Origin of the sequence: Nannocystis exedens (assembly GCF_002343915.1) — a bacterium.
GTDB classification, from domain to species: domain Bacteria; phylum Myxococcota_A; class Polyangia; order Nannocystales; family Nannocystaceae; genus Nannocystis; species Nannocystis exedens.
This window is the reverse complement of record NZ_NETK01000001.1, coordinates 8,203,494-8,260,591: the sequence shown is the minus strand read 5'-3', so window position 1 is coordinate 8,260,591 and position 57,098 is coordinate 8,203,494. Positions and strand designations below refer to the sequence as shown.

The window sequence follows — 57,098 nt, the reverse complement described above, 5'->3', positions numbered from 1 at the left end:
GAGCTTCTTGGCGGTGACCCAGGCGACTGCGTCGAGCAGGTCGTCGTGCATCTTGCCGGCCCACTCGTGGTCGCCGGGGGCAGGTGGCGCTTGGCGAAGCCGTTCGAGCCGCGAAAGTTGACGCTCAGCACTGCCTAGTGCTGCCGGGCTGGAAACGCCAGAAGTTTAGAGCGGATTCGCACCCGGGTACTTGTGCAGGCGGAAGACCACCATGGCACGGACGGCCCCCAGGATCCTCGTCTCCGAGCGACAGCGGCGCATCCTCGACAAGCTCGAGCGGAGCCACAAGATCCCGCAGCAACTGGTCCCGAGGGTGCAGATCGTGAAGTTGTCGGGGCAAGGCGTTCCGAACAACGAGCAGGCGGTGGAGCTCGAAATTGGAACCCGAGGCGATCGGCCGATGGCGACACCGGTGGCGGAGTCGCCAGGCTGAACTGGCCGCTGCGGAGGAGAGCGGCGTCAGCGACCTCGAGCTCGAGCGCTTGATCCTCAAGGTCCTTGCCGATGGGCCGCGGACGAGCGCCTGCAGCCATTTCTGGATCAGCCGGACGACCCGACGGTCGCCGATCCGGTGCTCGATGAACTTCACCAGCCATCCGTGGTCGAGGGTGTCGAAGAAACCCCGGATGTCGGCGTCGAGCACCCACTTCACCTCCTTCTCGTGCAGCCCGACTGCGAGGGCGTCCAGCGCATCATGCTGGCCCCTCTTTGGCCGGAACCCATACGAAAAGCCGAGGAAGTCCCCTCGTAGATCGCGTTCACACCCCCTAACGCTGCAGCCACGCCTCGACCGCGGCGAGCTGTTCGGCGAACGCCTTGCCCTCCTCGCGCAGCGTCGCGGCGGCCTGTTCGGCCAGGTCGCGGCTGCGCGGCGGGTCGGTGGCTTGCAGGGCGCGGGCCAGGCCGAAGCGGGCCTCGGCGAGCTGGTGCCTGGCAATCCCGCCCTTGCTGCGGATCTGCACCGCCCGCTCGAACAGGGGGGCCGCCGCCGCCGGTTGCTCGCGGGCCAGCTCGAGCTCGCCGAGGGCGACCAGCACCTCCGCGACCTCCGGCGTGTCGCGGCCGAGGGTCTCGCGGATCGCCAGCGCCTCGGTCAGGCTCGCCTCGGCCTCGGTGCGGGCGCCGCGGGCCAGGTGGGCCTCGCCGAGGCGCAGCAGCGACGTCGCCGTGGCCGGGTGCTTGCGCCCGCGGGCGCGCGCCGAGATCGCCAGCGCCCGCTCCAGCGTCGCCACTGCGGCGGCCGGATCGCTGCGGCGCTGCAGCATCCCCAGCGTGTTGAGGAGCGGCGCGAGGTCGGGGTGATCCGCGCCGAGCGCCGTCTCGGCCATCGCCGCCGCCTCGCTCGCCTGCGCCAGCGCCTGCTCGCGCTCCCCGCGAGCCGCGCGCACGAGCGCCAGGTTGCGCAGCGAGCTGGCGATGTCCGGGTGGCCGGCGGGCAGCATGCGCTGCTGGATCGCCAGCGCCCGCTCGTGCAGCGCCTGCGCCTCCGCGTAGCTGCCGATCCGGTAGTTCAGCGTGCCCAGGCTGTCGAGGATCGCCACGACCTCGGGGTGCGACTCGTCGAGCTTGCGCTCGCGGATCGTCAGCACCCGCTGCAGCAGCTCGCGGGCCGCCAGGCGGTCGCCCTCGAGCAGGTCGAGCAGGCCGAGGTTCTGCAGCGTGACCGCGACGTCGAGGTCGTTCGGCCCGAGCCGGGCCTCGCGGATCGCCAGCGCCCGCGTCAGCAGGGCCCGCGCCTCGGGGTAGCGGCCGCGCACGTGCTGCAGGCGCCCGAGGTTGTTGAGGGCCGTCCCGACCTCGAGGTCGTCGGGGCCGAGCGCGTGCTCGGCGACCGCCACCGCCTCCTCGAGCAGCGGCAGCGCCGCGTCGTAGTGGCCGCGCTGCTGCTCGAGCAGGCCGAGGTTGTTGGCCGACACGCCGACGGCCGGGTGGTCGGCGCCGAGGGCTTCGCGGCGGATCGCCAGGGCCCGCGTCTGCGCGGCCAGGGCCGCGTCGAGCGACTCGCGGGTGCGGTGGATCCCCCCGATCACGTCGAGGGCCGCCGCGACCGTCGGGTGGTCGGGCCCGAGCAGCTCCTCGCGGATCGCCAGGGCCTGCTCCATCTCGGCCAGCGCCCGCTCGTGCTCGCCGCGCGACGCGTGCACCAGCGCCTGGTTCTGGGCCAGGCTCGCGCCCAGGAGCCCGCGCGTCTCGCCGAGCCGCTGGACGATCACCTCGGCCGGCAGGGCCCACTGCAGCGCCTCGGCCGCGCGGGCGCGGTCGCGGCCGATCGTGCCCACGAGCTGGATCGCCGCGCCGGCCGCCACCTCGTCGGCGCGCAGCGCCTCCGCCTCGACGTAGACCTGGCGCAGCGCCTCCTCGGCGCGGTCGAACGCGTCGCCGCACTCGGCCAGGTCGGCGACCAGGTCGCGCGCCGTCACCACCAGCGGCGGGTGCGACAGCGCTTCGGCCGCGGCCAGCATCGCCTCGGCCTGCGGCAGCCCGCTGCAGTCGCCGGCCGCCAGGCGCCCGCGGGCCTGCTGCAGCTCGCGGCGCAGCGCGTGGGCCCGCTCGCGCGTGTCCGGGTCGTCCGGCGGCGCCGGCATGCGCTCGAGGTAGCTCTTCTCGGCGCACGGCTCGAGCTGCGAGAGCCCGGCCACCGCGGGCACCAGGCGCTGCACGTTCGCCGCCGAGTCGGCGGTGAACACCTCGAGCAGGGCCGCCAGCGTCTCGCGCTGTTCGTCGAGGCAAACCACTGCCTGGCGGTAGAGCGCCGGCGAGCGTGTGCCGTCGACCTCCGCCTCCGTGCACACCTGCGAGCGCAGCTCCGACCACTGCCCGGCCCAGCGGTCGACCCGCGGCACCGCCTTCTGGAACGCCGACTCGGCGAACGGCGCCCCCGTCGCCAGCAGCGCCGCGTGCAGGGCCGCCTGGGCCCGCTCGTTCCACACCTCGTCGATCTGCCGGCCCGCCGCCGCGCAGGCGGCCGCGCTGCGGGCCCGCAGCCCGAACACCCCCAGGACCAGCAGCGCCGCGGCCACCAGCCCGAACATCAGCGGCCGCCGCCGCTGGCGCGCCAGGCCTCGCTCCAGCTCGACCAGCAGCGCGTCCATCGAAGCGAACCGCCGCGCCGGCGAGCGCGACAGCCCGCGCTCCAGCACCCGCCCGAGCCACGCCGGCGCCCGCCGCTTGCCCTCCGGCGGCCGCGGCAGCGGCCCCTCGGTGACCGCGAACATCAGCTCGTGCACCGATTCGCCGCGGAACGGCCGCTCCTCGTACAGCGCCTCCCATAGCGCCACGCACAGCGCGAACTGGTCGGTGCGGGCGTCGACCTCGTCGTCCTGCCACTGCTCCGGGGCCATGTACGCCGGCGTCCCCAGCCGCGTCCCCGCGCGCGTCAGCCGGACATCGGTCGCGCTCGCGCGCAGGTCGCCCGGCAGGCTCGGCTCGCGCGACAGCCCGCTGATGCCGGCGCGCGCCAGCCCGAAGTCCATCACCCGCACGCGCCCGTCGCCGTCGACCATCACGTTGTCGGGCTTGAAGTCGCGGTGGACCAGGTCGACCCGGTGCGCCGCCGCCAGCCCGCGCGCCGCCGCCGCGAACACCTCGACGATCTCCCGCAGCGAGCGCCGCCGCTGGCGCAACCACGTCCGCAGCGTCACCCCGTCGACGAACTCCATGGCGATGAAGACCTCGGCCTCCTCGCCGTCGCCGACCACCCCGACGTCGTGGACCCCGACCACGTTCGGGTGGGCCAGCTTGGCCAGCGCCCGCGCCTCGCGGATCATCCGCGCCGCCTCGCCGGGGCCGGCGTCGGGCCGCAGCAGCTTGAGCGCGATCTTGCGGTCGAGCTCGGGGTCGTGCGCGGCGTAGACCGCCCCCATCCCGCCGGTGCCGAGCAGCGACAGGACCACGTAGCGCCCGACCACGCTGCCTCGCGCCCGCGTCGGCCGGACCGCCTCCTCGCCCGTGGCCCCCAGCCCGCCCCCCGCCGGCAGGGTCTCGGAGATCGCCAGCAGCGCCTCGCGCTCCTCCGACGGGCGCCCGCTGTCCTGCCGCACCTGCAGCAGTGTTCGTTCGTCGTGGTCCACGGAGCGGCGGCCGATCGTCATGCGGACCTTAGCCCGGGTGGAGTACCCGCGGCCCGGGAAAAAATTGCCCCGGCGGGTGCAAAAACTCCGAGGTCGCGGATCCGCCCACCCCCCGCGGCGAGGACGCCCTCGCGCCGCCACGGGGCAACGGCGGCACAGACAGTAAGGTGTCTCTCAAGACATGTCCATTCAACCACGTCCGAACTTCGTCCGTCACGACCTGGCCCGAGCGGCCGGCTCTGATCGATGGGCCACTTCGGACCCGCTCGCCAGATACGCGTCCGGTCTTTCATAACTGTTCGAACAGGGGGGAGCAGGCTCCGAACGCTACCCCCAGGAGATAGCCCGATCTCGGATCCGCCATCTACTGATCCAGCGAGAGCAGGGTACCAACGACGGAGTCATCCGGTCCCCGAAGACAGCCGGTGCCCATCTGGGAGCCGGCCTGAGAGCGACGTCCTGCCTTGCAGTCACGATCGAATGGGCCGGTCCCGTCGGAGACCCGGGTTGCGACTTCGATCCCGAGGAAGTTTGCGCAATATGGAACATTGAGACGATCTACGTCTGCAGCTGTGTCCATGCCCAAGATGGTCAGTGGTGGGACTATGACGAAAACATGCCCTGCACCGCCGGACGATGTGGGCTGGTGTGCGGCGGGCAGGCGGTTCCGACCGAGTTTGCCGGCCACTGCAAGACCGGCGAGGAGTCCGTCCCGACCGAAGGTGGGTATAACTGCAACGATTGCGCTCCCGGCGACCTGATCGCCAATCCGTCGACCAACGACTACGGCATTTCCGGCCACCTGGTCAGCGCGTTGGAATATGACGTCACCGCACTCTACGAATGCGACTCGGCCCGGATCGATGTCACAGACGGCCTGGTTGTCGAGAGCGCGGTCTCGACGGACATGGCGTACCTCCTGGGGTTGCGAAACGGCGACAAGTTCGTCGAGGTCAATGGGATACCGCTGGGCGACCCGCTGGAGGCGTTCGCGGCTTACGTGGAGCTGTGGTTGAACCAGGCAGAGACCTCGTATACTCTCAAGGTCCAGCGGGGGACTGGATTCGTGTACTTGACCTACGGCATCATTTTCACCTCACCATGACCCGGAGATTGAGATGAAGCCGAGCCGACGCCTCCTGAGCCTCCCGGTCCTCCTCGGGGCGGTGATCCAGGCGAACATCGCCGAGGCGGCGAGCGTCGGTCCGCGGGGTAAAGTCCGGGTCGGCGTGGAGACGGAAGTCTTCTCCTGGACGCGGGCCACCCCGTACCGCCTGCCACTTTCCATGACCGGCTCGCCGCCGAGTCGTTCACACGAGCTCGGCTTCGGCCCGGGCCGACCCGTCTCCATCGACGGTCGGCCGGCGGGGGGAGGCTCGCTGCTCGCTCTCGGGGTCGGCTACGGCAGCCACAAGCACTTGCTCCTCGGCGCACGCTTCGGCATGAATTTGACGCATTCGTTCGAGCGCAACGACGACCCGTCGGACGACCTCAACGATGACGAGACCACGCGCTTCCTGGGCACGCTGACGCCTTACCTGGAGATCCTCCCGATCTCCGAGGGCCGGGTCCTGCCCTACATCCTGGTTCGGGCCGGTCTCACAGGAGCGACTGCGACCTCTCGCTACGGTGATACGTGGACACGGATCGGCGCGCTCCTCCCGTTGGCGGGTGCAGGCGTGGGCGCTCACGCGTTCATCACGCCAGCCATCTCGATCGATTTCGGAGCAACGTTTGACTATCGCTGGGTCTATGGCGTCGGTCGCAGCGGTGGACCCGGGAACCCGGGTAGTTCTTCGGGGTGGTCGAGGACAGGGCAGTCTTTCACGCTGGCAGCCGTCCTCGGCCTCTCTGCCTGGTTTTAACCGCCAGCAGCGTCACGGAGGCGGGCTCACGTACTCGATCGTGACCGAGGCTTCCCCTCGCGCTTCGTCGTCCGCCGAGAATCGGAGCAACAAGACGTGTTCTCCCGGGTATAGCAATCCCTGGATCGTCTGCCCCCCGTTCGAGCCGATGCTCTGGCTCTTGATTTCAAACGAGCACGCGTTGAGGATACCCTCGACGCCAGCCCCTTGAACCGTGAAGTCATAAGCACCGGCTTCGGCGATCTGCACGACAAAGGTCGCCTCGAACGCGGGATGGCCATGAACGATCCCAGGGCCGAAGAACGTTCCGTCCCCGCACTGGCTGGCGATGGTCGTATCGAGAATGCCGTCCGCCGTCCATTCCAGTTCATTCCCGTCTCCACAGCCCAGGGGCTGAGCCAGCCCGTGTACCGCCTCGCTCATCTCCGCCAAGGCCTCGCTCCACGAGCGCCCGTAGATCGACTCGAAAGCACTGGAGAACTGTTGCACGCCGGCGCTCGCATCCAAAGCTTCGCGAAACGCACGATACTTGCCGGCGCCCTCGCGCGAGAAGATCGAACCGACGAAGTGTTGCGCGAGCAGATAATCTACCTCGCCGTCCGCCACCATGGCCTCGAACGCCGCGGGAAAACCGTTCACCACGCCCGCTGTCGACTTGCCCGATCCCAGGTACTCGGCCAACCCCTCGCCGAGCACCTTCGAGCCCGCCGCGCCGAGCGCGGGGATCTCGACGGCGTGCACGAGCTCGTGCCGATTCGAGACATTGCGCGAGACGATCAGACCCGTCCCTTGTCCCTCGTCGTACCGATAGCAATCGACCGAATGCTCACAAGCCCAGGACTCCCCGGACTCCATGTACAGGTTCCAGACGAAGCTGATTCGCCCCGTCGGGACGTCGACTCCGAGCACCTCGGCGACCTCCTCGACGAATCGATCCTCACGCGCGAGAAAGTCGTCCATGCACAGGACGGACGGATCTGCATCCGTGTGATAGTCGATGTATTTGCTGCTCGCGACCAGCGGCGGCAAGCTCTGCTCCGCGCAACCTGCGGCCCAGACAAGCATCGTCCACAGGGAGAGGCTCCTGGTTCGCACGGCCGGCACCTTGAAGGGAGAATACTCAAGATTAGCGGCCTCTCAACGTCGCCCAGGAGGTGAGCGCCGTCACGGTTGCCGGGACACGCCCGGTTCAGGCATCGTTCGACCCATCCTGCGCGGCGCCTCGCGGGGCCGAGGCGCGCGCGCATTCGCCCCGCGCGACCGCTCGAGCCGACACGTCAGGCGCCGCGCTGTCGGCCGGCCTCGACCGCTCTCGGCGACTACCCCTTGCGCTCCTCGGGCCAGCAGCGCCTCGGCCTTCGTCTTGAAGGGCAGCGCGATGGACTCGTTGAAGCGAATCAGGTCCTCGTCGCTGCACAACGCGATCACCGTCTCGAGCGCGGCCTTCCGCTGCTCGCGATCCTTCGTCTCCGAACCGAGCGTGAACCACAGCTCGTAGCTCTTCGGGCGGAGCTCCGTCGCGCTCGAGGCAGCGCACGCGGAACGCCGGCGCGGTGCCGGTCGGGATCTCCTGCGCCAGGTAGTGCCGCTTGGCCTTGATCGCCGTCGTCACCACCGCCAGCGCCTCGCCGTCGCGGCCGAGTTTGTGCAGCGCCCGCGCGAGCATGGACGCGAAGACGGGCCGGTCCCGCGAGGGGGGTCAGCCGCTTCGCGTTCGCGGCGGCCTCGGCCGTCAGCGGCCAATCCTTCAGGTCGTCGGCAGCGCTGGCGACCTCACCCCAGAGATCGCGCTCGGCGGCGTACTGCCGCGCGAGCGGCAGCGCGAGCGCCAGCTTCTCGGCGGGCTTCATCAGCGCCTGGATCGTGGTGATCGCCTTCTTCAGCTCCTTGGGCGGCATCTTCGGCAGCCCGACGTTCTGGGCGGCCGCGTAAAGCTCCTCGTACTTCGCCTGCTTCTCGTCGCTCTCCTCCCGCGATTGCGGATCGAGCGGTGCCTTCTTGGCGAGCGTCGTGAGCAGTTCGAGCTTCGCGGCCTCGCGCTCGGCCTCGGCCTCCGAGGCGAAGGCCTTGTCCTTCGCGCTCCCCGCCGTGCCGATGCGCCCGTAGCACACCGACATGCTCTTGCCCTCGACCGTGATCCCCCAGAACTTACTCGCTGAGCCCTCGACGAGCTCGAAGCGCCGCTTCTCTGTCATGTGATTCGTGGCGCCCATGGACATTTTCTCGGCGCTTCTGGCAAGCGTGTACGATCCCGGGTAGCAGCTTTGTCCCTGATCGGACCTCGAAGCCGCGAACGTCTGCGGATGGGAGCACGGGACGAACACCGCGCCAGCCGGGCGAGCGCGACGCAAGGCGACAGGCTCGCATCGACGCGACGGCCGCGGGCGCGCTTCCCCGGCCGGTCTTGGGTAGTGAAACGAGGCACGGAGCCCCGACATGACGACCCCCCACGAATCGACCGTTCCCCTCGCCCCGCTCGCCGACGCCTTCGCGGTCCGGCCGTTCACGGCCTGCCTCGCCGCGTTCTCGACCCTGGCGGAGGGCGACCCGCGCGAGCAGCAGCTGGACGGCGCGCGCCGCGCCTTCGCGTTCGCCGAGCTCGCGGCCTGGCCCGGTCCGCCGCCGCACTGCGCCCTCGTCGAGCTGGACGAGCCGCCGCCCGGGGTCCTCGCCGATCCGCGACGGCTCGCGCGCCTGCCGGCCTTCGCCCCGCTGATCGGCACCTGGAACGCGAAGGTCTCGGGCCTGTGGTTCGGCGGCGCGAACTGGATCGTCGCCGACCTGCGCTTCACCCACGAGCAATTCGACGAGGAATCGGACGTCTCCTCGAACTTCTCCGCCGGCCTGGCGCTGTTCGCCGTCGAGGGCGGATAGCCGCGGCGGTGTGGCCGTGGCGGCGGCGCGAGGCCTTCGCCGCGGTCCTCGGGTTCGCGCCCGAACGAGCGAGCGAGCCCCACGCGTGCCAGTTTTGGTTCGGCGAATGACGCGAGCGGTCGCCGCTCCTCGCGTCCTGTCCGCGCCCCAGGGCGCCTGCTCGGTTCGTTCGTCACACCAGAATCGCGACAGCCCCCCGGGGCCGCTTGAATCGAGCAGTGATGCCGGGCTCGTACGACCGCGCCATCGAACGGGATTCCGCTCGCGTCGCGCGGTCGACGTGTAACAGGGATCACAGGGCCGCGGTGTGCTCCGCGCGACATGCTCACGTGGAATGGCGACGCCTCGGCGCCGCCTGCGCTCGCAATTGGGATGGAATGCGAGTCCATCGATTTTCCCGGATACGGTATCCATCCGGTGCAAGGATGGCGTGACGGGAAGCCTCGGTCAGCTTGTGTCCGAAATTCCCCATGCCACGTCTCACCATTTTGCTCGGTGGTTTCTTCTCCTTGACTCCAGTTTGCCCGTGGTACGAGCCAGAGCTCCCCTCGGGCGACGATATTCGGGACGACGACGACCATGACCCCGACACGGGCGCCGGCGCATGCGGCGATGGCGTAATCGACCCCGGTGAGGAGTGCGACCTCGGCCTGGCCAATGCCGACGACGGCGCCTGCACCTCGGCCTGTCTGCTCGCAGCCTGCGGCGACGGCCTGATCCGCGTCGGCGTCGAGCAATGCGACGACGGCGGGAATTCCTCGAGCGACGGTTGCAGCGACACGTGCATGACCGAGGCCTGCACGTGGGACTTGGACGGGCATACCTTCCCCATCGACGTGTGGACGGGCCAGGCCGTACTCGGCGAGATCGCGTTCGACGGCGACTGCGATCTCATCGTCGGGGGCGGCGAGGAGACGGCGAACATCTACCGCGTGGACCGCAATGACGGCTCCGTCTCGTTGGTAGTCCAGGGCCTGCCTCACTCCATGGTCTCGGGCATCACCCACCGCGCGAGCGACGACAGCGTCTACTTCGCCGCCGGTATCCCCGATCACCTCTACGCCCTCGATGACCAGGATCAGGTCGAATCGATCATGCCGCTGGAGGTGCCGATCCTCAGCCTCACGGTCGCGCCGCAGGGCTTCGGGGACTTCGGCGACCAGCTCATCGCCGTCTCCTACGGCCCCCCGCAGCTGCTCGCGATCGACGTCGACAACCACGTGATCACCCCCTTCGCGCAGTCCGCCTCGCTGCTCAGCGTGGCGACGTTCGGCGGCGATGGCACGCTCTACGTGGCCGACTGGGGCGGAGATCGGATCCTCACGGTCACCGCCGACGGGATTTTCACGCCGTTCTACACCGGCCTCGATGCTCCGGACGGCCTGGCCATCGCGCCCGACGGCGCTCGCATGTTCGTCGCGCACCTGAGCGGCGCCGGTCGCATCGACCAGATCTCGCTCCCCGGCGCGACGCTGACGCCGGGCGTCGAGTTCGAGCTCGGTACCGGCGCGGCGCCGACCGGCATCGTCGTCGACGGCGCGAATCATGTGCTGTTCGAGATGCCGCTCGGCGGCCACGCGGTCGTCGACGTGTTCGACGCGCCCTGATCGGGCGGCGCTGCCACCGTCGATACCCGCCCGTCATCGTGGCCGACGAGGACGGGCCACCGCTCACTGCGGAGGGATGCGCACACCTCGCCGCCGGCGCTCTGCGCCTGCGTGCGCTACGTGTTGCGCTTCGCCCGATCGCCTCGGCATCCTGCGCCCGAACGCAGGCGTCACGGGCAAGCGGAGGTATTGTCGCTGGTGTACAGGCGCTTCCAGCCGTCGACGAAGTGGTCGGGGCAGCTCGGCGGGACGTAATCGGCGCCGCCCTGAATGTACGAGAAGGGCGGGAGCTGCTCGCCGCCGTACCCGCAGTGCAGCCCGTTGTCGCGGAACTCGTTCTGCCACGACGGGCACTCGCCGCCGGGCTTGGTGCAGTTCGGGTTGGCGTCGGGGTCGCAGTACCAGTCGGAGTAGAAGGCGACGCTGCCGGTGTTCTCGAAGGTGTTGTCCTGGATGAGGTTCGCGTTGCTGTCGTCGCGCACGCGGATCGGGTCGCCGCTGATCTCGGTGAATTGGTTGCTGCGGATCTGATTGCCCGTGCTGTGATGGGCGATGTACACGCCGTGCATCAGCCCGGCCTTCTGCGCGTGGTTCTCGATGGCGACGAAGTGGTTGTTGCGGATGTCGTTGTTGCGCGAATTGACCAGGTCGATCGCGCCGTAGCCCTCCTCGCCGGGCACGTGCAGGCTGCCGATCTCGGTGAAGTACACGCCGAAGATCCGGTTGCCCCCGTTCCAGCCGCCCTCGGGATCGAGGCGATTGCCCCGGAAGTACAGGCCGTAATGCAGGTAATGCTGGATCTCGAGGTAGTAGAACTCGAGGTGCGTCTCCTCCCCCGGGGCGACGTCGAGGGTCAGGAGGGCGCCCGCGCCCTCGCCGTCGAACACCGGGCGACCGGCGATGTCGTCGATCCCCTCGCCGTCCTCGTAATCGGCCGGCATGAAGGCGATCCGGTGGTCGGGGTGATAGTGGGTCCAGGTCACGCTCTGGCCGACGTAGGTGCCCTGGGCGATCCGCACCTCCACGTCGCGGTCGGGGGCCGCAGCGACGACGATCTCCTGGGCCCGCGCGAGGGTCAGGACGGCGTCGTCGGGCGACAGGCCGCCATGGGCGTCGTCGCCCGCGGGATCGAGATAGACCGTGAAGGGGTCGTCGTCGCCGGTCGTGGTGGTGGTGGTGCTGGTCGTGCCGTCGGTGGTCGTGAAGCCCGTGGTGGAGTCGCCGGTGACGGTGTTGCCGTCCGTGGTGTCGTGGGTGGTGCCGGTGATGGTCGAGGGCCCGGTGGTCGGGGAAGCGCCGCTGCTGTCGTTCGTGCCCGGCGAGTCTGCGGTCGCGGCAGCGGTCGTCCCGTCGGAGTCGGCCCCGGTGGTGCTCGTGAGGGACGCCGTGTCGGAGGTCGCGGTCGTGTTCGCGTCCCCGCAGGCGCACACGAGGGCGAGGGCGATCGGGAGGGGCAGGCGCGCGGAGGAGGTCGACATGCCGGCATTTTGCTCGAGTCGGCCCGCGCCGTCGTCGCCCCATGGCCGTGTCGTGCGAAGAATGGCGAGCCGCGAAGTCGTCGACGCGTCCCCGAGAGCCCGCGCCGCTGGGGGGTCCGTGCTGCAGCGACGCGCGCTCGCGCCGCTCGCGGGGCGCCCTCGATTCACGGCTGCAGGCGCGCCTCGAAGTCGAGGACGATCTGCAGGAATTCGTCGGTTTTTTCGAAGTGCACCGAGTGACCGGAGTCCACCTTGACGAACTCGACGTCGGCGAGGAGAGAGCGGGCCTGCTCGGCCTCGTCCCCGCTCATCGCCCCGAGGAGCACGCCGTTGTCGTCGACGCTCCAGTTGGCGTGGATCAGGACGGTGGGGACGGTGATCCGGGACAGCGTGTCCGCATGGTCGAAGTCCTGATGGAAGGTGTTGTCGTGGAACGCCTCGCCGAAGCGGGGGTCGTAGGACGACAGGGCCCGGAGCAGCTCGTTGAACTCCGGGGGCGCGCCCTCCAGGACCACGGGCTCGTCAGGGTGGTCTCGCCGGTAGGCGAGCGCCTGCTGCTTGATCATCTCCCCGAGGTCGGGCGGGAAGAACGTCCACAACAGGGTGTGCTCGAGGTAGTAGGCCGTGAAGTCGGCCTCGCCGCTGAGCAGGAACTCGTGGGCGAGGGTGCTGAGGTCGACGTAATTCCAGGTCTGCTCCGCGCGCGGCAGGACCGACGAGAAGAGCGGCGGATCTTCCAGGATCACGCCTCGCACCTTCTCGCGCGAGTGGGCGGCGAGGTCGGCCGCGATGAGCCCGCCCGAGGAGTGGCCGACGACGGTCGCGGGCTCGCCCACGACCTCCGTGAGGAACCGGCTCATGGCCGTCGACAGGGCCCGCGCCGTGTACCGCTCCGGGACATGGTCGGAGCCTCCGTGGCCGAAGCAGTCGACCGCGAAGACGTGGTAATTCTGCGTCAGCGTGGGCAGGGCGCGGTTCCAGGTCTGCCAGTCCGTCATCTGCCCGTGGATCAGGAGCAGCGGCGGCCCGTTGTCCGGGCCCTCCGCGTAGTTCATCGAGGCGCCGTCCACCGCGAATTGCTTCTCGACCACCTCGTCCTCGCCGGTGTCTCCGGGGTCCGGATCGGCTTCGCTCGTACAGCCCGTCGTCACGAGCACCACCGCGGCGGCCAGGTTCGCGCAGATCGATCGCACCGAGAACTCGCGTTCGTCCTTGATCATCGTCGCCCTCCCTCGTCTCGTGGGGCGGCGACGGAACCGCGAACCGACGGCTCCTATTTCTCGCGGATTTGCGGAGGTCGAAGGCGGGGGTCGAGACGAACTCGGGCCCGCGCAGGACAGCGACCTGAACCTGTGGACGCAAGCGGCCCCATGAAGAAGCAAGGGTCCGGAGCGCGAAACCCAGGCAGGGGCAGGCCGTGTCGCGTCGTCGTTCGACCCCGCGAGGTCTCCCAGCCTGCATCGCCGGGCCGGGCTCGCGGCGTATGTCTTTCGGGACATCCGAAGCGCCGGGTACGGCGGCCCCGTCACATTGTCTGCCGGCCCCGTGGAGCATCCGGGCGACGCGAAGCGAGCCGCCCGCGGCGGATCTCCCGCTGTCGATGCGAGCCGGCAGTCGTTGGCGATGAAGATACGCGCTTCCCGCTCCTGCGGCGGGATGCACAGCTCGCCGCCGGCGGCGAGCTGACGATCTCGCTCAGCGTCGAACCAGCCCCCGCTGATATTCCGTCAACGCGCGTTCATAGCCGTCGAATGCATCGTGAGGGGCGACCTGGAGCGTGAGACGGAGCAGGGTCGCCAGCGCTTCACGAGGACGGCCCGCCGATTCGAGCGCCAGGGCGAGGAACGCTGCGAAGGGCGGATAATCCGGGTGCCGTGCGGCCGCCTCGGCGAACACTGCGACCGAATCCTCGTGGCGCCCCACGTTCCGCAGCGTCGAACCGTAACCGACCGTGAAATGGCGATGTTCGCTCGCCGGGACCCCGAGCCGCCGCGCCGCTTCATAGTGGACGAGCGCGCGCTGCTCCTCGCCCGCGCGGTCGAGGCCGTACGCCGCTTCGATCTGGGCGAGGACATCGCCCGGCGCTCTCGCAACACACGCGCACGCGGCAGCGAGGTGGTCCTCGTGTCGCTTCGCCTCCCGCAGCTCTCGCACTCTGGCGACCTCGTCACTCACGCGTCTCTCCTCGTCGGCGAAGCGATCGCAATCGCCTGATCGCAGGGTCTGTCGGGCGTCCTCATGCTCGCTCGTCACTGCGGCGGGATGCACACCTCGCCGCCGGCGGCGATCTGCGCCTGCGTGCGGTACGTGTTGAGCTTCGTCCAGTGCGGCGGCTCGAATTGCGGGATGGTCCCGTCCTCGCGGACGTTGGTGACGTGGTAGGTGTGCTGGTTCCAGATCCGCCGGCCCTGGACCCACCGATCCTGGACGTCGCGCACCGCCTGGACCGTGAACGGCACCACCCCGCCGTTGAGCGCCGTGTTCGAGACCACGAGGATCTCCGACGATCCGTCGTTGTCGATGTCCGCGACCACCGGGTATTCGATGATCGTGCCCGACAGGTGGGGCGTCTCCATCAGCGGCGTGCCCATCTCGTCGAACACCCACACGGTGTGCTCGTCGGCGTAGATCGCCTGGGCCTTGCCGCCGCCGATGAAGTCGAACGCCGTGCCGCCGGCCTGGCCGCTCTGGTCGACCACCATCGCCTCCCACAGCGGCGTCTGATTGGTCTCGTAGACCCCGTAGAAGTTGGGCGCGCTGACGCCGAACTCCGGCTCGCCGTCGCCGTCGAGGTCGTGGATGTTGATCGGCCGGCTGAGGTCGCCCTGGTTGTTGGGCGTGAAGTTCCACGCCAGCGTGCCGTCGTGCTGGCGCAGCTCGATCTTGTTGTCGAGGGCCAGCAGCACCTCGGGCTGCGGGTCGGCGTCGAGGTTGGCGACCTGCGGGAAGACCCAGCCGAACTGGTTGGTGTCGTACCAGGTGCTGCCGTCGGCGTGGAACGCCGCGCCGCCGACCAGCACCTCGAGGCCGGGCTGGCCGTCGAGGTCGGCGATGGCCGAGGCGTTGTAGGACGAGTCGTTGCCGCGGGTCCAGATCTCGACGCCGTTGTGGTCGTACAATTTGGCGCCGGCGACGATCTCGACGTCGCCGTCCTGGTCGATGTCGGCCAGCGCGATCGAGCCCGACTGCGAGCCCGGCCACACGGTGTTGCTCTTCCACTTGACCTGGCCGTCGTGTTCGAACGCGATCAGGCGGCCGCCGTAGCCCGGCTCGATGGCGACGATCTCGGCGATGCCGTCGCCGTCGATGTCGCCGGCCGCCGGCGTGCCGCCGAACTGCACCAGCTCCGCGGCGAAGAAGTGGACCGCCCCGGTCGCGCCGTCGAGCACGTAGAGGCGCGACGGCGGCACGTCCGACGTCTGGTCGGGCCCCGCGACCACGACCACGTCGGGGATGTCGCACAGGTCGATCTCCCCGTCGCCGTTGTCGTCGGTCAGGTTGACGACGAGCGGCGTGACGATGCAGTTCTCGAACCCCGGCGGGCCCGTGAACGTCCACTGCGGCTCGGGCTCGAACGAATCGGGCGGGGCCTTGTCGGTACAGTCGCCGATCGCGTCCATGTCGTCGACGACCTTGCACGACGACGGCGGCGCGCCGAAATCGGAGCTGCTCGCCATGTCGAACTTGACCGGGTCGGTGGCCGTCTCGTCGGTGGTCGAGCTGCTGGTGCTCGCCGACGGATCGGTCGGCCCGGTGGTGCCGGTCATCGTCCCGCTCATCGTCCCCGTGCTCCCCGTCGAGGTCCCGGTCTCGCTGTCCGAGCCGCCCTCGGTCGGGCTCGTCGAGGTCGGCACCACACTGGTGGTCGGGTCGGTGCCGTTGCTCGTGCTCGCCGTCGTCTGTCCCGCCGTCTGTCCCGCCGTCGCCTGCCCGCCGTCGTCGCCACAACCGACGAGGGCGAGCGCGAGCGAGACGAGAGCGTGGGCGACGGGCGTGCGGGTCGACATCGCCGGCCATCGTACACCACGTCCAGGGCGGCCCGGCGACCGGCTTCACGCTCGCCCGCGCGCGGACCTGGGCGCAGCGGGCCGCGTCCGCCCTTGAAGCTCGCCGACGCGTCGTCGCCCCCGCGCGGACGCGCGGCGAACTTGCGACCTCGTCCGCCGTCCGGCCGCTCGCCCCTTCGCCCTCGCCGACCTCTCCCCGGCGACGCCCCTGCTCTCGCTCGTCCTCGCCCATCACCACGCCGCACCGCCGCGCCGGTCGCGTCGCGTCGAACCGAGACCGCTCGACCTTCGAGCGCCCGGATCCTCGATGGCGAACCAGGATCGACGCGCCACGCCACGCGCTTCATTCCACTTCACGGCTGAAATCGGTAGCGATGCGAAGCCGGCCAGCGACATCATCGAATCGAATTTTCGCGGCCTTCCGAAGATCGCCGAGAATGAAGCTCCGTTCCCGGTCTCGGTGACGGGCCTATGGTCGCCCGCCTGACCTTGCTGAACGCGGCGCGCGTCCGCAGCTCGCCCATTGCTTCGAATGGTGCGATCACGATTCATCGCAGGAGCGTCCCTCGAAATTTCGGTGAATCGACGAGCTCCGACGGTCGACTGCTGCAGCGACCGTCCGCGCCGTACTGCGCCGACTCCGAGAAACAACCACCAGGAATCACGACCCCATGCCCACGAAGTTCCCCTCCGAGCGTTTCTTTCACCCTGGCCTCCTCGCCGCCGCGCTGCAACTCGTGCCGCTCGGCTGCGACTCCACCTTCGAGATCTCCCTTCACGTCGACGTCTCCTCGCCCGACGCCTGCGGCGATGGCCTGCTCGACCCCGGCGAGCAATGCGACCACGGCGCGGCCAACGGCCCGGGCCAGGTCTGTCGCACGAACTGTACGTTCAACGTCTGCGGCGACGGCGACATCAGCCCTTACGAGGAGTGCGACGACGGACCGGGCAACGGCGACGACCGCGCCTGCACGCTCGAATGCCAGCACAACGTGTGCGGCGACGGACTCGTCGGCCCGGACGAGGCCTGCGATGACGGCGACGCCGTCGACAACGACGAATGCAGCAATGCCTGCGCCCTTCCCACCTGCGGCGACGGCCTCGTCCAACCCGGCGAGGCCTGCGACGACGGCAACGCGGTCGACGACGACGAATGCCGCAACACCTGCGTCCTGTCCGTCTGCGGCGACGGCCTCGTTCAGCTCGACGAGGCCTGCGACGACGGTGCCGCCAACAGCGACGCCGGCGATTGCACCCTCGCCTGCGCCCTCGCGACCTGCGGCGACGGCCTCGTCCACAGCGAGGGCAGCGGCGCGGAGGAGTGCGACGACGGCGCGGGCAACGGCCCCGGCCACGCCTGCAACGCCGCCTGTATCCTCGACGTATGCGGTGACGGCGACCTCGGCCCGGTCGAGGCTTGTGACGACGGCAACGACGTCGGCGGCGACGGCTGCAGCCCGCTGTGCGAGTTCGAGGAATGCGGCAACGCGATCGTCGATCCCGGCGAGGAGTGCGACGACGGCGAGAACAACGGCCCCGCTCAGGCCTGCCGGTCGGACTGCACCAGCGCCGTCTGCGGCGACGGTATCGTCGCTCCCGGCGAGACCTGCGACGATGGCAACAACGTCAGCGGTGACGGGTGTAACGCCAACTGCACCGTGCCCAAGCGCGTGTTCGTCAGCAGCACGTATTACACCGGGAACATGGGCGGACTCGACGGGGCCGCGGCGTCATGTACGGCCCGGGCCGCCGCCGCAGGGCTCGGCGGCACGTGGCAGGCCTGGCTCAGCAGCGCCACGAGCACACCGCTGACCCGCTTCACCCCGTCGACCAGCGGCTACGCGCGGGTCGATGGCATCATCATCGCCGACGACTGGGCCGACCTGCTCGACGGCACGCTCGACGCGCCGATCAGCCTCACCGAATTCGGCACTGCCGCCAACGGCGCCGGCGTGTGGACCGGCACCAACGCCGACGGCACCGCCGCCCTCTACATGTGCGGCGGCTTTACCACGACCCAAACCTACCACGGCGAGACCGGCAGCTTCTCCGCCACCAACGCGACCTGGTCGAAGGCCGACCAACCGCTCACCTGCGCCGGCACCCGGCGAATCTATTGTTTCGAGCAGTGAGACCCGGACTTCGCCAACCCTTTGATCGCGCTCGCCTTCGCCCCAAGTCCGCGTCCTGGCACAGAAATTCTGCTAGTGCTTGAGAGCCCGTGAGTCCCCAGGACTCACGGGCTTCGACCTGTCTCGTGGAGAGATACTGGAGACGCTCCAGGTCCCGCGCCCCGTGGGCGGCCCATCTGCAGGCCACCCGTCCAGCCCGCAAGCCAGGGCGCGGCGATGCGGCGCGCCGGTTCAGCAGCGCCCACGGCGACTTGGTGAGCAGTCGCGAGCGGCCGCGCGGTGCAGAGACGGGCGCCATGCCCGCGTGCGCGAGGCCGGGCGTCTATGTCCCACGGCAGACCCACGACTGCGATGCCGCGGTGCTGGTGCGCCGGCACCTCGCCGACTTCCTCGCGCGCCTCGAGGAGAGCAGCCATGGTCCGTTGCCGGAGTTCGTGAAGGCCGAGCTCGAAGGGTTCGCGGGGTGCGGCGACTTCGCTCGAGGCTTCGTGCGGACGGCCTGCCGCACCTGCGGGGACGAGCTGCGGGTACCCTTCGCGTGTCGGGGCCGCGGGTTCTGTCCGTCGTGCATGGGCCGGCGGATGGCCGAAGGCGCCGCGCTGCTCGTCGATCACGTGCTGCCCGCCGTCGGGTATTGGCAATGGGTCCTCTCGTCGACGATCCAGCCGCCGACCCAGCCGTCGGCCTGACCCCAGTAGAGGCCGGCGTAGTCGCCCACGACGGAGGTACTGGTGAAATCGTAGGGCCGTAGGTAACGCCTTCGCCGCGGAGTTCGGCGCTGAAGTGGTCGCCGTTGATATCGAGGTCGACGGCGGCACCATCGGCGTTGGTCAGGGTGCCGGCGCCGCCGTCGAGTTGACCGTGAAACCATGCGCGTTAGCGCCGGCCAGGATCCGCGTGAATTCGCCGACGAGACATGCCGCCGGTGTCGCAGCGGCTCGGCGGCTCCTGCCTGATGTGTAAGCCAGCCCACCAATCGGGCCGAGGGTGAACCAGGCCAGCTGGTCCTTGGGTTGAATTCGCGGACGGGAACGGCGCTGCGGGTAGAGAGGTGCTGCCGTCAAGAAAAGGGTGAGCGCTGCGGTGTGTGGCAGCCCGCAGCGCTCGGTGTCGAAGATGACCCTAAGGTCAGGCGATGATCGACGGGTGAAGGTACCGCGGCGATCTCAGGAAGGCAAGTGGATGTCGACGGCGGAGTGGCGACGCCATCGACGACGAGCGGGGATTCCGAGCATTTCTGTGCGGGCGGTGCCGACAGCTCGTCGTGCTGTGCCGCCGGTGTGATCGAGGTGACCTGTACTGTGGGCCAGTTTGTGCCGGGGCGAAGCGGCGGGAATCACTGCGCCTGGCCGGTCGTCGATACCAACAAACCACCGCTGGGGCCCGTCGGCACGCCGCGCGCCAGCGACGGTACCGCGAAGCGGTCCGGCAGAAAGTGACGCATCAGGGTCTTCCCGCAAGCGAGGGCGACGGCAGGCTCCGGAGTGACGCGGCCGAGACCACCACGGAGGTGGTCGGCGCGCGCAGGAGCGAGGAACCACATGCTGGAAAGACCATGGCGCTCGGAACTTGTCCTGAAGGACAGCCGGGCGAGGCTGACCGTGACATCGCGGTCGCGGCGACTGCTCGAAGCGGACCTGCCGTACCTGGGCGAGGAGAGGCTGGCGCTGCGGCACATCCTGGAGGGCCTGGCCTTGTGGCAAGGCCCGCCACTCCTGCTTGCGTGCGATGTGGACGCGGATCTGGCGGATGGATCCGGCAGCGCCCGCGCCGTCCCCGGGCTCCTCGTGCCCCCAAGCCCCCTGGTGCGGGCGTCGATCGGCGTCCGCGTGACGGACCGAGGTGAGCCATGAAGCGGATGACCCCCGAGATCGAGGCGGAGATCGTGCGTCTCCATTCTGCGGAGCACTGGCCGATCGGGACCATTGCTCGTCAGCTCACGATTCATCACAGCGTCGTCCGTCGCGTGCTCGGCCGCAAGGAGCTCATGGGCCCGACGCTGAGCGAGCGGCCGTCGATCGTCGATCCGTACCTCCCCTTCATCCGCGAGACGCTCGCCGCGTACCCGACGCTGTCCTCGAGCCGGCTGCTCGCCATGCTCAAGGAACGCGGCTATCCCGGCCAGAGGTCGCGCCTGCGCGAGGTCGTGGCGCGGCTGCGGGCCCGTCCGAAGGGCGAGGCATTCCTGCGACTCCGGACCTTGCCCGGCGAACAGGCGCAGGTCGACTGGGCTGACTTCGGGACGCTGAAGATCGGCCGCGCCGAGCGCCCGCTGATGGCATTCGTGGTCGTCCTGAGCTGGTCGCGTCGACTGGTCGCGCGCTTCTACCTCGGGTCGCAGATGCCGGTCTTCCTCGCCGGCCACGTCTACGTCCTCGAGCGTCTCGGCGGGGTGCCGCGGGAGCTGCTCTACGACAACCTCAAGAGCGCCGTGGTCGAGCGGCGGGGTGACGCCATTCGCTTCAACCCCACGCTGCTGAATCTCGCCACCCACTATCGCTTCGCCCCGCGGGCCTGCGGACCGCGGCGAGGCAACGAGAAGGGTCGCGTCGAGCGAGCGATCCGCTACCTTCGTGAGGCATTCTTCGCGGCCCGACCCTTCGACGGACTGGACGACCTCAACGCCCAGCTCGAGGCCTTCTGCGACGGCCCCGCGATGGATCGGCGCTGGCCCGAGGATCAGACCCGCACCGTCCGCGAGGCCTTCGCCGAGGAGCAGCCGCGGCTACGTATCCGTCCGGAAGACTGCGTCGTGAATCGAGATCCTCGAGCAGCTACAAGGCCCCTCGAGGAGGATCGATGTCGAGGAAGCGTAACGACTTGAAGGAAGAGCGCGGCGCGGTCGTGCTGGCGCCGCAGCCGGTGAAGCGGGGTAGCTTCGCGTTGCTGGTACCGGACGACATGAAGTGGGAGGTTCGAGGCGTGAGCGGCGGCTACCGGATCGACTTCCGGCCGATGACACCGCAGGAGCGGGCGCGTCGGCTCCGGGAGTGGAGGCAGCTGTGACGGCGAGCAAGGTGGCGGATCCGGCGATCTGGGAGAAGCGGGTCGAGGCCCTCGAGGCGAGCGGGCGGAGCTGCCGGGAGTATGCGAAGCAGATCGGCGTCAACCCGCACACGCTGGCGGGCTGGCGGTGGAAGCTGCGGCAGCGAGCTCGGACGGGAGCGACGCCGGCGAGGCCCCGCGCAGCGGCGGGCGAGCGCGACTTCGTGGAGGTGACGAAACAGGTGGCAGCGGCGTTGGTGGCGGAGACCGGAGTCATCGAGGTCGAGCTCGGCGGTGCGGTGGTGCGGGTCCGCGGCGAGGTCGACGGCGAGATGCTCGCGCGGGTGCTCGGCGCGGTGGGAGGACGGCGCGGATGATCCCGAAGAACGTCCGCGTCTTCGTGTGCACCGAGCCGCAGGACATGCGGAGAGGATTCGATCGGCTGGCGCTGGCGGTGCGGGCGGAGATGGGCGACGATCCGCGGAGCGGCGCGGTCTTCGTGTTCCTGGGCCGGCGCGCCGATAGGCTCAAGCTGCTGTGGTGGGACCACAACGGCTTCGCGGTGCTGTACAAGCGACTGCACCGCGCGACGACGACGGCGCCGAAGGCCGCGAGCCCGTCGCAGCGCTCGATCGAGATCGACGAAAAGAGCCTCGGTGCGCTGCTGCGGGGCGTCCCGCGGCATCCAGGACGCGGGCGTGAAAACGCTCTTGACGTGGGCGCGCGAACGAGTAGTAAGGACGCGTGAGCGAGATCGAGCTCCTGCGCAGCGAACTCGAGAGCAAGGAGGGCGAACTGCTCGCGCTGCGCGAGGCGCTGTCGAAGGCGTCCTCGGACCGCGAGCAGTACCGGGCGCTCTACATGCAATTGCTCGAGCGCTGTCGGCTGCTCGAGAAGGGGATCGTCGTCGGGAAGAAGGCCGAGCGCTTCCAGGGCGACGAGGAGGCGCAGCTGTCGATGCGCCTCCTGGGCATGCTGCTCGGCCCGGACGAAGCCGAGGCGAGCGCGGACGAGGATAACCTCGACGACGCGCTGGCCGAGGAGCTCGACGGAGACGAGGACGACGAGGCGAGCACGACCCGCCCCACGGATGCGTGTGAGCCGCGGCGGCGCCGTCGCGGGCGGCGCAAGCTGCCGGAGGCGCTGCCGCGCGTCGAGGTCGAGGTCCTGCCGCCGGAGGTGCTGCTGGAGGGCCTCGAGAACTTCGAGCGGATCGGCGAGGTCGTCAGCGAGACCGTCGAGCGCCGGCCGGGCGCGATGGTGGTCGCGCGAATCGTGCGGCCGAAGTTTGTCCGCAAGAATGCTCCGGCGAGCGAGTCGATCGAGACCCAGCTGGCCGATGAGACACCCGAAACCCCTCCCGTGGTGATCGCGCCGCCGCCGGACAAGCCGATCGAGCGCGGGCTGGCCGGACCCGGGCTCCTGGCCCACACGATCGTGCTGCGCTGGGGCGATCACATGCCCGCCCACCGCCAGGAGGCGATCCACGCCCGCGAGGGCCTGCCGCTGTCGCGTCAGACGATCTGCAGCTGGCACCAGCAGCTCGCCGACCTGGTCGAGCCGCTCGTCGACGCGATGATGGCCGACGCCTTCCTGTCGCCGTACGTCTGCGTCGACGCGACCGGGGTGCTCGTGCAGGCGCCCGAGCAGTGTCAGCGCGCCCACTTCTGGGTGCTCGTCGCCCCGGGCCGGCATGTGCTGTATCGATTCTCGCCGAGGCACGACAGCGAGGCCGTCGATCGCCTGCTCGCCGGTTACAAGGGCTATCTCGTCTCCGACGCCGCGACCGTCTACGACCACCTCTTCCGCGACGGCGCCGTCGTCGAGGTCGCGTGCTGGGCTCACTGCAGGCGCTACTTCTTCAAGGCGCTGGGCACTGAGCCGGAGCTCGCCAGGCACGCGCTCGGGCTGATCCGCAAGCTCTTCAAGGTCGAAGAGAAGCTGGCCGACGAGAGCCGCAAGCGGCGCGAGTCGGTCCGCCGGAAGCTGTCCGCGCCGATCGTCGACGAATTCTTCGCGTGGTGCGCCCAGCAAGCCGAGGTCGCCCTCGACGGCTCGCCGCTCGCCGCAGCCCTGACCTACGCCACCAACCAGAAGGCCGCGCTGCGGCGCTTCCTGGACGACGGCCGTCTGCCCCTCCACAACAACATCTCCGAGCGCGCGCTGCGGCGCGAGGCGGTCGGTCGCAAAAACTGGCTCTTCGTCGGCAGCGACGACGGCGCCCGCGCCAACACGCTCTTCGTGTCCCTGCTGGCTAGTCCGGATTTCTCACCACGGATAGGTGGGGCCCGGCAAGCGGCTGTCAAGCGGCTTGGCGGGAGGTTGTTGGACGCCGTCGACGTGAGCCGCGAGGCCGCGCTCGTTACGCCCGGGGCTGGCGCGAGATCGAGCTGTAAGAGGGATTACAAAGCCGGCTACGCGTTTTGGGTGACCTGCGCATAAGGACAGACGAATCCCGGCGCGCAGCGCAGCGCACCATTGTGTGACGGACGGCGAGGGCCGTCAGCGTCTCATGACGTGATGACGGTGGAGGTTCTCGAGGACGCGCCACCACACGTGCTGGAGTGGGAAGACTGAGCTTAGGGAGACGCGGATCCTGCGGACCGAGGCGGTGACGATGGCGCCGATCTTGAGCAGCCGCGTGCGGATCGTGGAGACCTGGGCGTGGGCGAGCTCGGTGCCGGCGAGGGCGAGTCGGCGGAGCTCGTTGAGGATCATGTAGGCGACGGACGAGAGCCACAGGCGGAGCTGGTTGGCGCGCAGCGTGTGGGCGCTGGTGCGGTCGGCGAAGAGGCCGAGTTGCTGCTCCTTGATCCTGTTCTCCATGTCTCCGCGAGCGCAGTAGAGGTCCTCGTAGAGCGAGCGCGCGTCGTACTCGTCATGCGAGAGGTTGGTGGCGACGAAGCGCGGATTCTCCTTGTCCGTCGTGTACTCGGCCTTGCCGACCACCCGGCGCTCTCGCGACCACGTCCGGTTGGTCTCGTAGCGAAAGTCCTTGAAGACGCGTGCTTCCTTGCCGGTCTGCTCGGAGGTGGTGCGGGCCTGCGTCATCTCGTCCTCGATCTCGGCGATCAGGCGCGAGTTCTTCTGCAGGCCGAGGACGAAGAAGAGGCCGTTGTCCTCGCACCAGCGCATGACCTCGTCGCGGCAGAAGCCGGAATCGCCGCGCACGATGATCCGGACGGCCGGCCAGCGAGCGAGGATCTGACTGACGATCCTCTCGAGCTCCTCGACCGCGCCGCTGACTGGCTGCTTGTCGGCGGTGTTCAGCGCGGCGCCAAGGATGAAGTCGCCGCAGAAGACGTACAGCGGCAGGTAGCAGTAGCTGTCGTAGAAGCCATGGAAGAAGCGACCCTCCTGCTTGCCGTGTACGGGGTCGTCCGTCGCGTCGAGATCGAGGACGATCTCGGCGGGCGGCCGATCGTGCGCGGCCAGGAAGGTGTCGACGAAGAGGCGCTGAATCCCGTGGTCGTCGTAGCTGATCTTCTTGTAGCGCTCGTCGCCGGCCACCGTGGGCTTCGCCAGCTCCAGGCGGTTCAGCGTGCTCTTGCCCGCCAGCGCATGGCCCCGGTCGCGCACCCGCTTGCGCTGCTCGCCGGTCGGATCGGCCTTGCCTATCGCCAGCGCGAGCAAGGCATCGTCGCGGAGCACGTCGTGGTCGTTCAGGTCCTCGTAACCACACAGCAGGCCCAGCACGCGCTGCGCGAGCAGTTCCTCGACGGTGTGCTCGACCCGGCTCGGGTCGCGGTGGTCCCGAAAGCAGGCCGCGAAGTCCCGAAACACACCTGAACTCTTGGTCAGCTCGCGCAGCAACAGCAGGCCGCCGTCCGAGCTGACCCGCCCGGCGTCGAAGGCGGCCTCGACACGCCTCCGCCCGGCCGGTTGAAAATCGAACTCGGTGCGGATACACCTTGTCGTGTTCCGGCCGTACCCCTGGGTGGTCAGCAATCGTTTCACACCCGCTCGAACTCGGGAAGTGCGGCCGGAATTCCTTCCCGTGGTGAGAAATCCGGACTAGCTGCCAGATGCACGGCATCGAGCCCCTCGGCTACCTCCGCGACCTCCTGTGCCTGCTGCCCTCCTGGCCGCGCCCCCGCGTCCTCGAGCTCGCCCCCGCCTCCTGGCAGGAAACGCTCAAGCAGCCAGAGGCTCAGCAGCTCCTCGCCGCCAACGTCTTCCGCCGTATCGCCCTCGGCGAGCATCCGACCGCGATGTAGCCCAGGTGCTCGAGGCCGAGCCAGACGCAGTCTGTCGGACGATTACGCGGCTACTGCCGCTGCCGGACGCGTCCTTCCCGTGCGAGACGCACGTGCCCGTGCACGTCGGCAAGACACCCTACGTCCGCTTCGACCTCAACGACTACTCGGTCCCGCACCGCCACGTCGAGAGCGAGCTCATCGCCGTCACCGGCATCGACCGGGTCCGCATCGTCGACGGCGCGAACGTCGTCGCCGATCACCCGCGGAGCTATGACCGCGGCGCGCGGGTCGAGGATCCGCGGCACGAGAGCGCGCTCCTCGAGCACAAGGCCGCCGCCAAGCAGCACCGCGGCACCGATCGCCTCGTCGTCGCCGCGCCCAGCACCCGGACGTTTCTGATCCGCGTCGCGGAGCGGGGCCACAACCTGGGCACCGCCGTCGCCCAGCTCCTGCGCCTGCTCGACGAGTACGGCGCCTGTCCTCTGGAACAGGCGATCACCGAGTGCGTCCAGCGCGACGTGGTCCACATCCCCGCCGTCCGCCAGCTGCTGCAACAGGATCGGCACGCGGTCCCGCGATTGCCCGGCGCCCAGCCGCAAGATCCGCGGCTCCGCGACATCGTCGTGCGACCGCACGCGCTGGCCGACTACGACCTCCTCACCGGCACCGACCAGGAGAACGATGACGACGAACCATGATGACCCTCTCCGCCGCCGCGCCGCCGCGCTCGGGCTGCACGGCGTGCTGACGCACTGGCACACCCACGCGCGCGAACCGTGGCTGCAGCGCCTCATCGAGATCGAGGAGGTCGAGCGCAAGCGCCGGAACTACGAGCGGCGCCTCCGCGACGCGCAGCTCTCCGCGATCAAGCCGCTCGCCGAATTCGACTGGAAGCACCCGAAGAAGATCGATCAGGGCCACATCCAGGAGCTCTTCCAGCTCCACTTCCTCCGCGATGCGACCAACGTCGTCTTCATCGGCCCCAACGGCGTCGGCAAGACGATGCTCGCGCAGAACCTCGCGCTGCACGCCCTCGGCCTCGGACACACGGCTCGCTTCGTCTCGGCCTCGGCGATGCTCACGGACCTGGCCTCGCAGGACGGCGCCCTCGCGCTCAAGCGCCCACTCCATCGATTCGCCAAACCCGAGCTCCTGGTCGTCGACGAAGTCGGCGACCTCAGCTACTCCGATCGCTCCGCCGACCTGCTCTTCGAGGTGCTCAATCAGCGATATGGCCGGGTCTCCACTGTCGTGACCACCAATCGGCCATTTAGCGAATGGAGCGCGATCTTTCCCAATGCCACCTGCGTCGGCACGCTGGTCGATCGCCTCTGTCACCACGCCGAGATCGTCGAGATCGCCGGCGACTCCTACCGCCTCAAGGAGGCCAAGGACCGCCGCTCACGCCGCTCCCAGCGCGCCAACACCGTCGCCGCGGAGTAACCAGCACCACATCGCTCAGGCCGGCGCCCCGCGGGGCGCCGGCCTCGGCGCGCGCGCTGGCCGGCGAAAACAGGCGCGGCGAAACGCGGCGGCGAGATGCATCGGCGAAGTACGTCGGCAAACTCTGTCGGCGGAACGCGTCGGCGAAGTTTGTCGGCGAAACATGTCGGCGAATTCGCGCGGATCGTGCCCGGCGATAACAGGCGGCGCCGGATCGATCCGGCAGCCGTAGTGACGCGCGAGCTCGCGGTAGCTGCGGTGCAGCGCGGCGCGCTCGTCGATCCCGAAAGCGGTCCGCACGACGGCGGCCTTGAGGTTGTCGGGCACGATCACCGTCGGCGCTCCGCCGAGCTCCTCGAAGGCCTCGACGTGCAGGCGGATCCACGTCTCGGCGCTCTGGTCGAAGGCGATCCGCGCGACCATCCGGCGGCTGTGCACCAGCACCAGCAGGAAGACCCAGGCCTTGCGCTGACGGCCGCTGTCGGGATCGTAGAGGTGGCCGAGGTAGCCGAAGTCGACCTGGGCCTCGCCCGGCGGGGCGTCGATCGGAATCACGACGTCGGCCTCGACTGGACCCCGCGCCTCTCCGAGCCGCCGGCACAGGCGCTTCACGGCCGCATAGCTGCCCGAAAAGCCAGGTCTCTCGCGCCGCAGCCAGTCGTAGATCGCTCCCGGACGAGCTCCGCCGGCGTGCAGGCGCTCGATGTCCGCGCGCCACTCGGCGACCGACGAAACCTCTTGCTGCGGCGGAGCCGGCGCCGGCAATGCACATTCCACCGCGGCGCGAAGCACGTCGAGCTCCGGCAGCGCGCCGGGCTCACCGCCAAGCAGCCCAGCATCCGCGAGAATCTGCCGGTACCGCCGCTCGGTGTTCGGCCCCATCCCCAGCTCCTTCGCAATCTGGCGCGCCGGGAGGCCCATCCGATGCAATCGGACGAGTTCCTGTAATCGATGCATATCGCTCCTGTGGGCGCTCATGCATCAGGCTGCATGCGCGCCGGGCTCTCTATCCAAAAACCTGTGTCTATCCGTGGATCCGCTTGCCCGTCCCGGATCGCTATCCGCTTGCCCGTCCCGGCGGCTTCGCCACCGGATCAGTCGGACGTCCCGGCCTCGCCCTCGGCGGCCACACCTTCGGCGGTCCGACCGCTGGCGTCGCCACCGCCGATCCGCTTGCCCGTCCCGAACGCGATCCGCTTGCCCGTCCCCGACAGCGATCCGCTTGGGTGTCCCGGACGCGATCCATTACCCCGTTCCCTGACAACCTGGAGGCGGCAGCGGGACGAGGGTACGCTGGGGGCGTTGAAGCCGAAGAAGCGCGGACCGAAGCCGAAGAAGGACCCCGAGCAGAAGGAGTTGGAGCGCCTGCGTCGCCGGGTAGCGCAGCTCGAGCACAAGCTCGAGACGGCGGAGCTCATCATCGACGTCCAAAAAAACGGGCGTGCGGGCGCGCCCTCACCTGTAGATCTGAAACTCGTGTCGTGCTACGCGCAGCGAGCCCACGGAGGAGAGGCCGAGTACTTTTTGGGCTCTTCAGGGTTGAGGGTGGCGCAGGTTGCGCGCGAAATCGCGCCGTGATATCGTGCGCGAAATGGCAGAGACCGAACTCTACGCCCGAATTCTCGGTATCGAGGCTCCCTAAAGAGTTGCTGCGGTGAAGCTGCAGCTCGGGCAGGGGCAGATCGTCATCGAGGTCGAGCACGACCCCGATGTGCCGACGACGTGCCCGAAGTGTGGCCAGGCTGTTCCCCGTCACGATACGCGGACTCGCCGATGGCGGCACCTCGATACGTGTCAGTATCGGACGATCATCGAAGCCGGCGTACCGCGGACGTCGTGCCCGAAGCACGGTACGCTCACGATGCGCGTCTCATGGGCGGACGGTAGCGCTCGGCTCACCGCGCTGTTCGAGGCGCTGGTGATCGACTGGCTCCGCGATGCGCCGATTGCAGTGGTCGCGGAGCGCCTCGGGCTCTCGTGGGATCAGGTGGCCGGCGTCCAGGAGCGTGCAGTACAACGCGGACTCGAGCGCCGCGAGGTCGCGCTGCCGGAGATGCTCGCCGTCGACGAGACCTCCTTCCAGCGGCGCCACGAGTACGTCACGATCGTGCATGACCCGAAGTCCGCCAGCAAGCGGGTCATCCACGTCGCCGACGGACGCGGCAAGGGGGCCCTCAAGGGCTTCCTGAGCGGTTTTTCGCGCCCAGAGAGGGCTGCGGTCTCCGTGGTCGTCATGGACATGCACGAGCCCTACATTCAAGCTGTCCGCGAGGCCATCCCCGATGGCGACGCGAAGATCGCCTTCGACAAGTACCACGTCGCCGCGCGCCTCGGTCAAGCCGTCGACCACGTGCGACGCGAGGAACACCGCGCTCTCCACGGCCTCGGCGACAACCGGCTCAAGGGCACCAAGTACCTCTGGCTGCGCAACCCCGAACGGATGAGCAAGGAGGTCTGGGACGACTTCGAGGCGCTGCGGACGAGCTCGCTGCGGACGGCCCGCGCGTGGGCGCTCAAGGAGGCGGCGATGGAGGTCTGGGAGCACACCTCGCCGAGCAACATGCGGGACCAATGGGGCATGTGGTACGATTGGGCTATCCGCTCTCGCCTGGAGCCGATGAAGGCCGCCGCGCGCATGGTCAAAAATCACCTCGGCGGCATCATCCATGCAGCCACCGAACGGATCACCAACGCCTCTGCCGAGGGCCTTAACTCGGTCATCCAGAAGCTCAAGTACGTCGCCCGCGGCTTCCGTAACCGCGACCGCTTCCGAGCTGCGATCTACTTCCACCTCGGCGGCCTCGACCTCTATCCTGCCGGGATCACACGCTGAGTCAGCGGTATCCACCACAAACCCTGAAGAGCCACTTTTTGGAGCCCACAGCCCGATAAAAACATGGTCCAGGGACAGTAGCGGACTTGAAAGTGGCGACGCACCCGCGATCCCGTTTAGGAAAATGAACAAACCCGCCGTCCCCCCTCCGAGGCCTTCGACAGGAGCAGCAAGGATGCGAAAGACCAAGGAGAAGGCAGGAGTCGGAAAGGGAGCGAGGGTAGCCGAGAACGGATTGCCCGTGGTCCACCGGCGGGCAGCCGGCATCGACGTAGGGGCGACATTTCATGTCGTAGCGGTACATGCAGAGAGCGACCCGGAGCCGGTCCGCAGCTTCCAGAGCTTCACCGGAGACCTGCACCGTCTTGCGGACTGGCTGGTCGCTCTCGGCGTGACGACTGTGGCGATGGAGTCGACCGGCGTATACTGGATCCCAGTGTTCGAGATCCTTGAAGCGCGGGGTCTTGAGGTCCTACTGGTGAATGCGAGCCATGTGAAGAACGTGCCGGGACGAAAGTCCGATTTTACTGATGCCCAGTGGATTCAGCGTCTGCATGAACACGGCTTGCTGAGGGGCAGCTTCCGTCCCAGCGATGAAGTCGCGGTGCTACGGGCGTACGTGCGGCACAGAGCACGGCTCGTAGAACTTGCGGCATCTTCGGTCCAGCACATGCAGAAGGCGCTGATGCAGATGAACGTGCAGCTCCACCATGTCGTCAGCGACATCACCGGCGCGACCGGCATGAAGATCGTACGGGCGATCGTCGCCGGGGAGCGCGATCCCGCTGTCCTCGCAGCATCCCGCAACGAGCGATGCAAGTCCTCCGAAGAGGAAATTTGCGCGGCGCTCACCGGCAACTACCGTCCAGAGCATGTTTTTGCGCTCCAGCAGGCACTCGAGCTCTATGACGTGTACCTGGCTAAGACGCGAGCATGCGACGCGAAGATCGAAGAGGCGCTGCAACCGCTTCGTCGGCCGATCCATCTGCCGGCCGGAGATCCTGAAGCGAAGCAGGCACCCGAGAAGCCCGTCGTCCGCAGCGAAGCGAGGGGTGGTCGGCGGAAGCATCAAGCTCCGCGGAAGAACAAGCATGACCCGGCATTCGACATCGCTCGTGTCGTGGCTGCGCTGCTCGGCGTCGATCTCACCCAGATTCATGGGTTTGGACCCAACGTGGTGCTTCTCCTCATCGCTGAGTGCGGGACCGACATGAGCCGCTGGGCCACGGTCAAGCACTTCACCTCCTGGCTCACGCTCGCCCCGGGATGCAAAATCTCGGGTGGAAAGGTCTTGAGCGCCAAGACCCGACGCTCGGCGAACCGTGCAGCTCACGCGTTGCGAATGGCCGCCGTCAGCGTGGGTAAGACGAGCACCGCCCTCGGCGCGTTTTACCGCCGGCTTGGAGCGAGAGTCGGCAAGGCAAAGGCTGTCGTCGCCACGGCGCGAAAGCTGGCCGTTCTCTTCTACAACACGCTTCGCTACGGGATCTCGTACGTGGATCCGGGCGCCAGCGCGTATGAGGAACGATACCGGCAGCGCTCGGTGGATAACCTGCGTCGCAGGGCCAGGGGACTGGGCTTCGAACTCGTCACGGCTCCGAGCCCGGAAAGAGTTTCTTAGGAAAGTCTCGCAATTGCTCGGGATCCCGCTCGCTACGATCGATCCGTCCGAGAAGCCCTGATCGCGCAGGCGGGCGAGCTGTCCGAGAGGACAGGTCTACCACGCGCGTGCGAGGCGCTGGGCGTCTCGCGGGCGACCCTCTATCGCCGACGTCGTCCCGCGCCGTACCGGTCGTCAAAGCCGCGGCAGTCGCCCCGGGCGCTGAGCGCGGCGGAGCGCCAGGAGGTGCTGGAACTGCTGCACAGCGAGCGCTTCGTCGACAAGGCGCCCGAGGTGATCGTGCCGACCCTGCTCGACGAGCAGCGCTGGCTGTGCAGCGCGCGGACGATGTATCGCCTGCTCGCCGCCGAGGGCGAGCTCCGCGAGCGCCGGCGACAGCGGCGGCACCCCGAGTACAAGCGCCCGGAGCTGCTGGCGACCGCGCCGAACCAGGTGTGGTCCTGGGACGTGACCTGGCTGCGAGGACCGACGAAGGGACAATACTACTACCTGTACGTCCTGCTCGACATCTACAGCCGCTGCGTCGTCGGCTGGACCCTGGCGCGCCGCGAGCGCGCCGACATCGCCGCGCGCCTCATCCGCGCTGCCTGCGACAAGCAACAAATTCGACCGAAGCAACTGACCATCCATGCCGATCGCGGAGCCGTCTCGACGGCGCGCGAGCTTGCCGACCTCTACGACGCCCTCGGCGCCCGCCGCTCGCACAGCCGCCCCCACGTCAGCGACGACAACCCGTACTCGGAGGCCCACTTCAAGACCCTCAAGTACACCCACGACTACCCCGACCGCTTCGCCTCCTACGACGACGCTCACGCCTTCTGCCTCCGCTTCGTCGACGGCTACAACCATCACCACCGCCACTCCGGTATCGCCTTCCTGGCGCCCGCCGACGTGCACTACGGCCGCACCGAGGCCATCCTGTCCGTCCGGACAGCAACCCTCCACGCCGCCTACGACGCCCACCCCGAGCGCTTTGTCCGTGGAAGACCCACGCCGCGCCGGCCTCCCGCCGCGGTCTACATCAACCCTCCGCGCCCGCCCGAACGCGGCCTTCGCGAGTACGACGTCCATGTCCTTACGGACAGGTGCATCACGACCGATCCATCGCCGGGCGGCCAGGGCGGCGAATCCTCACATTCACTAAACCAGACCCGCGCCTTGTCTCAAAATCATTGACAGGCTCCGAGCGCAACAAGGCGGTAGTGCGGGCGCTGCAGGAGGCCATCAACCGGCGGGACTTTCCGGCCGTCGAGACGCTGCTCGCTCCGAGCTTCGTCCAGCACGATCCCACGGACAACCGGGCGGCCGTCACTCGCGCCGGCTTCATGAGCCGCCTGCGGTTCGACGCGGAACAGAACCCCGCCGCCCAGGAGCACGTCGACTTTCTCGTCGCCGAGGAGGACTTCGTGGCTGTCCTCCTTCACCACGTCGGGAATCGGCCGGATTCAAGTCCCAGCGGGACGACCGACAGCCACGTGCAGATTTTCAGGGTGACGGGCGGTCGCCTCGCCGAGGTATGGGGGCGTCGGGGGGTCTACTGCCGACACTCGTGAGCGACAGTATTCCGTGCGATAAGCTCGCACGTGCCCGCTGAGGGCTACGGTCGCGCGCGCGGCGAGGGTCGTTTCGCCTCGCTCGTCGTCGGTCGCATCGAGTCCCGCCTGCGTGGAAACCGACGGTCGGAATGCTCGTGCTCGCGGCGCGCACAGCCGACGCCGGACGGTGTTCGGCGGCGCCCCTTGAGGCGAAGTGTCGGCGGGGCCGGATTCGCGCTACACTTCGGGAATGCGGCCACGGTCCCGGCCCATCGTCCTCGCCCTCGGTCTCGCGCTCGCCTGCCAGCCGTCGCAGGCGGACACGTCGCCGTTCACGACCATGCCGCCGATGACCTCGTCAACGACCTCGACCGGCCTCGCCGACTCGAGCATCGGCGGCTCGCCTGGTAGCAGCTCGAGCAGCACCGGCTCGAGCTCGACGACCGAGCTGTCCACCGGCTCGGGAAGCGGCGACGCGAGCAGCGGTGGGACCACCATGATCTGGGACGTGGGCACCGACCAGGACCTCGGCGACCCGAAGCCGCCCGGCTGCAAGGGGAAGATCGACTTCCTGTTCGTGATCTCGCGCTACGGCGGCATGAGCTACTTCCAGACGCAGCTCCTCGCCGCGTTCCCGCAATTCATCGACACCATCCAGGCAAAGTTCGCCGACTTCGACTACCACATCATGGTCGTCGACGGCGATCCGGACTGGGGCTCCAGTTCGTGCGACGCGCAGTGCCCGATGCCATGCCCAGTTCCCGGCTATCCCTGCAGCTACACCCCAACGACCTGCGACACCACAATCGGCGCCGGCACCGTGTTCCCCGCGGGTGACGACGCGCCCAACAAGCCGTGCCCGATCGACGGCGACCGTCGCTACATGGTCAAGGGGCAGACCAACCTCGACGACGCCTTCGCCTGCGTCGCGCAGGTGGGCAGCAACGGCCGGGACTGGATCGGCGAGGCGCTCACGGCGGCGGTTCTTCCGGGCCTCAACAAACCCGGCAGTTGCAACGAAGGTTTCCTCCGCGACGACGCGTTGCTGATGGTGACGCTTATCTCCAACACCTTCGACTATGGTCCCAAACCCTTAGGATCCAAGGGCTCGCCGGGTGACTGGGCGGCGGCGGTGCTCCAGGCTAAGCACGACGACGCGGAGTCGGTGGTCATGTTCAGCATTCTGAGTGCTGGCGAACCCGAGTGCGATCCAGACGATCGTACCTGCCAGTTGGTCAAGATGTTCCCCCACCACCTGCTCGCCGACCGGGAGGAACCCGACTACGGGCCTTTCTTCGAGCAGGCAACCGACCTCGTCGAGGTCGCCTGCGCCGATTTCGTCCCGCCGGGGTAGCCCGCGCTACCCACCGATGTAGGCGACGGCGGGGTAGCCGTTCGCACCCAGGCCCCCGGCGTAGACCTCGCCGTACGAACCAATCGCCAGTGCCAGTGCCAGGTGGAGCACCTGGCCGTCCTTGCGCGCGAAGGTCCACACCGGCTCGATCTTGGAGGGGGCGAAGGCCCGGACGGTGAAGGCGGTCTCGTTGCCCTTCATGCCTCCGGTCGCCACGACGGCGTAACCGGCTGGGCTCCATGCGAGGTCCCGCGGGCCGAACTGCTTGGTCGGAAAGGTGCCGAGCGAGGTCTGCCAGGCGAGGTCGCCGCGCGTGTCGTAAATGCGAAGGTCGCTCTCCGGCTGGCACGCGTCGTCGCAGGTGTAGCCGGCGACGACGAGGCGACCGTCCTCGTCGGCGTCGACCGCCTGAGCGCCACTCTGGGTCTTCACGCCCGCCGGGGCCACGGTCCAGGCCACGTCCTGGATCTCACCGCCGAAAGTGAGGATGAAGAGGCGATCGCGAGACTTGATGTCGTCGCCGTGCTTGCCGTACATCTCGCCGACGAGCGCGAGTGTGTCGTCTACGTAGACGCAGTCGCGCGTCCGCTCGTAGAACCAATGCGCCTGCTTGACAGGGGAGTCGAAGGTCAGCGTCTCGCCCGGAAGGTTTGGCCGGAAGATCCGCACCATCGTGTCGTCGTCCATCCACGGTGACGGCGCGTAGCCGCAGACCGCCACGGCGCCCGACGAGTGACGCGCGAGCGCCACGGCCGTCTCGCCCTTCGCTCCAAGCCCGAGGTTCATCGGCGCCTGTCCCCACGCTGGGATCTTCGCCAACCACCAGCGCACCCCGTCGATCCCCTCGCGGTTGACCGCGACGAACATCGCGCCGTCGTCGCCGATCACGAGGTCGATCGGCACGCAGTTGTTGTCGGGCAGGATCGTCACCAAGTCGTCGGGCCCCCACGCGCCGCCCTTGTTGCGGCGGCGGAGGTAGCAGCGCGACTCACCGTTCGGGAGGAACGTCCCGAGTTCGACCACGTCGCCGGTCGGCAGCACGCCCATGGCCGCGACCTGGCCGCCGCCGATCAGGTCGCCGGTCTCCCAGAAGCCCTGACTTCCGGGCGTGGGGAGGGCGACCTCGTAGGGCGCCTGCACCGTCTCGCCGTCGACGACGTCGCGCCATGGCGTCAGCAGGGCGATGTGCGGCCCGTTGACGAGGCCCGTCAGCACGGCGGTCTCGCCGTCGAAGAGCCCGGGCTCGATCATCGCCAGCTCGATCACCTCGCCGGAGTCGAGCTCCATGCGCACGCCGTCCGCGTGCTCGGCCGACACCGCCACCGTGATCGCCCCGTTGAATCCGATCGGGTCCGGCGTCAGCTTGAACTCCATAACCGCCGGCGGCCCGGCCGGCTCGGTCGATGTCGTGCTGCTGGTGTCCATCTCGACGTCGGTCGAGCTCTCGTCGGCGCCGGTGACGGTCTGGATCCCGCCGCCCGACATCAACGTCGTGATGTCTCCGGTGCTGTCCCCGGTGGAGGTCGTCGCGCAGTGGGTGTCCGGACAATTTTCCCACTGCGGCCAGGGCGCGCAGGCGGCCAGCAACGCGAGGGCGGGAAAGACGCGGATCGCCACGGGCATGAGCACCTCCTGTATTCGCTCAAAAACGCGCGCGAAAAGCAAGGCCCCCCGGAAAGGGCACCAGCGCCGTGCTCGACGCCGTTCGGGCGAGTCGTCGGCCACCCACCGCAACCAGCGCGGTGCCGACAATGACCGCTGCACCACCCGCGATGGCTGTCCCGAGGGCCAGAGACCCCATCCTTCGGTACTCCCGCTCCAGCGCAGCATCCGCGGCACGGGCTGCGTCGTCGGGAGGTCCCTGCACCTGGTTGTGCAGTTCGACGCCTTCGCGGTGTGCCTCGAGCGCGCGACCACCCGCGTAACCCGCGACACCGGCGAGCGAGAGTCCGAGACCCAGCGTCACGCTCCCTGCGATCACGAGAGGACGACCGTGTCGCGGAGGCGCAGCGACTGGCGCTAGCGACGGCCGCGATAGTTCTTCAGGTCGCAGGGCAACCTCAGCTTTCGGCCGCGGCGAGCGCCTGTTCCCGGAGCTCACGGGAAGCAGGTCAAGCGGCCCATCGGAAGCACGTCCCGGTGTCTCGGGCTTGGCAGCGGAGACCGCCATGAGCGGCGCCGGGTCCTCTGCGCGTTGCGGCGTCGGCGCCCGCGGGCGCTTCGCCGAGCTGCTGCACCGCGCGTTGACCTGTCGCTCGCGCGACTCTAACTCCACGCGTCCCGCCTCGAAGCTGGTGCGCTGGCTCGCGGGCAGGCCCTTGACCGCGAGGCTCTTCTCGAAGGCCCGCCGCGCCCTGCTCGCCGTGGAGGGGCCCGCGCCTGCAACGACCTCGGACGAGTCGAGCTGCGACGTCGCCGACAACCGCTGTAAGGCCAAGGGCTTCGAGCGACAGGCCGCACAGGCGTCGTCGGCGTCGCAGCGCGCGCTGTACCTGCAGGCGGCCTATCGCTCTTACATGGGGCTGTACAAAGCGGCCACCAGCGCCTCGAGCTCCGGCGGCACCTTGCACGCCGGTCGCACCTCGACCATCGGCCGGTACTCCCCAGGCGTCGGGAAGACACCGGTGCAGAGCTGATAGATCGTCACCCCGAGCGCATAGGTGTCGAAGCGTGGGTCCGCCTCGACCAGCGCCACCTCGGGCGGGTAGAAGCCAGGCGTCCCGACCACCTTCCCGACCTCGGTCTTGTGCCGCGGCACAGGCGTGAACCCGCCGGCCTGCACGCGCGCCCAGTCGTGGATCTTGGCGACTCCCAGGTCGATGAGCTTCACGACAGGCCCCCCTGCCGCGCTGTCGATCTGCACGATGTTGCTGGGCTTCACGTCGCGGTGGATCACCCCGACGCGGTGCAGCGCCTCGAGCGCGCCGGCCACCTGCGCCGCCAGCTCGACGACTTCCCGCCACGGCAGCGGTCCGCGCCGGATCAACCGCTCGTCGAGGCTCTGCCCGGGCAGGTACTCGAGCGCCATGTACGGCGCTCCATCCGCGGTCTCCCCGACCGCGAGCACCTGGACCATGTGCGGATGCCGCAGGTTGGCGAGCAGGCGCGCTTCGTCGGCAAACCGCCGGCGCGTGTCGGCGTTGTCGTCGCGCAGCACCTTCACCGCCGCCAGACCGTGCAGCGCCCGGTCCTTGCAGACGTAGACCGAGGCCATCCCGCCGGCTCCGATCGGCTCGCGGACCTCGAAGCGCTCGCCGAACAGCACGCCGACCATCTCGCGGCTCGCCTCGGCGTGGAGCGTCCAGCCCTTCGCGTGCTTCAACGCCTCGGGAGGGGTTGTGTCCGGCACAGGTGTCGGGCTGGTGGGTGAGCGTGTCATGCGTCTCGCCGTATAAGGAGGGCGTATCTCAAAAAGGCAAGGGCAAATTCACGGTCTCTCGCCGAACGCAGTCCTCGGGCTTGTTTACATGCACATACACCGCTCGGGGAGTCGGATGGACCTACCCTGTTGCGTTACGTCTCGGGCACTACCTGGACCTCCAGCGCCTCCTCAACACCACGCCCTCCAAACGCCGCCAGCCCTAACGCTGCGCGCCCCGCCGGGGCAGCCGTCGACCAATGGCAGATTGTCATGCCACCCGCACCGGACTGGTAGCTGTGGCCACCGTTGGTCGTCAGGGATCTTCGATACAGTAGAGGAGGGCAGAATTGATGCACGAGTTCGGGTTCACTGCGTCGGTCCAAATTGTGTCCATCGCGGCGGTGAAGCCATGATGGCCGTTGCTCACGTCTTCGCCGTCTCGTCCACGTCCTCCTGGCCGTTCCCGCACGTCCCGAGACACGCCTGTACGAAGCCGGCGTGCGAGACAATGCACTACACTACACATCCTCGATGCAATAGAGGGGGGCAGAGCCGGAGCAAAAACTCGTGCCCACCGCCTCGGTCCAGGTCGCGTCGGTCGCGTTCGTCTTGCCGAAGCCGCCGGAGTAGTCGAGGGTCGAGTTGGTCCAGGCGTTGCAGTCATTCTCGCCGGCGGTCCCATCGGCCTTGGTGTTCGTCCACGGAGCGCTGGACACTTTCATCTTCGTCTCGGTCAGGTCCACGGCGTGCAGCAGTTCGCCGTCGATCAAGTCAGCCCAGCCGTTCTCGGCCACCGGGGTGTCGTCGATCAGCACGTACATGCCCTGGTACTGGGTGTCGAGCCGCTTCGCCGGCCAGGTCGCTTCGTTCGACAGCCATGCCTTGAAGCTTGCTGCGTTCGTAAAGCCTGCAGTCTCCGCCGCCGCCTCGCACTTCGAGTCGGCGCCGCTCATGCCCATGAGGTCGCCCTTGTACTCGGTGCTCGTCACGAAGATGACCCGCCGCGGCTTCAGGCACGAGTTCGAACAACCGTCCGTGTCGACCTGATTGCCGTCATCGCACTCCTCCTCGCCCTCCCAGACGATGCCGTCCCCGCAGTCCGCCGGCTCGCAGGCGTTCGTGCAGTCGTCGGTGTCGATGTCGTTTCCGTCGTCGCAATCTTCTTCTCCGGACCACACGAAGCCGTCGCGGCAGCTCGCCTGCTGGCAGGCCACGCAATCGTCGGTGTCGTCCGCGTTCCCGTCGTCGCACGTCTCGCCGGGGCCGATGTCGCCGTCGCCGCAAGCACTGGCCTCGCACATCGCGCTGCACGCCTTGCCAGGGCCATTGTCGGGGCCGTTGTCGCACTGCTCCTCCCCGGTCCACACGATGCCATCGCCGCAGCTCGCCATGGCGCAGGCGTTGGTGCAGGCGTCGGTGTCGACGTCGTTCCCGTCGTCGCACGGCTCGCCCTCTTCCACCGCCCCGTTGCCGCAGGAGGGCTCGGTGCAGTCCTGCGGGCAGCTCATCATCGACTCGCCTGTCCCGCAGACCATGTCCCCGCAGACACACGAGTCGCTGGAGCAGGGCAAACAATCCCTCGCGCACGCCGCCTCTTCGTCCGCCTGACACACCCCGTCACCGCACCCGGGCGTGCAGTCCTCGGCGCAGATGGCGGCGTTCTCGTGCAGCTCGCACGCTCCGTCGCCGCAGCTCCCGGGGTGGCACTCGATCGGGCAGCGCGCGGGGTCCTCGTCGGGCGCGCACACGCCGTCGCCGCACCCCGGCCCCGGGAAGTCGCGCGGGCACGTCTCCGCCGTCTCGTCCTCATCCTCCTGGCCGTTCCCGCACGTGCCGAGGCACGCCTGCACGAAGGTCCAGTTCTCCTGCGCGTCGCACACCGCCGCCGCGGGGCCTTCGCCCGTCTCGTCCTTCCACACGCAGTCCGACGGGCAGATTTCCTGGTTCTCGTCAGGGTCGCAGACGAAGTCGTCGTTGCACTGCCACGGCGGGTGCTCGGGCTCGCGGGCGCAGGCGGTGAAGACCAGCGGGAACAAACATGTCCTGGGGGACATCCGGCGTGCGAGGCGGTGCATTACACATCCTCGATGCAGTAGAGGCGACGAGCGCCGTCGCACGGCGCTATGCCCACCGCCTCGGTCCAGGTCGCGTCGGTCGCGTTCGTCTTGCCGAAGCCCCCGGAGTAGTCGCCGGTCGAGTTGGTCCAGGCGTCACAGTGGTTGGCACCGGCGCTGGTCCCGTCGGCCTTGGTGTTCGTCCACGGAGCGCTGGACACCTTCATCTTCGTATCCGTCAGGTCCACGGCGTGCAGCAGCTCGCCGTCGGTCAAGTCAGCCCAGCCGTTCTCGGCCACCGGGGTGCCGTCGATCAGCACGTACATGCCCTGGTACTGGGTGTCGAGCCGCTTCGCCGGCCAGGTCGCTTCGTTCGACAGCCATGCCTTGAAGCTTGCTGCGTTCGTAAAGCCTGCAGTCTCCGCCGCCGCCTCGCACTTCGAGTCGGCGCCGCTCATGCCCATGAGGTCGCCCTTGTACTCGGTGCTCGTCACGAAGATCACCCGCCGCGGCTTCAGGCACGCGTTCGAGCATCCGTCCGTGTCGACCTGATTGCCGTCGTCGCACTCCTCCTCGCCCTCCCAGACGATGCCGTCCCCGCAGTCCGCGGGCTCACAGGCGTTCGTGCAGTCGTCGGTGTCGATGTCGTTTCCGTCGTCGCAATTTTCTTCTCCGGACCACACGAAGCCATCGCCGCAGCTCGCCTGCTGGCAGGCCACGCACTCGTCGGTGTCATCGCTGTTCCCGTCGTCGCACGTCTCGCCGGGGCCGATGTCGCCGTCGCCGCAGGCACTGGCCTCGCACATCGCGTTGCACGCCTTGCCGGGGCCGTTGTCGGGGCCGTTGTCGCACTGCTCCTCGCCAGCCCACACGATGCCGTCGCCGCAGCTCGCCATGGCGCAGGCGTTGGTGCAGGCGTCGGTGTCGACGTCGTTCCCGTCGTCGCACGGCTCGCCCTCTTCCACGGCCCCGTTGCCGCAGGAGGGCTCGGTGCAGTCCTCCGGACAGCTCATCATCGACTCGCCTGTCCCGCAGACCATGTCCCCGCAGACACACGAGTCGCCGGAGCAGGGCAAACAATCCCTCGCGCACGCCGCCTCCTCGTCCGCCTGACACACCCCGTCGCCGCACCCGGGCGTGCAGTCCTCGGCGCAGATCGCGGCGTTCTCGTGCAGCTCGCACGTCCCGTCGCCGCAGCTCCCGGGGTGGCACTCGAGCGGGCAGTGCGCGGGGTCCTCGTCAGGCGCGCACACGCCGTCGCCGCAGCCCGGCCCAGGGAAGTCGCGCGGACACGTCTCCGCCGTCTCGTCCTCGTCCTCCTGCCCGTTCCCGCACGTGCCGAGGCACGCCTGCACGAAGGTCCAGTTCTCCTGCGCGTCGCACACCGCCGCCGCGGGGCCTTCGCCGGTCTCGTCCCTCCACACGCAGTCCGACGGGCAGACGACCTGATTCTCGTCAGGGTCGCAGACGAAGTCGTCGTTGCACTGCCAGGGCGGATGCTCGGGCTCGCGGGCGCAAGCGGCCAACACCAGCGCGAACAAGCATGTTCTGAGAGACATCCAGCGTTCGAGGCGGTGCATCACACATCCTCGATGCAGTAGAGGGGACGAGCGCCGTCACATAAGCTTACGCCCACCGCCTCGGTCCAGGTCGCGTCGGTCGCGTTCGTCTTGCCGACGCCGCCGGAGAAGTCGCCGGTCGCATTTGTCCAGGCATTGCAATCATTCTCGCCGGCGGTTCCGTCGGCCTTGGTGTTCGTCCACGGAGCCGAGTTCACCTTCATCTTCGTGTCCGTCAGGTCCACGGCGTGCAGCAGCTCGCCGTCGGTCAAGTCAGCCCAGCCGTTCTCGGCTACCGGGGTGCCGTCGATCAGCACGTACATGCCCTGGTACTGGGTGTCGAGCCGCTTCGCGGGCGAAGTCGCCTCCTTGTCGGACAGCCACGCCTTGAAGCTCGCCCCGTTCGTGAAGCCGGCGGCTATCGCCGCCTTCTCGCACTCATCGTCGGCGCCGTCGACCCCTCCGAGGCTGCCCTCGAACTTCTTGCTCGTCACGAAGATCACCCGCCGCGGCTTCTTGCACTCGAAGCAGCCGTCGCCGTCGACCTGATTCCCGTCATCGCACTCTTTTACGCCTTCCTGGACGATGCCGTCGCCGCACTCCGCCGGCTCGCAGGCGTTTGTGCAAGTGTCGGTGTCGATGTCATTACCGTCGTCGCACAGCTCCACGCCTGCCTGGACCGCTCCGTCGCCGCAAAACGCTTGCTCGCAGGCCACGCAGTCGTCCGTGTCGTCCGCGTTCCCGTCATCGCACGTCTCACCAGGGCCAGCGTCACCGTCGCCGCAAACGTTGGACTGACACATCCCGTTGCACGCTTTGCCGAGGCCGTTTTCGGCGCCGTTGTCGCACTGCTCTTTGTCGGTCCACACGATGCCGTCGCCGCAGCTCGCCATGGCGCAGGCGTTGGTGCAGGCGTCGGTGTCGACGTCGTTCCCGTCGTCGCACGGCTCGCCCTCTTCCACCGCCCCGTTGCCGCAGGAGGGCTCGGTGCAGTCCTCCGGGCAGCTCATCATCGACTCGCCTGTCCCGCAGACCATGTCCCCGCAGACACACGAGTCGCCGGAGCAGGGTAAACAATCCCTCGTGCACGCCGCCTCCTCGTCCGCCTGACACACCCCGTCGCCGCACCCGGGCGTGCAGTCCTCGGCGCAGATCGCGGCGTTCTCGTGCAGCTCGCACGTCCCGTCGCCGCAGCTCCCGGGGTGGCACTCGAGCGGGCAGTGCGCGGGGTCCTCGTCGGGCGCGCACACGCCGTCGCCGCAGCCCGGCCCAGGGAAGTCGCGCGGACACGTCTCCGCCGTCTCGTCCTCGTCCTCCTGCCCGTTCCCGCACGTGCCGAGGCACGCCTGCACGAAGGTCCAGTTCTCCTGCGCGTCGCACACCGCCGCCGCGGGGCCCTCGCCCGTCTCGTCCCTCCACACGCAGTCCGACGGGCAGACCTCCTGATTTTCGTCCGGGTCGCAGACGAAGTCGTCGTTGCACTGCCACGGCGGGTGCTCGGGCTCGCGGGCGCAGGCGGTGAACACCAGCGCGAACAAACATGTCCTGAGAGACATCCGGCGTGCGAGGCGATGCACTACACATCCTCGATGCAGTAGAGGGGGGCAGAGCCGGAGCAAAAACTCATGCCCACCGCCTCGGTCCAGGACGCGTCGGTCGCGTTCGTCTTGCCGAAGCCGCCAGAGAAGTCGAGGGTCGAGTTGGTCCAGGCGTTGCAGTCACTCCCGCCGGCGCTGGTTCCGTCGGCCTTGGTGTTCGTCCACGGAGCGCTGGACACCTTCATCTTCGTCTCCGTCAGGTCCACGGCGTGCAGCAGCTCGCCGTCGGTCAAGTCAGCCCAGCCGTTCTCGGCCACCGGGGTGCCGTCGATCAGCACGTACATGCCCTGGTACTGGGTGTCGAGCCGCTTTGCGGGCCAAGTCGCCTCCTTGTCGGACAGCCATGCCTTGAAGCTTGCTGCGTTCGTAAAGCCTGCGGTCTCCGCCGCCGCCTCGCACTTCGAGTCGGCGCCGCTCATGCCCATGAGGTCGCCCTCGAACTTCTTGCTCGTCACGAAGATGACCCGCCGCGGCTTCAGGCACGAGTTCGAACAACCGTCCGTGTCGACCTGATTGCCGTCATCGCACTCCTCCTCGCCCTCCCAGACGATGCCGTCCCCGCAGTCCGCCGGCTCGCAGGCGTTCGTGCAGTCGTCGGTGTCGATGTCGTTTCCGTCGTCGCAATCTTCTTCTCCGGACCACACGAAGCCGTCGCGGCAGCTCGCCTGCTGGCAGGCCACGCAATCGTCGGTGTCGTCCGCGTTCCCGTCGTCGCACGTCTCGCCGGGGCCGATGTCGCCGTCGCCGCAAGCACTGGCCTCGCACATCGCGTTGCACGCCTTGCCGGGGCCGTTGTCGGGGCCGTTGTCGCACTGCTCTTCGCCGGTCCACACGATGCCGTCGCCGCAGCTCGCCATGGCGCAGGCGTTGGTGCATGCGTCGGTGTCGACGTCGTTCCCGTCGTCGCACGGCTCGCCCTCTTCCACCGCCCCGTTGCCGCAGGAGGGCTCGGTGCAGTCCTGCGGGCAGCTCATCATCGACTCGCCTGTCCCGCAGACCATGTCCCCGCAGACACACGAGTCGCTGGAGCAGGGCAAACAATCCCTCGCGCACGCCGCCTCCTCGTCCGCCTGACACACCCCGTCGCCGCACCCGGGCGTGCAGTCCTCGGCGCAGATCGCGGCGTTCTCGTGCAGCTCGCACGTCCCGTCGCCGCAGCTCCCGGGGTGGCACTCGAGCGGGCAGTGCGCGGGGTCCTCGTCAGGCGCGCACACGCCGTCGCCGCAGCCCGGCCCAGGGAAGTCGCGCGGACACGTCTCCGCCGTCTCGTCCTCGTCCTCCTGCCCGTTCCCGCACGTGCCGAGGCACGCCTGCACGAAGGTCCAGTTCTCCTGCGCGTCGCACACCGCCGCCGCGGGGCCTTCGCCGGTCTCGTCCCTCCACACGCAGTCCGACGGGCAGACGACCTGATTCTCGTCCGCATCGCACACGTGGTCCTCGTTGCACTGCCAGTACGGATTGTCCGCGGGCGGAAAGTCGATCTTGAGGCAGCTCAGACCCCCGAGGGCGAGCAGAAGGCCGAGTCGCACGTCGACGCGCATCATCAACAGACTCTAAAACATGGATCTCGGGCGATCAACGCCTTACACGTGCGCCTGCGCCCCCCCAACCGTGGTTGGGGGCCCAACTCCGGTTGGGCCTCGCGTTCGTCGCTCGTTTTCCGTACACTCCCGGGCCCATGGTCTGCGTCCTCCTGGCCGCTCTCCTGCTCCTGACGCCATCCGTCCCCGCCGGCTCGGCGTCGCCGGCCGCAGGCGCGAGCGACCCCGGGAGCGAGCGCCGCGGTCGGGCCCGCACTGCGTTCGAGCACGGTCACTTCAGCGAGGCCGCGCTGGAATTCGAGGCGTTGTGGCGCGAAGGACATGGGGCAGCCGACCTGTTCAATGCAGCAGTCTCGCGTCTCGCCCTCAGCCACCACGCCCACGTCGTCGTGCATCTCGAGGCCCTGCTCGCGCTACCTGGTCTGACCGCCGCCCAGCGCGAGGAGGCGACGGCCCTCCTGCGGACCGCCCGGGCGGAGACCAGGCCGGTGCCGCTCGAGCTGCGAACGCAGCGTCCGCTCGACGCTCCGCTCTCCGTCACCCTCACCTTCGTCTCCGCCTTCGCGTCCGACGTTCGACCGGAGCTCACGATCGCGGTCCGCCCGGGCGAGCACACCGTCCTCTCGCTCGACCCGGGCGGGTGGCAGATCCGCGTCGACGATCCGCGCTTCGAGCCCATCACGCACGAAATCCCGGTCGACGCATCCACGACGGCCCCGGCGGTCCTGGATCTCCGGCTGCGTCAGGACGCTCGCGCGCTCCGACGTTTCGCGCTTGGCTGGAGCGGCGCCGGCGTGGCCGGGATGGTCGCCGGCGGGACCCTGCTCGGCATCGGACAGGGCCGATGGTCGTCGCGGCTCAACGGCCCTGTGGAGGCGTGCCAGTCCGACGATTCGCTTTTTCCCCTCGAGGCGTGCCGTCGCGAGCTCGACGCGGCCGGCACGTTGCGAGCGTCGGGCGCCGCCGTACTCGGCGTCGGTGCCGGCGCGCTGATCGGAGGTCTTGTCGCCCGGGTCAAGGAGCCTCGCAAGCGCCGGGTCGGCTGGATCATCGCCGCCTCGGTCGGCGGCCTGTCGACGATCGGTGGCGCAGTCGCCCTCGGCCTCGGCGCCCAGGCATCCGGCCGGCACAACGACCCGTCCCCCTGGACAGACGACGATCGCCGCGCGATCAACGGCGCCGGCGCGGCGCACACGACCGGCGCCACGTTCCTGGGCCTCGGCGCCGGCGCTCTGGCCAGCGCAATCACGGGCCTGTTGCTCGATCGGAGCGGCCGCTTCCTCGTGTCGGCGGGACCACAAGTCCGCGTCGGCGGTGGCGCCCTTGTCATCGAGGGCCGGTTTTAGTCCGACCACAGTTCGTTCGCGGGCAGACAGACGTCGCGCCCGCCTTCGGCGCGCCGGCACTGCAGTGAGCCCTTGCAGCCGCAGTCACGGCAACACGTCTTCTGGTCCTCGCCAGGATCGCAGTGACCATCGCCGCAGCTGAATACGGGGCCCATGGTCGCCGGCGGCTCCGACCCGCCCCATAGCGTCAAGCACCGGCCCTTCTCGTCGCAGCGAGGGCACTCTTGTGGGCACGGCTTCCGCTTGGGGGGACGCTTGGCGGGATCGTCCGGGGCGATCTCGTTCGGCCCGACGACCGCGACCTCAGTGGGCCCCGACACCACGCGCTCGCTCGGCGCAGTTTCGGCGGGTGTGCCGCAGTCTTCCTCGCAGCGCCCGGCCTCGCCGGCCTCGCAGCGGCCGTTCCCGCACCAGACCTGCCGGCAGCGCGGATCGCCGTCGGTCATCTCGGCGCGGAAGGTGTCGAGCCAGTCCTCGAGCTCCTTCATCTCCGCCTCGCCGGGCACGCCGATCCTGGCCCATCGGACACGTCGGTTGCAGTCGAGCGCCAGCGTCACGGGCAACGTCCCCTGGTAGAGACGGCGCGAGTCGTCGCGCAGCGCGGCGACGAAGCTGTCCGCGAGCGAGCGGTCGGCGACCTGCACATGACTCGCGGGCATGAGCGGCCCCCACGTCCGGATCGCGTCCTCGGGCGCGGTCGGGTCGAGCACCTGCACCGGCAGGAACCGCACCGAGTCGCCCCAGCTCGCGCCGCGCCGCTCGAACATCTCGCGCAGGTCCGGCAGGACCTCCTTGCAGGCGACGCACCACGGCGCCCACAGGCTGATCACATGCACCGCTTGCGGCGACAGCACCTCCGACGAGCCGAAGCGCACCGTCCCCGCAGGCGCTCCCTGGCGCACGCGCTCGAGGCGCAGGCGCATCAGCGGCCCGAGGTCGACGCCGGCCGCGACGTAGGAGCCGGACCCGAGCGGCGCGCTGGGGGGCGGCGGGGGCGCTTCCTCGACTTCGACGCGACGTCCGGACGGCGAGCGCGCGGGGGCGGGACACGAGGCTGCACGCGCCCGCAACTGCTCGAGCGCCTCGGTCCGCTCGGTGATCCGCCAGGTCAGCACGAGCGTCAGGGCGGAGAGCACGCCGACCGAGATCAAGAGCACGAACGCCCCCCAAACCCACGCGCGCGGCGCCTCGGTTTCGGACGGCAGCGGTGTCGTCTTCACGGCTTCGACTCCTCGCAGCACTCACACGCGCGGCGTGTCCCCGAGAACCTGTCCTCGAGCTGCCTGAGATGCCAGATGCCCACGGCCGCGGCGAACACCGCCACCGTCGCCGCGAGCGCTGCCGCCAACAGCACACGTCGTGCCGCTCTCGCCGTCATCGGACCTCCTTCGTGCCGTCGCACGGCACCGGGATCACCAGGACCACCCGGTTGACATCGCGCTCGAGCGAGCGTCGGCCCGGCACCGGCTCGCCGGCGCGAATCGCCGCGAACGCGGCGGCGAGGCGCTCGCTCTCCGCCCGGGAAGTCGCTATCGGCGCCTGCGTCCCCGCATAGTTGCGGACGAACGCCTCGAGCGCGACCGGCCGATCGCTTGGCGCGCCCGACCCGATGAGCATCGGGCCGGCACCACGCTCGCTCGGCTTCTCGCGACCGAGCGCGACGTCGATGAGCCGCTCGACCGCGTTGATCCGCCGCAGAGCGAGCGCGTAGTCGTCGGCGGGGTTGCCGTCGGGGCTCGCGCGGCCAATCACGAACAACATCTTCGCCTCGCGCAGCGCCTCGGCGTGGCGCGCCAGCTCGCCGGCCATGTGCGCCCGCGTCTGGGGGTCGGGCCACGGCTGTCGTGCGCGCGGTTCGCCCGACGGGAAGAACACCGCCAGCCGCTCCGGGAACGCAGCCAGCAGCGTGTTCATCTGCTCGTCGTCGGCGAGCAGCGCCCGCCATTCGTCGGCGCTGCATCCCTGTCCGCTCTCGACCTGGTCCTGCACACTGTGCCGGCGCTGCAGGCACATCTGCGTCAACCGCGAGACCGCCGCCTCGACGGCCGGGTCGCCGCACGTCGGTGCGGGCGCCTCCGGCTCGTTACGCGGCCGGCAGCGCAGATCCGCGCCACACTGCAACCCGACGTCGCACGGACAATCGCGGCACTGCTCGCCTCGCTGCGCCACCTGCGGCTCTTCGTGAGGCGTGCATTGACCATGAACACACCACTGCCCCTCGGGACATTGCTCCTCGTCCGGCCGGCGCGGATCGCAGACTCGCGCCCCTTCGCCCTCGTCGACGACCATCCCAGGCAGAAAAAACACCGGATAGCCCACGAGCAACACCATCACCCAGATCGCAGTCGTCAGCACGATCAGGGCCCTGGTCGTCAGATCGTTCGACATCGTCATCCTCACTTCGACCCAGGCGCTTCGACGAGCTTGAGGATCTTCCCCGCGCTCGTCGCCGGCATCGCGTCGCCGAGGTGCAGCGCCTCATCGACGATGGGAACCACGAACGCCTGCGGGACGCTCACCCGTCCGCCTCGCGCCTTCACCCACGAGAGCAAGTAGTGCTGCTGCGTCGCCAGCGTCGCCGCCGCATCCTCACCGTCGATGCACGTGCGCAGCTTTCCGCCCGGCCCCAGCGTCTCCGCGACCTCGCCGAGCGCTCGCTCCACCTTCTCGATCGTGAACCGCGGCGCCTCCGTGTCCTGCAGGTCGAACAGCGCCGCGAGCGCCTCGAGTCCACGCCCGGGAGCCAGCTGCTCCGCGCACAACGCCGCCAGCGCCCCGAGGCACGCGTTGTTGCCACGCGCCTCGCCGTGCGCCTGCGGCCTTCCCTCGGTGTCGACGAATTCGTGCGACGGCAGGAACCGCTCGTCACAGCTCGCGCGCGGGAACATGTATACCCACAGTTCGGCCCCGTGCGCGCGCAACCGCGGCAGCGATTGCAGCAAGTAGTGCAGCTCTCGCCGACACAGGGGGCAGGTCGGGTCGACGAACAACATCACCGCGGCGCGCGGCGCGTCGACTGTTGCTGCGAGCGTGACCGGCGGCGGATTGGGCGGCGGCGGCGGGCAGCTCGCCCTGCGCGCCGCGAGCTGATAGCCGACCGCGAGTCCGCCGGTCGTCAGCACCCAGATCATCGCCGCCCGGAACGCCCCGCGGATCCGCTGTCCGCCGGCACTCTCGTCCGAAGGCCCATGGACCAGCCACGCGCCGACGAACGCCAGCGTCAACGTCGCGTACAGCGCCATGCAGAACGGGCACATGCGCGTGAACTGGGTGAACGCGTAGGTCCCCAGGACCGCCGACACCGTGATCCCGAACACGCCGAACCCCAGCAGCCCACGCGGGGCGACCTCGGCCAGCGGGCCGCGCCCGCGCAGCAGAGCCACCGCGAGCACCATGGTCGTGAGGACATGTCCGATTGACCACACGCCGAGCGGCAGCCCGAGCAGCTCGGACCACGCGCTCGTCAGCGCCTCCGTACACGACGGCCCGTCGTCGCCGCCGGTGCATCCGCTCGCGTCGCACAGGTAGTCGGCGCCGAACTTGAGCCGCACGAGCCACGCGCTGACGCCGAGCCCGACGACCCCGGACAACAGCGTCAACGCCGCCCCGACGCGGACCCGTCGAGGGAGCTCGGGAGGAGCGGCCGTCGTCGGCGCCGTCACTTTCTCCCCACCGGCAGGAGGTCGTCCATCGGCTCGTCCTTCGACGGCTTCTTGCTCTTCGTCGCCGGCTTCGGCGCGTCCTTGGCCGTGAATGTGTACGTCAGCTCTCCGCCTTCATCACTCGCCGGGAACTCCGCACCGTCGAGCTGATCGAGCACGCACTGGCGAAACGACGCCGGCGACGCCTGCACCACATGCACTGACCCTTCCGGACTGACCTTCAACGTGAAGCGCAGTCGGTCCGTGCCCGGCATCGCGCACACCCGCAGATCGGCGAGGCGCCGATCGAGCTGCGCCCGCACCTTGCTGGCCGAAAACGGCCGCGCCGGCACCGGCGCCGGCTCTCCGGGGGGCGACGCGGCCGAAGCCGCGACCTCCGTCACGGGCGCTGGCCGAGCCTCACGCACCAGGCCTTCGCCCGGGGCCTTGACGCGCTCCACCTCGCCCCGCGCAGCCTCATCCGCCGCGTCCACGACAGGCTTGCGCATTCTTTCCCCGACGATTGTCGCCTCGCGCACGAGCAACTGGTGCGTCGGCGTCGGCCGCACGGCGGACAGCAGCACCCGCCCAGATCCGCCATGTCCCGGCTTCTCGGTCGGCGCCAGGGACCACGCCCCTCCGAACAGCGCCGCAGCCGACGCCATCACGATCGCCGCCTCACGGCGCCACCCAGGCGCTGGCGCAGAGACCGGCGCCGGCGCCCCCCGCAGGACCGAGCCGCTCGGCGGCACCGCGCGCGGCTCATCCAGCGCCAGCCGCAGGGCAGCCATCACCTCGTCGACCGAGCGGAAGCGTCGCGACGGATCGCGCTCAAACGCCTGCATCACCGCCGCCTCGACCGTCGGCGGTAGTGTCCCGCGCACGTGCTCGTGGAGCGGCCGCGGCGACTCGTGCATCTGCGCGAACGTCACATCGCCCGCACTGCCGGGCTGCCAGGGCAGCCGTCCGGTCATCAACTTGTAGATCGTCACGCCGAGGCCATACACGTCGGTCCCCGGCGACGGCCGCGCCTCGCCTGCGAGCAGCTCCGGAGCCACGTAACCCGGCGTCCCGAGCACCAGCCCGAGGCCGGTCTGCTCGCCGCTCGCGTCGAGGTCCTTGGCGATCCCGAAGTCGATCAACTTCACGAGATCGTCGCCTGCGTCGCCGCCTTCGACGAGGAAGCAGTTCGACGGCTTGACGTCGCGGTGGATGATGTTGCGGGCATGAGCCGCCGCCAGCGCCTCGCACAGCTGGAGTCCGATCCCCGCGGCTCGGCGCCACGGAAGTGGGCCCTGGCGCGTGAGCACTTGCTCGAGATCGCGCCCGCGCAGGAACTCCATCACGAGGTAGATCTCGTTCTCCGGCGTAGTCCCGACCAGAAAGGCACGCGGCACGTGACGGCTCTCGATCTCGGCCATCGTCCGCGCTTCGCGCTGACAGCGTCGCCCCATGTCTGGGTCGGCCGTGAATCGACGGTCGAGGAATTTTACCGCGTACTCCACCCCCGACTCGCGGTCGACAGCGCGATACACAGCCGCCATTCCGCCCTTGCCCAGGCGCTCCATGATTCGGTAGCGCTCGGCGATCAGGAGCCCGGCCCGCGTATCCGCACGCGACGGTTGGTGCACGGTGGAGGTCTCGTGCGCCTCCGTCCGCTCGACCTCGTCGAGCTCCTCCTCGGTGAACTTCACCAGGGGGAGGCTAACCGTGAGGCCGCGCCCCGTAAAGGAGCCCGGGGAACGGCCCTCGGGCCCGTGGCGGACCGACTCTCACTTCCGCGAACGATCCTTGGAACGCTCCGAGCGCGAAAGGCGCAAGGGCCAGGCCGCCATGTCGAGGGCACGGCGGACGACGAGGGACGCCTCGAGGCCGCGATCCCGGCTGATGTGACGAGGGCGACGTTGGTGCTTCCGGAGCGCGGCGAGAAGTACGAGTTCACGCTGGGGCACCTCGAACCCGCGGACCACTGGCGAGGCGCCGCCCAGCGCCTGCGAAGCCTCGGCCTGTACGGCGCCGAGCCCTCGGCGCCGGACGAGGGCTTCCAGCGGGCCCTGCGCCGCTTTCAGGCGTTGCGCCGCCTCGAGGTGAGGGGCGCGCTGGACGAGCCGACGATCGCCGCCCTGCAGGAGGCTCACGGGTGCTGAGGCGAGTTCAGGAAGAGAACGACCAGCGCGGTCCGGCCTCGAGCGTGTTGAAAGTGTCACGCGCGCGGTCCGAGCGAGCGGCCGCGAAGGTCCCGATGAGCCTGGGTTTCGTGGGCTCGGGCTCGTGCGAATCTTCGCTCGGATCTGGGTCTTTCGGCTCCGGCATCCCTGCAGCGTATTTAGGCATGCGGCGCGAGGGTCGTCTACCAGCCGCCGTACTCGCCCGACCTCAACCCCATCGAGCTCGCCTGGTCGAAAATCAAGACCGCCCTCCGTGGCCCGGGGGCTCCTCAAGGCGTATAAACCCGCTGTGAGGCAATCGCTGGGACGGCTACGCGGCTGGCCCGGTCACGATCTTCTCAGTAGGTATGAAGATCTGCTCGAATGGCGCGGCGCTCATCGGGAGCGCGTCGCCCAGCGATCGGCGTCGACCTGGAGCGTGGTGCCGCGCCCGATCTCCCCCAAGAGCCGGCGTATGGCGGCGACGCTGGGGCCGCCGATCTCGTAGATGAGGATGCCTAGGTTCTCGGGCTTGACGGTCGACTTGGCGACCATTGTCATGTCGCCTCGTTCGTAGAGTCGACAGAAGGGCCCGGTCGTGATCGGGCTGGTGAAGCCGAGCGCGGTCATCACGGTCTCGAGCTGAGCGGCGGCGGTTCTCCCGGGGTCGACGAAGGCGCCGAAGCATCGGTGGGGCGCGGTCATCACGCCGAACTTGATCATGGCACGCGCCGCGATCCATTCGCGGAAGGTCTCGCTGATCTGGGACTCGGGGCCTGCGTCGAGGATGGCGCTCAGGACGATAGCGTCGTCGCGCAGCGGGTGCGCCAGATCGTAGTAGACGTCGAGCGGCATCAGGGCGTCGGGCATGCGCCCGATGAGGAACTGCGTGGGACCGATGTCGACGCTGCCGGTTCGGTAGGCCTCGAGCACGCTCGCGGCGGTGAAACCTCGCAGCATGGGGTGGAGCGCGCCCACACTGCCGGCCAGGCGCGAGAGGAACCATCGATAGAAGGGGGGGAAGTCGTGGCCAGTGAGCTCGACCCGCTCCTCGAGCTCCTCTAGATCCTCCGGGGAGGCCCCCGACCAGTCGCGCGCGAGGTTGGGGACGATGCGAAGCAGCAGCGCTTCGAGCTCGGGTTCTAGCATTTGTGACACACTCCGGGATGCGCTGTCTTGTGGTCGCAATGCATCTCACCCTCGGCGCACATCAGCATGGTGAGGATGACCTGGCACGTGCCGCACGGGGGGATCGGCTTGCCCGGCCCGAGCTCTGCGGGGGTGGCCAGGCGGGCGCGCTTGGGGCCGCCCTTGCCGGGCTTGCGGATCCACAGCTTGGATAGCTTGGCATCAGGGTTCGTGGTGTAGTAGCGCTCGGTGAGGCCCATGGGGCGGTCGCCGTGGTTCATGGCCAACAGCGCCATCTGCTGCGCCGCGCAGCTCCCCGGGGGGTAGAACATCTCGTCGGTTTCTCCCACAAAGGACTTCTCCGAGAGTTGCTTGAGCTTCTCCCACTCCACGGGCCACGAGCTCAGCGAGCCCTTGCCGTACCTGGCGAAGTCGAGGACGTCGGCCTGGAAGTTTTTGCGGTCCGGCTTGTTGGCGAGGCTGCCCGAGGGCGTGGGGGAGTGCCATGCGCCGGGCATTTCCGCCTGGATGTCGGAGTACTGGAACAGGCTCGTCCCGGCGAAGATGAGGCCGTCGTCCTTGCACTTGACGACGCCCATCATGCCCGTGAAGTGGACCGCGAGCCCGCGTTCTTCCTTCTCGAGCGCGTCGAGTTGCTGCCTGTAGGGAGCACGCTGCTTCTTGGGCAGCGCGGCCATCGCCGTCTTCAGCGCGGCGATCTCGGCCTGCACCGCGGCGAGCCGCGGGGCGTTAGCCGCGCGCGCCTTGCCGATGGCCCGGTCGATGGCGGCCTGAAGCTGCCCCGCGGCCCCCTTGGTGTCCTCGCTCTCCTCGAGCTTGCCGTTGAAGCCGTGTTGCTTGCGACACAGGGGGCAGGGCTCGTCACCGACCACCGCGACCAGGCCCGCCTTCTGCAGCACGCCGACGAGCGTGGCGGCGTTAGGGGGCTTTCCGCTGGGCCCGCAGTTGTTGAGCATCGGGTCGCCGAGGAGCTGCACGTTCTTGCCCTCGATCTTGACGTCGAACGAGCCCGGGCCGACGAAGCTCGTGGGGCCGTGCGTATTGGCGGAGAACAGGCCACCGCCGGTCCCCTTGCTGGCCATGTCACCCGTCGACCCGAAGGTCGCGCCCTTGACGGCGACCTGCTTGCCCTCAATCGTGACGTTCTTCGAATAACCCTTGGGGGAGCTGCCGCTCTTGCCGATGTTGGGCAGCGGTGTCGGGACGAAGGGCGCAGGCGGTCCCGGCATCTTGCAGACGTTGGGGATCGTGGCCGCGGCCACGCCCTGGCTGCCCTTCGTGACCGGGGTCTTGGGCGCGTTGACGAGCGTCTTCATGGGCGTCCTTCGAGGCGAGGGTCGTGCAGAAACATCGCGCCGCGCGTGCCGGAGTCCGAGCCGGCCATCACGAGGGCGCGGGGTCCTCGAGCGTAGCCGCGGGCGAACGACTGTGCGGCGGCGATGCTGGCGATCGCGCCGAAGGCGGCGCCAACATCGCCGATGCTGCCGCAGAAGGTCTGATACTGCAGGGACCGCAGCGCCGCGTGAGCCCGAGTGGCGAACAGGCCCCACTCCTCGCTGCGGTAGCGCTCGCCGTTGATGTCGCAGTACACCGCGTCCGCCGCGTGCGCGGGCAGGTCCAGGCCCGCGGCCGCGTCCAGCACGGCCTTGCTCATTGCCAGCCCGAAGGACCCGGCGTCGCTGTCGCGCAGCTGCGTCTCCTGGTGGATGCCGGCGCCGGAGATCGTCGCGAGGGGCCGACGCTTGAGCAGCGCCCCGAGTCGCCGCCGCCCGAGCACGAGGCCGACGCGCTTGCCGTTCGCGCGCAGGTAGTCGAACGCCATCTTGGCGCTCTCGCGGATGTTCTTGGAGGTGACACCGACGAGGTTGAACCGGCCGGTGCCGAGGACCGAGGCGGCCTGGATCCTGAACAGGGCGACGCGGTCGGTGCCCGGGTCGACGCCGACGCTGAAGACGTCGCCGGGGGGCAGCGGGCCCTCGGGGATCAGGCGGATCGCGCCGAGCTCGGCGCACTCGGCGAAGCGCTCCTCTCCCGTCTGCTTGTCGATGAAGGACAGGTTGACGCGCGAGAACTCGATCGGGTTGATCCGTTTGAGCTGTTCCTTGACCCGGCGCCGCAGCTCGAGGCCGAAGTCGAGGTATTCGCCGAGCTCATCTTTGCTGCATTTTCCATCGGGGTGCAGCAGTTTGATCAAACCCGAGACGGTGCGCAGGGCGGCCTTACGATCGCGCTGTCCGACGTGGTTGCCGAGCGCGAAGTGCTGGTCGGCGAGGTCGGTGAAGTTCAGGCGGCGCAGCTCGTTGTGGAAGATCTCGGCGATGTAGTCGGCGATGAAGCCGAGGTGCCGCGTGAAGTGCTCGGGTCGCAGCTTCGGCATCTCCCACCCGGGCAGGTAGGCGTGCCAGCGATCGTGGAAGGCGGTGTCGTTGCGGACGGACTCCGGCAGCGCCGTGAACAGGTGGGTCGTGCGAGCGATCGCCTCGACGTTGCCGTCGATGTTGCCGTTGAAGATGATGCCGGCGTCGGCGCTGATCGTGCCCTTGTCGTCACCGCGAGAGAAGGAGCCCTGCTCCATGTACCCCTTGAACATCTGCTTCTCGGACTCGTTCTTGAAGTACGAGCCGGCGACCTCGTCGAACGCGACGAGGTCGTAGCGGACGACTAGGCCGGCCTTGTCCTTGCGGTGCTTCCAGCCGAACAGGTCGGCGACGGTGCCCTGCCCGCCCGAGAGCAGGATCGCGTAGGGCGACAGCTCGCGGAACACGAATGACTTGCCGGTCTCGCGCGGTCCGAGCTCGATCAGGTTGTAGTTCTTCTCGACCATCGGCACCAGGCGCAGCAGGTAGAGCAGCTTGCGACGCCAGGTGAAGTCGGGGTGCGTCGGCTCGTAGCCCATCGTCCGTAGCAGGACGTCGACCCACTGCTCGCGGGTGAAGGACGCGCGCGCGGTCAGGAACTCGTCGAGCCGCGCGCTGGCGATCTGGATCGGCTGCATGCGGCTCAGGACGAACGGCCGCGTGACGGTGCCGTGGACGAGGGTATCGTCGTAGGTGATCTCGACGTTGGACCACACACCGCCAGTCAGGACGCGCTCGTACTTGTGGACGAGATCCTCGCTGATGTGCATCTTCGTCAGGCCCGCGGTCGCCAGGGCGGCCCAGTACTTGCCGCCCTGGTCCTTCTCGTCGAAGGTCACGGTGACGAGGTCGATGAGCTTCATCGACCGGCTGCGCTGGAGGCGGGACTTGATCAGCTCGGCCTGGTCGGCCCGGACGACGCGCTCGGCGATCGTCTGCTTGACCATGTCGAGGCCCTCGCGGATCTGGGCCTCGTCGGTCGTCGAGCAGTACTTGCCCAGCAGGTACTCGAGGACATAGACGGGGATGTTGAAGCCGACCTTGAGGGCGTGGACGAGGTCCTTGCGGACGACGCGGCCGGGGAAGGCCGCCACGAGCTGCTCATCGAGCGGGTCGATCCAGGGGCCCTCGGGGGCGTTGGTGTTCGGATCAGTCCCAGTCACTGTTGATCTCGACCTTGAGAATGGTGTCCTGGCCCAGCAGGAATTCGTCGTTGTCGGCGTCGCGGATCTCGATGCGGAGCGTGGTGTTCACCGGGACGTCGGGCTTCGGGTCGACCAGCTTGAGCGTCACGACGGTCGGCTTGCCCTGCGGGTCGACAGTGACTGGATCGTGGTGCTGGAAGAGAAGAGCGGCCGGCGAGGACACCCGCACCAGAACTCGGCGCGGGAGGTAGGCGCCGCCGGCGAAGATCTCGCCCTGCAAGCCCGAAATGACCTCGATGCGCGGCTGCAAGGTGGTGATCGGCTCGATCTTGTGGAGCGACACGGGGGTCTTCTTGCGCCTGGCGGGCCAGACCGCGACGACGACCGGGATCACGAGCTCCTGCAAGGTGGCGCCGCCGTGGAGGAAGCCGACAGCACCGTAGGTGCGGAAGACGTTGACGCTGCGCGGGACGACGACCTCGAGATCGCTGCGCGGGACGGGCAGCCGGAGGCCAGTCGCGTGCGAGAGCCCGCGACCGGCGACGGCCCGGCGGGACTGATAGACGATGTCGCCCTGGGGCAGATCCTCGCGCTCGTCGTCGTCGGGCTTCCAGTGGAAGAAGCCGTGGTCCGTGGTGACGATGACCCGTGTGTAGCCGGCGGCGCGAAGGGCGCGGAGGACCTGCGTGTAACGCTTGAGGTGATCCTCGGCGCCGCTGAGCTCGAGCGCGCCCTCGTGGCCGTCGCGGTCGAACTCGTCGCCGTAGACCATGATGAGCTTCTGGGCGTCGCCGAGCTCGCGCAGCCTGGCGCCCTCGAGGACCTCGTGCGTCGTGAGGCACGCCTTCGCCCCGCCCTTCCTAACGAGCCAGCGGCGGCGGTGCTCGGCGACCGTGAGGTCGTCGGACCAGCCCTCGGCGGTCACGCTCCACTGGGGGCGCTTGCCGGTGGTGAAGGAGACGGTCAGCGCGCTGCGGGGGATCGGGAGCGCGAAGGGCATACCGAGCGCGGTGATGCTCGGGATCGGGGCGAGCGCGGGGTCGACCTCGAGGCGCTCGGGCGGGTCGTGCAGCTGCAACTGCTCGGCGAGCCGGCGGGCGAGCTCGAAGCGGAACGCGTCGAGGATCACGAAGGCGGTCGGCTGCTTCTTCCCGCCGAGCTCCTTCAGCACGCGCTCGCCCGCGCTGGGGATGTCGA

51 protein-coding genes and 2 pseudogenes (2 of these 53 cut by a window edge) are annotated in these 57,098 nt (G+C 69.0%); 26 read left to right on the top strand and 27 right to left on the bottom strand.

All coding sequences use genetic code 11. From position 1 onward, the window contains the following. On the bottom strand, window positions 1–51 hold the start of the coding sequence (locus tag NAEX_RS54735) for an alpha/beta hydrolase family protein (protein ID WP_211302513.1). The gene continues 300 nt to the left of window position 1, outside the view; the window shows 51 of its 351 coding nt (coding positions 1–51); its start codon is at window positions 49–51; its stop codon lies off the left edge, out of view. Between the two features lie 160 nt (window positions 52–211). Here NAEX_RS54735 and NAEX_RS53235 point away from each other — a divergent pair, with 160 nt between their 5' ends. Continuing rightward, complete coding sequence (locus NAEX_RS53235) at window positions 212–433, top strand: hypothetical protein (RefSeq protein WP_170135316.1); 222 nt, start codon at window positions 212–214, stop codon at window positions 431–433. 87 nt (window positions 434–520) lie between these two features. Here the strand turns inward: NAEX_RS53235 and NAEX_RS53230 are convergent. Continuing rightward, a pseudogene (locus NAEX_RS53230) lies at window positions 521–762 on the bottom strand (group II intron reverse transcriptase/maturase); the annotation flags it as partial. A gap of 5 nt (window positions 763–767) precedes the next feature. Continuing rightward, window positions 768–4,091 (bottom strand): serine/threonine-protein kinase, encoded by a 3,324-nt coding sequence (locus tag NAEX_RS32535; RefSeq protein WP_096331372.1) that lies wholly within the window; start codon window positions 4,089–4,091, stop codon window positions 768–770. A 595-nt stretch (window positions 4,092–4,686) separates the two neighbouring features. Here NAEX_RS32535 and NAEX_RS32530 point away from each other — a divergent pair. Next, on the top strand, window positions 4,687–5,175 hold the full coding sequence (locus NAEX_RS32530) for a hypothetical protein (protein WP_143141414.1): 489 nt from the start codon (window positions 4,687–4,689) through the stop codon (window positions 5,173–5,175). Between the two features lie 61 nt (window positions 5,176–5,236). Further along, window positions 5,237–5,935, top strand: a complete 699-nt coding sequence (locus tag NAEX_RS32525; protein ID WP_143141415.1) for a hypothetical protein — start codon at window positions 5,237–5,239, stop codon at window positions 5,933–5,935. Between the two features lie 12 nt (window positions 5,936–5,947). On the opposite strand, the gene NAEX_RS32520 is transcribed toward NAEX_RS32525, so the two are convergent. Beyond that, window positions 5,948–7,000, bottom strand: a complete 1,053-nt coding sequence (locus tag NAEX_RS32520; protein WP_143141416.1) for a hypothetical protein — start codon at window positions 6,998–7,000, stop codon at window positions 5,948–5,950. Window positions 7,001–7,359: 359 nt separating this feature from the next. After that, entirely contained in the window at window positions 7,360–8,148 is a 789-nt protein-coding gene (locus NAEX_RS52370; protein WP_245913844.1) for a WGR domain-containing protein, read from the bottom strand. A gap of 223 nt (window positions 8,149–8,371) precedes the next feature. Here NAEX_RS52370 and NAEX_RS32510 point away from each other — a divergent pair, with 223 nt between their 5' ends. Together NAEX_RS32510 and NAEX_RS52365 are read left to right on the top strand one after the other, a co-directional pair. Beyond that, window positions 8,372–8,809, top strand: a complete 438-nt coding sequence (locus NAEX_RS32510) for a hypothetical protein (RefSeq protein WP_096331368.1) — start codon at window positions 8,372–8,374, stop codon at window positions 8,807–8,809. Between the two features lie 470 nt (window positions 8,810–9,279). Continuing rightward, complete coding sequence (locus NAEX_RS52365; RefSeq protein ID WP_096331367.1) at window positions 9,280–10,416, top strand: DUF4215 domain-containing protein; 1,137 nt, start codon at window positions 9,280–9,282, stop codon at window positions 10,414–10,416. Window positions 10,417–10,586: 170 nt separating this feature from the next. Here the strand turns inward: NAEX_RS52365 and NAEX_RS32500 are convergent, their stop codons facing one another. The 4 genes from NAEX_RS32500 to NAEX_RS32485 all read right to left on the bottom strand — a co-directional run bounded on the left by NAEX_RS32500 (window position 10,587) and on the right by NAEX_RS32485 (window position 15,901). Then, window positions 10,587–11,894, bottom strand: a complete 1,308-nt coding sequence (locus NAEX_RS32500) for a right-handed parallel beta-helix repeat-containing protein (protein WP_096331366.1) — start codon at window positions 11,892–11,894, stop codon at window positions 10,587–10,589. 164 nt (window positions 11,895–12,058) lie between these two features. Continuing rightward, window positions 12,059–13,114 (bottom strand): alpha/beta fold hydrolase, encoded by a 1,056-nt coding sequence (locus tag NAEX_RS32495; RefSeq protein ID WP_170136176.1) that lies wholly within the window; start codon window positions 13,112–13,114, stop codon window positions 12,059–12,061. A 475-nt stretch (window positions 13,115–13,589) separates the two neighbouring features. After that, window positions 13,590–14,069, bottom strand: coding sequence for a tetratricopeptide repeat protein (locus NAEX_RS51060; RefSeq protein WP_170136175.1), 480 nt, complete (start codon window positions 14,067–14,069; stop codon window positions 13,590–13,592). A 74-nt stretch (window positions 14,070–14,143) separates the two neighbouring features. Then, entirely contained in the window at window positions 14,144–15,901 is a 1,758-nt protein-coding gene (locus NAEX_RS32485; RefSeq protein ID WP_096331364.1) for an FG-GAP repeat domain-containing protein, read from the bottom strand. Between the two features lie 307 nt (window positions 15,902–16,208). Here NAEX_RS32485 and NAEX_RS48615 point away from each other — a divergent pair, with 307 nt between their 5' ends. From NAEX_RS48615 to tnpC, 9 genes are all read left to right on the top strand, one after another. Next, complete coding sequence (locus NAEX_RS48615; RefSeq protein ID WP_143141417.1) at window positions 16,209–16,388, top strand: hypothetical protein; 180 nt, start codon at window positions 16,209–16,211, stop codon at window positions 16,386–16,388. 184 nt (window positions 16,389–16,572) lie between these two features. Beyond that, window positions 16,573–18,033 carry a DUF4215 domain-containing protein gene (locus NAEX_RS32480; RefSeq protein ID WP_096331363.1) on the top strand — a complete coding sequence of 487 codons (1,461 nt, stop codon included), beginning with the start codon at window positions 16,573–16,575 and terminating at the stop codon, window positions 18,031–18,033. A gap of 296 nt (window positions 18,034–18,329) precedes the next feature. Continuing rightward, window positions 18,330–18,722: a transposase zinc-binding domain-containing protein gene (locus NAEX_RS32475; RefSeq protein ID WP_096331362.1), complete on the top strand. Its 393-nt coding sequence runs from the start codon at window positions 18,330–18,332 to the stop codon at window positions 18,720–18,722. 852 nt (window positions 18,723–19,574) lie between these two features. Next, window positions 19,575–19,886 (top strand): hypothetical protein, encoded by a 312-nt coding sequence (locus tag NAEX_RS32470; protein ID WP_096331361.1) that lies wholly within the window; start codon window positions 19,575–19,577, stop codon window positions 19,884–19,886. Further along, window positions 19,883–20,857, top strand: coding sequence for an IS21 family transposase (gene istA, locus NAEX_RS32465; RefSeq protein WP_143825671.1), 975 nt, complete (start codon window positions 19,883–19,885; stop codon window positions 20,855–20,857). The genes NAEX_RS32470 and istA overlap by 4 nt, the downstream gene beginning before the upstream one ends. Beyond that, the gene (locus NAEX_RS51055; protein WP_096331360.1) at window positions 20,854–21,039 is read left to right on the top strand and encodes a hypothetical protein; all 186 of its coding nucleotides are present in this window, start codon (window positions 20,854–20,856) and stop codon (window positions 21,037–21,039) included. The genes istA and NAEX_RS51055 overlap by 4 nt, the downstream gene beginning before the upstream one ends. Then, window positions 21,036–21,395 carry an IS66 family insertion sequence element accessory protein TnpA gene (tnpA, locus tag NAEX_RS32455; RefSeq protein ID WP_096327575.1) on the top strand — a complete coding sequence of 120 codons (360 nt, stop codon included), beginning with the start codon at window positions 21,036–21,038 and terminating at the stop codon, window positions 21,393–21,395. The genes NAEX_RS51055 and tnpA overlap by 4 nt, the downstream gene beginning before the upstream one ends. Continuing rightward, window positions 21,392–21,766 carry an IS66 family insertion sequence element accessory protein TnpB gene (tnpB, locus tag NAEX_RS32450; RefSeq protein ID WP_096325695.1) on the top strand — a complete coding sequence of 125 codons (375 nt, stop codon included), beginning with the start codon at window positions 21,392–21,394 and terminating at the stop codon, window positions 21,764–21,766. The genes tnpA and tnpB overlap by 4 nt, the downstream gene beginning before the upstream one ends. Further along, complete coding sequence (tnpC, locus tag NAEX_RS32445; protein ID WP_096331359.1) at window positions 21,763–23,460, top strand: IS66 family transposase; 1,698 nt, start codon at window positions 21,763–21,765, stop codon at window positions 23,458–23,460. The genes tnpB and tnpC overlap by 4 nt, the downstream gene beginning before the upstream one ends. A 60-nt stretch (window positions 23,461–23,520) precedes the next feature. On the opposite strand, the gene NAEX_RS32440 is transcribed toward tnpC, so the two are convergent. Further along, on the bottom strand, window positions 23,521–24,963 hold the full coding sequence (locus NAEX_RS32440; protein ID WP_143825747.1) for an IS1380 family transposase: 1,443 nt from the start codon (window positions 24,961–24,963) through the stop codon (window positions 23,521–23,523). Between the two features lie 80 nt (window positions 24,964–25,043). Between NAEX_RS32440 and NAEX_RS52360 the strand changes: the two genes are divergently transcribed. From NAEX_RS52360 to istB, 3 genes are read left to right on the top strand one after another with little or no spacing between them, the layout of a single operon-like run. Beyond that, entirely contained in the window at window positions 25,044–25,235 is a 192-nt protein-coding gene (locus tag NAEX_RS52360) for a hypothetical protein (RefSeq protein ID WP_096331358.1), read from the top strand. 5 nt (window positions 25,236–25,240) lie between these two features. After that, window positions 25,241–25,915: a Mu transposase domain-containing protein gene (locus NAEX_RS32430; RefSeq protein ID WP_096331357.1), complete on the top strand. Its 675-nt coding sequence runs from the start codon at window positions 25,241–25,243 to the stop codon at window positions 25,913–25,915. After that, a complete protein-coding gene (gene istB / locus NAEX_RS32425; protein ID WP_096331356.1) occupies window positions 25,899–26,660 on the top strand; it encodes an IS21-like element helper ATPase IstB in 762 nt (253 codons plus the stop codon). The genes NAEX_RS32430 and istB overlap by 17 nt, the downstream gene beginning before the upstream one ends. A gap of 15 nt (window positions 26,661–26,675) precedes the next feature. Here the strand turns inward: istB and NAEX_RS51045 are convergent, their stop codons facing one another. Then, window positions 26,676–27,452, bottom strand: coding sequence for a DDE-type integrase/transposase/recombinase (locus tag NAEX_RS51045; RefSeq protein ID WP_211302512.1), 777 nt, complete (start codon window positions 27,450–27,452; stop codon window positions 26,676–26,678). Between the two features lie 510 nt (window positions 27,453–27,962). Here NAEX_RS51045 and NAEX_RS54730 point away from each other — a divergent pair. From NAEX_RS54730 to NAEX_RS32400, 5 genes are all read left to right on the top strand, one after another. Further along, window positions 27,963–28,238: a hypothetical protein gene (locus NAEX_RS54730; RefSeq protein ID WP_143825669.1), complete on the top strand. Its 276-nt coding sequence runs from the start codon at window positions 27,963–27,965 to the stop codon at window positions 28,236–28,238. 76 nt (window positions 28,239–28,314) lie between these two features. Beyond that, the gene (locus NAEX_RS32415) at window positions 28,315–29,493 is read left to right on the top strand and encodes an ISL3 family transposase (RefSeq protein WP_096331354.1); all 1,179 of its coding nucleotides are present in this window, start codon (window positions 28,315–28,317) and stop codon (window positions 29,491–29,493) included. A gap of 175 nt (window positions 29,494–29,668) precedes the next feature. After that, window positions 29,669–31,114: an IS110 family RNA-guided transposase gene (locus tag NAEX_RS32410; RefSeq protein ID WP_096331353.1), complete on the top strand. Its 1,446-nt coding sequence runs from the start codon at window positions 29,669–29,671 to the stop codon at window positions 31,112–31,114. A gap of 12 nt (window positions 31,115–31,126) precedes the next feature. Continuing rightward, window positions 31,127–32,290: an IS3 family transposase gene (locus tag NAEX_RS32405; RefSeq protein ID WP_245913978.1), complete on the top strand. Its 1,164-nt coding sequence runs from the start codon at window positions 31,127–31,129 to the stop codon at window positions 32,288–32,290. Continuing rightward, the gene (locus NAEX_RS32400; RefSeq protein ID WP_170136171.1) at window positions 32,287–32,667 is read left to right on the top strand and encodes a nuclear transport factor 2 family protein; all 381 of its coding nucleotides are present in this window, start codon (window positions 32,287–32,289) and stop codon (window positions 32,665–32,667) included. The genes NAEX_RS32405 and NAEX_RS32400 overlap by 4 nt, the downstream gene beginning before the upstream one ends. Before the next feature lie 219 nt (window positions 32,668–32,886). On the opposite strand, the gene NAEX_RS52355 is transcribed toward NAEX_RS32400, so the two are convergent. After that, window positions 32,887–33,144, bottom strand: a complete 258-nt coding sequence (locus NAEX_RS52355; protein ID WP_143141563.1) for a hypothetical protein — start codon at window positions 33,142–33,144, stop codon at window positions 32,887–32,889. Between the two features lies 1 nt (window position 33,145). Between NAEX_RS52355 and NAEX_RS32390 the strand changes: the two genes are divergently transcribed. After that, complete coding sequence (locus NAEX_RS32390; protein ID WP_096331350.1) at window positions 33,146–34,003, top strand: hypothetical protein; 858 nt, start codon at window positions 33,146–33,148, stop codon at window positions 34,001–34,003. A gap of 6 nt (window positions 34,004–34,009) precedes the next feature. Here the strand turns inward: NAEX_RS32390 and NAEX_RS32385 are convergent, their stop codons facing one another. The 7 genes from NAEX_RS32385 to NAEX_RS32360 form a co-directional block, all read right to left on the bottom strand. Beyond that, complete coding sequence (locus tag NAEX_RS32385; RefSeq protein WP_143141562.1) at window positions 34,010–35,626, bottom strand: hypothetical protein; 1,617 nt, start codon at window positions 35,624–35,626, stop codon at window positions 34,010–34,012. A 19-nt stretch (window positions 35,627–35,645) separates the two neighbouring features. After that, complete coding sequence (locus NAEX_RS48605; RefSeq protein ID WP_143141561.1) at window positions 35,646–35,969, bottom strand: hypothetical protein; 324 nt, start codon at window positions 35,967–35,969, stop codon at window positions 35,646–35,648. 546 nt (window positions 35,970–36,515) lie between these two features. Next, a complete protein-coding gene (locus tag NAEX_RS32380; protein WP_096331348.1) occupies window positions 36,516–37,382 on the bottom strand; it encodes a serine/threonine-protein kinase in 867 nt (288 codons plus the stop codon). 500 nt (window positions 37,383–37,882) lie between these two features. Next, window positions 37,883–39,439 carry a DUF4215 domain-containing protein gene (locus NAEX_RS32375; protein WP_096331347.1) on the bottom strand — a complete coding sequence of 519 codons (1,557 nt, stop codon included), beginning with the start codon at window positions 39,437–39,439 and terminating at the stop codon, window positions 37,883–37,885. Then, the gene (locus NAEX_RS32370) at window positions 39,439–40,977 is read right to left on the bottom strand and encodes a DUF4215 domain-containing protein (protein ID WP_170136170.1); all 1,539 of its coding nucleotides are present in this window, start codon (window positions 40,975–40,977) and stop codon (window positions 39,439–39,441) included. The genes NAEX_RS32375 and NAEX_RS32370 overlap by 1 nt, the downstream gene beginning before the upstream one ends. A gap of 20 nt (window positions 40,978–40,997) precedes the next feature. Then, complete coding sequence (locus NAEX_RS51035) at window positions 40,998–42,554, bottom strand: DUF4215 domain-containing protein (protein ID WP_211302511.1); 1,557 nt, start codon at window positions 42,552–42,554, stop codon at window positions 40,998–41,000. Next, on the bottom strand, window positions 42,554–44,119 hold the full coding sequence (locus tag NAEX_RS32360; RefSeq protein WP_096331345.1) for a DUF4215 domain-containing protein: 1,566 nt from the start codon (window positions 44,117–44,119) through the stop codon (window positions 42,554–42,556). The genes NAEX_RS51035 and NAEX_RS32360 overlap by 1 nt, the downstream gene beginning before the upstream one ends. Before the next feature lie 89 nt (window positions 44,120–44,208). Between NAEX_RS32360 and NAEX_RS32355 the strand changes: the two genes are divergently transcribed. Further along, window positions 44,209–45,462 carry a hypothetical protein gene (locus tag NAEX_RS32355; protein ID WP_143141526.1) on the top strand — a complete coding sequence of 418 codons (1,254 nt, stop codon included), beginning with the start codon at window positions 44,209–44,211 and terminating at the stop codon, window positions 45,460–45,462. Here the strand turns inward: NAEX_RS32355 and NAEX_RS32350 are convergent. From NAEX_RS32350 to NAEX_RS32335, 4 genes are all read right to left on the bottom strand, one after another. Then, window positions 45,459–46,682, bottom strand: coding sequence for a TlpA family protein disulfide reductase (locus NAEX_RS32350; protein ID WP_096331343.1), 1,224 nt, complete (start codon window positions 46,680–46,682; stop codon window positions 45,459–45,461). The two genes, NAEX_RS32355 and NAEX_RS32350, sit on opposite strands and share 4 nt — an antisense overlap. 154 nt (window positions 46,683–46,836) lie before the next feature. Further along, entirely contained in the window at window positions 46,837–47,850 is a 1,014-nt protein-coding gene (locus NAEX_RS32345) for a hypothetical protein (protein ID WP_143141527.1), read from the bottom strand. 8 nt (window positions 47,851–47,858) lie between these two features. Then, a complete protein-coding gene (locus NAEX_RS32340; RefSeq protein ID WP_143141528.1) occupies window positions 47,859–49,061 on the bottom strand; it encodes a vitamin K epoxide reductase family protein in 1,203 nt (400 codons plus the stop codon). Window positions 49,062–49,120: 59 nt separating this feature from the next. Continuing rightward, on the bottom strand, window positions 49,121–50,797 hold the full coding sequence (locus NAEX_RS32335) for a serine/threonine-protein kinase (RefSeq protein WP_096331340.1): 1,677 nt from the start codon (window positions 50,795–50,797) through the stop codon (window positions 49,121–49,123). 213 nt (window positions 50,798–51,010) lie between these two features. Between NAEX_RS32335 and NAEX_RS32330 the strand changes: the two genes are divergently transcribed. Further along, entirely contained in the window at window positions 51,011–51,250 is a 240-nt protein-coding gene (locus NAEX_RS32330; protein WP_211302510.1) for a peptidoglycan-binding domain-containing protein, read from the top strand. A gap of 183 nt (window positions 51,251–51,433) precedes the next feature. Beyond that, a pseudogene (locus tag NAEX_RS32325) lies at window positions 51,434–51,526 on the top strand (transposase); the annotation flags it as partial. A gap of 120 nt (window positions 51,527–51,646) precedes the next feature. On the opposite strand, the gene NAEX_RS32320 reads toward NAEX_RS32325, so the two are convergent. The 4 genes in view from NAEX_RS32320 to NAEX_RS32305 are tightly spaced (each overlapping or abutting the next) and all read right to left on the bottom strand, a layout consistent with a single transcriptional unit that may run on beyond the window. After that, on the bottom strand, window positions 51,647–52,399 hold the full coding sequence (locus tag NAEX_RS32320; protein WP_096331338.1) for a hypothetical protein: 753 nt from the start codon (window positions 52,397–52,399) through the stop codon (window positions 51,647–51,649). Beyond that, entirely contained in the window at window positions 52,393–53,715 is a 1,323-nt protein-coding gene (locus tag NAEX_RS32315; RefSeq protein ID WP_096331337.1) for a PAAR-like domain-containing protein, read from the bottom strand. Before NAEX_RS32315 ends, NAEX_RS32320 begins: the two co-directional genes overlap by 7 nt. Beyond that, a complete protein-coding gene (brxL, locus tag NAEX_RS32310) occupies window positions 53,712–55,919 on the bottom strand; it encodes a protease Lon-related BREX system protein BrxL (RefSeq protein WP_096331336.1) in 2,208 nt (735 codons plus the stop codon). Before brxL ends, NAEX_RS32315 begins: the two co-directional genes overlap by 4 nt. Further along, window positions 55,906–57,098 carry the 3' portion of a PglZ domain-containing protein gene (locus tag NAEX_RS32305; protein WP_096331335.1) on the bottom strand. The gene runs 1,300 nt beyond the window's last position, so only the last 1,193 of its 2,493 coding nucleotides appear in the window; its start codon lies beyond the right edge, outside the window; the stop codon is at window positions 55,906–55,908. Before NAEX_RS32305 ends, brxL begins: the two co-directional genes overlap by 14 nt.

Bases quoted from the DNA above. Each gene is read 5' to 3' on its own strand.
- NAEX_RS53235 (WP_170135316.1), top strand. From the start codon at position 212: ATGGCACGGACGGCCCCCAGGATCCTCGTCTCCGAGCGACAGCGGCGC.
- NAEX_RS32495 (WP_170136176.1), bottom strand. From the start codon at position 13,114: ATGATCAAGGACGAACGCGAGTTCTCGGTGCGATCGATCTGCGCGAAC.
- NAEX_RS32375 (WP_096331347.1), bottom strand. From the start codon at position 39,439: ATGCACCGCCTCGCACGCCGGATGTCCCCCAGGACATGTTTGTTCCCG.
- NAEX_RS32385 (WP_143141562.1), bottom strand. From the start codon at position 35,626: ATGCCCGTGGCGATCCGCGTCTTTCCCGCCCTCGCGTTGCTGGCCGCC.
- NAEX_RS32410 (WP_096331353.1), top strand. From the start codon at position 29,669: ATGCGAAAGACCAAGGAGAAGGCAGGAGTCGGAAAGGGAGCGAGGGTA.
- NAEX_RS32470 (WP_096331361.1), top strand. From the start codon at position 19,575: ATGCTGGAAAGACCATGGCGCTCGGAACTTGTCCTGAAGGACAGCCGG.
- NAEX_RS32390 (WP_096331350.1), top strand. From the start codon at position 33,146: ATGATCTGGGACGTGGGCACCGACCAGGACCTCGGCGACCCGAAGCCG.
- NAEX_RS52365 (WP_096331367.1), top strand. From the start codon at position 9,280: ATGCCACGTCTCACCATTTTGCTCGGTGGTTTCTTCTCCTTGACTCCA.
- NAEX_RS32535 (WP_096331372.1), bottom strand. From the start codon at position 4,091: ATGACGATCGGCCGCCGCTCCGTGGACCACGACGAACGAACACTGCTG.
- tnpB (WP_096325695.1), top strand. From the start codon at position 21,392: ATGATCCCGAAGAACGTCCGCGTCTTCGTGTGCACCGAGCCGCAGGAC.
- NAEX_RS32520 (WP_143141416.1), bottom strand. From the start codon at position 7,000: ATGCTTGTCTGGGCCGCAGGTTGCGCGGAGCAGAGCTTGCCGCCGCTG.
- NAEX_RS32380 (WP_096331348.1), bottom strand. From the start codon at position 37,382: ATGACACGCTCACCCACCAGCCCGACACCTGTGCCGGACACAACCCCT.
- NAEX_RS32530 (WP_143141414.1), top strand. From the start codon at position 4,687: ATGCCCTGCACCGCCGGACGATGTGGGCTGGTGTGCGGCGGGCAGGCG.
- NAEX_RS32500 (WP_096331366.1), bottom strand. From the start codon at position 11,894: ATGTCGACCTCCTCCGCGCGCCTGCCCCTCCCGATCGCCCTCGCCCTC.
- NAEX_RS32475 (WP_096331362.1), top strand. From the start codon at position 18,330: ATGCCCGCGTGCGCGAGGCCGGGCGTCTATGTCCCACGGCAGACCCAC.
- istA (WP_143825671.1), top strand. From the start codon at position 19,883: ATGAAGCGGATGACCCCCGAGATCGAGGCGGAGATCGTGCGTCTCCAT.
- NAEX_RS52370 (WP_245913844.1), bottom strand. From the start codon at position 8,148: ATGGGCGCCACGAATCACATGACAGAGAAGCGGCGCTTCGAGCTCGTC.
- NAEX_RS32320 (WP_096331338.1), bottom strand. From the start codon at position 52,399: ATGCTAGAACCCGAGCTCGAAGCGCTGCTGCTTCGCATCGTCCCCAAC.
- NAEX_RS32315 (WP_096331337.1), bottom strand. From the start codon at position 53,715: ATGAAGACGCTCGTCAACGCGCCCAAGACCCCGGTCACGAAGGGCAGC.
- NAEX_RS32485 (WP_096331364.1), bottom strand. From the start codon at position 15,901: ATGTCGACCCGCACGCCCGTCGCCCACGCTCTCGTCTCGCTCGCGCTC.
- NAEX_RS52360 (WP_096331358.1), top strand. From the start codon at position 25,044: ATGCACGGCATCGAGCCCCTCGGCTACCTCCGCGACCTCCTGTGCCTG.
- NAEX_RS32480 (WP_096331363.1), top strand. From the start codon at position 16,573: ATGCCCACGAAGTTCCCCTCCGAGCGTTTCTTTCACCCTGGCCTCCTC.
- NAEX_RS32370 (WP_170136170.1), bottom strand. From the start codon at position 40,977: ATGTCTCTCAGAACATGCTTGTTCGCGCTGGTGTTGGCCGCTTGCGCC.
- NAEX_RS32345 (WP_143141527.1), bottom strand. From the start codon at position 47,850: ATGTCGAACGATCTGACGACCAGGGCCCTGATCGTGCTGACGACTGCG.
- NAEX_RS32360 (WP_096331345.1), bottom strand. From the start codon at position 44,119: ATGATGCGCGTCGACGTGCGACTCGGCCTTCTGCTCGCCCTCGGGGGT.
- NAEX_RS48615 (WP_143141417.1), top strand. From the start codon at position 16,209: ATGGCGAACCAGGATCGACGCGCCACGCCACGCGCTTCATTCCACTTC.
- NAEX_RS32510 (WP_096331368.1), top strand. From the start codon at position 8,372: ATGACGACCCCCCACGAATCGACCGTTCCCCTCGCCCCGCTCGCCGAC.
- istB (WP_096331356.1), top strand. From the start codon at position 25,899: ATGACGACGAACCATGATGACCCTCTCCGCCGCCGCGCCGCCGCGCTC.